General features: G+C 32.1%; 42 protein-coding genes and 1 tRNA gene (1 of these 43 only partly in view). 27 read left to right on the plus strand and 16 right to left on the minus strand.

Annotation, left to right across the window (positions count from 1 at the left end; translation table 11 throughout):
- From AABL81_RS07430 to AABL81_RS07455, 6 genes are all read left to right on the plus strand, one after another.
- Positions 1-1,801, plus strand: the 3' portion of a protein-coding gene (locus tag AABL81_RS07430; RefSeq protein WP_341340705.1) for an FtsK/SpoIIIE family DNA translocase. 698 nt of this gene lie to the left of the window's left edge; only the last 1,801 of its 2,499 coding nucleotides appear in the window; the start codon falls outside the window, past its left edge; the stop codon is at positions 1,799-1,801.
- Positions 1,802-1,812: 11 nt separating this feature from the next.
- The gene (locus tag AABL81_RS07435) at positions 1,813-2,460 is read left to right on the plus strand and encodes a LolA family protein (RefSeq protein WP_158209127.1); all 648 of its coding nucleotides are present in this window, start codon (positions 1,813-1,815) and stop codon (positions 2,458-2,460) included.
- A gap of 10 nt (positions 2,461-2,470) precedes the next feature.
- The gene (locus AABL81_RS07440; RefSeq protein WP_158209128.1) at positions 2,471-3,931 is read left to right on the plus strand and encodes an LptF/LptG family permease; all 1,461 of its coding nucleotides are present in this window, start codon (positions 2,471-2,473) and stop codon (positions 3,929-3,931) included.
- 57 nt (positions 3,932-3,988) lie between these two features.
- Positions 3,989-5,122 carry a 3,4-dihydroxy-2-butanone-4-phosphate synthase gene (gene ribB, locus AABL81_RS07445; RefSeq protein ID WP_158209129.1) on the plus strand — a complete coding sequence of 378 codons (1,134 nt, stop codon included), beginning with the start codon at positions 3,989-3,991 and terminating at the stop codon, positions 5,120-5,122.
- Positions 5,123-5,257: 135 nt separating this feature from the next.
- Positions 5,258-5,342 (plus strand) — tRNA-Ser (locus AABL81_RS07450).
- Positions 5,343-5,615: 273 nt separating this feature from the next.
- Positions 5,616-6,935, plus strand: coding sequence for a site-specific integrase (locus AABL81_RS07455; protein ID WP_286391599.1), 1,320 nt, complete (start codon positions 5,616-5,618; stop codon positions 6,933-6,935).
- A gap of 110 nt (positions 6,936-7,045) precedes the next feature.
- Here AABL81_RS07455 and AABL81_RS07460 read toward each other — a convergent pair whose 3' ends face one another.
- From AABL81_RS07460 to AABL81_RS07470, 3 genes are all read right to left on the minus strand, one after another.
- Positions 7,046-7,300: a DNA-binding protein gene (locus tag AABL81_RS07460; protein WP_286391596.1), complete on the minus strand. Its 255-nt coding sequence runs from the start codon at positions 7,298-7,300 to the stop codon at positions 7,046-7,048.
- A 139-nt stretch (positions 7,301-7,439) separates the two neighbouring features.
- Positions 7,440-8,123, minus strand: coding sequence for a hypothetical protein (locus AABL81_RS07465; protein WP_286391593.1), 684 nt, complete (start codon positions 8,121-8,123; stop codon positions 7,440-7,442).
- A complete protein-coding gene (locus AABL81_RS07470) occupies positions 8,116-8,679 on the minus strand; it encodes a biosynthetic peptidoglycan transglycosylase (protein ID WP_286391590.1) in 564 nt (187 codons plus the stop codon). The genes AABL81_RS07465 and AABL81_RS07470 overlap by 8 nt, the downstream gene beginning before the upstream one ends.
- Before the next feature lie 246 nt (positions 8,680-8,925).
- On the opposite strand from AABL81_RS07470, the gene AABL81_RS07475 reads away from it, so the two are divergent.
- Both AABL81_RS07475 and AABL81_RS07480 read left to right on the plus strand, forming a co-directional pair.
- Positions 8,926-9,324: an XRE family transcriptional regulator gene (locus AABL81_RS07475; RefSeq protein WP_286391585.1), complete on the plus strand. Its 399-nt coding sequence runs from the start codon at positions 8,926-8,928 to the stop codon at positions 9,322-9,324.
- Positions 9,325-9,408: 84 nt separating this feature from the next.
- Positions 9,409-9,726, plus strand: coding sequence for a DUF6922 domain-containing protein (locus AABL81_RS07480; protein WP_286391582.1), 318 nt, complete (start codon positions 9,409-9,411; stop codon positions 9,724-9,726).
- Between the two features lie 64 nt (positions 9,727-9,790).
- Here the strand turns inward: AABL81_RS07480 and AABL81_RS07485 are convergent, their stop codons facing one another.
- Complete coding sequence (locus AABL81_RS07485) at positions 9,791-10,333, minus strand: hypothetical protein (protein WP_286391579.1); 543 nt, start codon at positions 10,331-10,333, stop codon at positions 9,791-9,793.
- Between the two features lie 226 nt (positions 10,334-10,559).
- Between AABL81_RS07485 and AABL81_RS07490 the strand changes: the two genes are divergently transcribed.
- The 3 genes from AABL81_RS07490 to AABL81_RS07500 all read left to right on the plus strand — a co-directional run bounded on the left by AABL81_RS07490 (position 10,560) and on the right by AABL81_RS07500 (position 14,408).
- Complete coding sequence (locus AABL81_RS07490; protein WP_286391575.1) at positions 10,560-12,194, plus strand: hypothetical protein; 1,635 nt, start codon at positions 10,560-10,562, stop codon at positions 12,192-12,194.
- Positions 12,195-12,216: 22 nt separating this feature from the next.
- The gene (locus AABL81_RS07495) at positions 12,217-13,758 is read left to right on the plus strand and encodes a hypothetical protein (RefSeq protein ID WP_341340706.1); all 1,542 of its coding nucleotides are present in this window, start codon (positions 12,217-12,219) and stop codon (positions 13,756-13,758) included.
- Between the two features lie 179 nt (positions 13,759-13,937).
- A complete protein-coding gene (locus AABL81_RS07500) occupies positions 13,938-14,408 on the plus strand; it encodes a JAB domain-containing protein (RefSeq protein ID WP_286391571.1) in 471 nt (156 codons plus the stop codon).
- A gap of 78 nt (positions 14,409-14,486) precedes the next feature.
- Here the strand turns inward: AABL81_RS07500 and AABL81_RS07505 are convergent, their stop codons facing one another.
- On the minus strand, positions 14,487-14,774 hold the full coding sequence (locus AABL81_RS07505; RefSeq protein ID WP_060874951.1) for a DUF3408 domain-containing protein: 288 nt from the start codon (positions 14,772-14,774) through the stop codon (positions 14,487-14,489).
- Positions 14,774-15,208, minus strand: coding sequence for a DUF3408 domain-containing protein (locus AABL81_RS07510; protein WP_286391566.1), 435 nt, complete (start codon positions 15,206-15,208; stop codon positions 14,774-14,776). Before AABL81_RS07510 ends, AABL81_RS07505 begins: the two co-directional genes overlap by 1 nt.
- Positions 15,209-15,765: 557 nt before the next feature.
- Between AABL81_RS07510 and AABL81_RS07515 the strand changes: the two genes are divergently transcribed.
- The 5 genes from AABL81_RS07515 (at position 15,766) to AABL81_RS07535 (ending at position 23,520) form a co-directional block, all read left to right on the plus strand.
- Positions 15,766-16,248: a hypothetical protein gene (locus tag AABL81_RS07515; RefSeq protein ID WP_341340707.1), complete on the plus strand. Its 483-nt coding sequence runs from the start codon at positions 15,766-15,768 to the stop codon at positions 16,246-16,248.
- Positions 16,249-16,484: 236 nt separating this feature from the next.
- The gene (locus AABL81_RS07520; RefSeq protein ID WP_341340708.1) at positions 16,485-17,195 is read left to right on the plus strand and encodes an HNH endonuclease; all 711 of its coding nucleotides are present in this window, start codon (positions 16,485-16,487) and stop codon (positions 17,193-17,195) included.
- 138 nt (positions 17,196-17,333) lie between these two features.
- Positions 17,334-18,137 carry a DUF2971 domain-containing protein gene (locus AABL81_RS07525; RefSeq protein WP_341340709.1) on the plus strand — a complete coding sequence of 268 codons (804 nt, stop codon included), beginning with the start codon at positions 17,334-17,336 and terminating at the stop codon, positions 18,135-18,137.
- Between the two features lie 398 nt (positions 18,138-18,535).
- Entirely contained in the window at positions 18,536-19,450 is a 915-nt protein-coding gene (locus AABL81_RS07530) for a DUF2971 domain-containing protein (RefSeq protein WP_341340710.1), read from the plus strand.
- Between the two features lie 272 nt (positions 19,451-19,722).
- Positions 19,723-23,520 carry a hypothetical protein gene (locus AABL81_RS07535; protein WP_341340711.1) on the plus strand — a complete coding sequence of 1,266 codons (3,798 nt, stop codon included), beginning with the start codon at positions 19,723-19,725 and terminating at the stop codon, positions 23,518-23,520.
- Positions 23,521-24,467: 947 nt separating this feature from the next.
- On the opposite strand, the gene AABL81_RS07540 is transcribed toward AABL81_RS07535, so the two are convergent.
- Complete coding sequence (locus AABL81_RS07540) at positions 24,468-25,013, minus strand: hypothetical protein (protein ID WP_233269287.1); 546 nt, start codon at positions 25,011-25,013, stop codon at positions 24,468-24,470.
- Between the two features lie 26 nt (positions 25,014-25,039).
- Complete coding sequence (locus tag AABL81_RS07545) at positions 25,040-29,518, minus strand: hypothetical protein (protein ID WP_341340712.1); 4,479 nt, start codon at positions 29,516-29,518, stop codon at positions 25,040-25,042.
- Between the two features lie 711 nt (positions 29,519-30,229).
- On the opposite strand from AABL81_RS07545, the gene AABL81_RS07550 reads away from it, so the two are divergent.
- Positions 30,230-31,177, plus strand: coding sequence for a Dyp-type peroxidase (locus AABL81_RS07550; RefSeq protein ID WP_158209131.1), 948 nt, complete (start codon positions 30,230-30,232; stop codon positions 31,175-31,177).
- A 60-nt stretch (positions 31,178-31,237) separates the two neighbouring features.
- Here AABL81_RS07550 and AABL81_RS07555 read toward each other — a convergent pair whose 3' ends face one another.
- Positions 31,238-31,948 carry a hypothetical protein gene (locus AABL81_RS07555; RefSeq protein ID WP_341340713.1) on the minus strand — a complete coding sequence of 237 codons (711 nt, stop codon included), beginning with the start codon at positions 31,946-31,948 and terminating at the stop codon, positions 31,238-31,240.
- A gap of 28 nt (positions 31,949-31,976) precedes the next feature.
- Positions 31,977-32,834, minus strand: coding sequence for a prolipoprotein diacylglyceryl transferase (gene lgt / locus AABL81_RS07560; RefSeq protein ID WP_090410254.1), 858 nt, complete (start codon positions 32,832-32,834; stop codon positions 31,977-31,979).
- Between the two features lie 266 nt (positions 32,835-33,100).
- On the opposite strand from lgt, the gene AABL81_RS07565 reads away from it, so the two are divergent.
- Entirely contained in the window at positions 33,101-34,165 is a 1,065-nt protein-coding gene (locus AABL81_RS07565; RefSeq protein WP_158209134.1) for a 2,3-butanediol dehydrogenase, read from the plus strand.
- Between the two features lie 37 nt (positions 34,166-34,202).
- Here AABL81_RS07565 and AABL81_RS07570 read toward each other — a convergent pair whose 3' ends face one another.
- Positions 34,203-34,970: an XRE family transcriptional regulator gene (locus AABL81_RS07570; RefSeq protein ID WP_341340714.1), complete on the minus strand. Its 768-nt coding sequence runs from the start codon at positions 34,968-34,970 to the stop codon at positions 34,203-34,205.
- Between the two features lie 83 nt (positions 34,971-35,053).
- Between AABL81_RS07570 and dinB the strand changes: the two genes are divergently transcribed.
- Entirely contained in the window at positions 35,054-36,211 is a 1,158-nt protein-coding gene (dinB, locus tag AABL81_RS07575; RefSeq protein ID WP_341340715.1) for a DNA polymerase IV, read from the plus strand.
- Positions 36,212-36,337: 126 nt separating this feature from the next.
- A complete protein-coding gene (locus tag AABL81_RS07580; RefSeq protein WP_341340716.1) occupies positions 36,338-39,397 on the plus strand; it encodes a DNA polymerase III subunit alpha in 3,060 nt (1,019 codons plus the stop codon).
- A gap of 99 nt (positions 39,398-39,496) precedes the next feature.
- Here the strand turns inward: AABL81_RS07580 and AABL81_RS07585 are convergent, their stop codons facing one another.
- The gene (locus AABL81_RS07585) at positions 39,497-39,697 is read right to left on the minus strand and encodes a hypothetical protein (RefSeq protein WP_158209137.1); all 201 of its coding nucleotides are present in this window, start codon (positions 39,695-39,697) and stop codon (positions 39,497-39,499) included.
- Positions 39,698-40,025: 328 nt separating this feature from the next.
- Here AABL81_RS07585 and AABL81_RS07590 point away from each other — a divergent pair, with 328 nt between their 5' ends.
- The 7 genes from AABL81_RS07590 to AABL81_RS07620 all read left to right on the plus strand — a co-directional run bounded on the left by AABL81_RS07590 (position 40,026) and on the right by AABL81_RS07620 (position 50,722).
- On the plus strand, positions 40,026-40,643 hold the full coding sequence (locus AABL81_RS07590) for a hypothetical protein (RefSeq protein ID WP_341340717.1): 618 nt from the start codon (positions 40,026-40,028) through the stop codon (positions 40,641-40,643).
- 639 nt (positions 40,644-41,282) lie between these two features.
- Entirely contained in the window at positions 41,283-42,125 is an 843-nt protein-coding gene (locus AABL81_RS07595) for an NAD(P)-dependent oxidoreductase (RefSeq protein ID WP_341340718.1), read from the plus strand.
- A 26-nt stretch (positions 42,126-42,151) separates the two neighbouring features.
- A complete protein-coding gene (locus AABL81_RS07600; RefSeq protein WP_158209140.1) occupies positions 42,152-42,967 on the plus strand; it encodes a 2,3,4,5-tetrahydropyridine-2,6-dicarboxylate N-succinyltransferase in 816 nt (271 codons plus the stop codon).
- A 76-nt stretch (positions 42,968-43,043) separates the two neighbouring features.
- On the plus strand, positions 43,044-44,906 hold the full coding sequence (locus tag AABL81_RS07605; protein WP_341340719.1) for an LTA synthase family protein: 1,863 nt from the start codon (positions 43,044-43,046) through the stop codon (positions 44,904-44,906).
- Positions 44,907-45,051: 145 nt separating this feature from the next.
- Positions 45,052-45,816 (plus strand): glycosyltransferase family 2 protein, encoded by a 765-nt coding sequence (locus tag AABL81_RS07610; protein ID WP_341340720.1) that lies wholly within the window; start codon positions 45,052-45,054, stop codon positions 45,814-45,816.
- Positions 45,817-46,151: 335 nt separating this feature from the next.
- Positions 46,152-49,823, plus strand: coding sequence for a phosphoribosylformylglycinamidine synthase (gene purL / locus AABL81_RS07615; protein ID WP_341340721.1), 3,672 nt, complete (start codon positions 46,152-46,154; stop codon positions 49,821-49,823).
- Positions 49,824-50,248: 425 nt separating this feature from the next.
- Positions 50,249-50,722 carry a DUF4265 domain-containing protein gene (locus AABL81_RS07620; protein WP_090410265.1) on the plus strand — a complete coding sequence of 158 codons (474 nt, stop codon included), beginning with the start codon at positions 50,249-50,251 and terminating at the stop codon, positions 50,720-50,722.
- A gap of 70 nt (positions 50,723-50,792) precedes the next feature.
- On the opposite strand, the gene AABL81_RS07625 is transcribed toward AABL81_RS07620, so the two are convergent.
- The 4 genes from AABL81_RS07625 to argS form a co-directional block, all read right to left on the minus strand.
- Positions 50,793-52,454, minus strand: a complete 1,662-nt coding sequence (locus tag AABL81_RS07625; protein WP_158209144.1) for an MBOAT family O-acyltransferase — start codon at positions 52,452-52,454, stop codon at positions 50,793-50,795.
- Entirely contained in the window at positions 52,455-53,888 is a 1,434-nt protein-coding gene (locus AABL81_RS07630) for a LysM peptidoglycan-binding domain-containing protein (protein ID WP_341340722.1), read from the minus strand.
- Positions 53,881-55,335 (minus strand): hypothetical protein, encoded by a 1,455-nt coding sequence (locus AABL81_RS07635; RefSeq protein WP_410505320.1) that lies wholly within the window; start codon positions 55,333-55,335, stop codon positions 53,881-53,883. The genes AABL81_RS07630 and AABL81_RS07635 overlap by 8 nt, the downstream gene beginning before the upstream one ends.
- A 61-nt stretch (positions 55,336-55,396) precedes the next feature.
- Positions 55,397-57,175, minus strand: coding sequence for an arginine--tRNA ligase (gene argS / locus AABL81_RS07640; protein ID WP_158209146.1), 1,779 nt, complete (start codon positions 57,173-57,175; stop codon positions 55,397-55,399).
- Positions 57,176-57,671 lie beyond the last annotated feature (496 nt).

The raw sequence follows: 57,671 nt of genomic DNA on the forward strand, positions 1-57,671 counted from the left end.
AAAAGTAGCTGAGCCTATTATAAATCAAGACAAATCGAAGGAAAACTTTAGCATTCAAACTCCTGTTGAACCACAACAAAGTGTTATTGTTGAGCATAAAAATGTAAAACCAACTATTGAGCATAGTTCTGAACTTAACCTTGATGTTAAGTCATCGACAAAAGAAAAAGACACTTCTTTTGAAGGTATGATTTTAGACACGCCAACAGATGAATTTGTCATTGAAACTCCAATGGAGGAAAGTACGGTTGAAGAAAACTTAGCAGCAAAATTAGTAAGAGATTTTGGAGAGTTTGACCCTACTTTAGACTTATCAAATTATCAATTCCCTTCTATTGACTTATTAAAAGACTATGGAACAGGTGGTATTACAATCAACCAAGAGGAATTAGAAGAAAATAAAAATAGAATTGTAGATACACTTAAAAACTATAAGATTGACATTGCTCAAATTAAGGCAACTGTAGGTCCTACTGTAACCTTATATGAAATTGTACCAGAAGCAGGTGTAAGAATTTCAAAAATTAAAAACTTAGAAGATGATATTGCGCTGTCATTATCAGCTTTAGGTATTCGTATTATTGCTCCTATTCCAGGTAGAGGTACCATTGGTATTGAGGTACCAAACAACAAACCTTCTATAGTATCAATGAGAAGTGTTATCGCATCTCCAAAATTTCAAAATGCAGAAATGGAATTACCAGTTGCACTTGGTAAAACGATTTCTAACGAAACATTTGTAGTTGACTTAGCAAAAATGCCTCACTTACTGATGGCAGGAGCAACAGGACAAGGTAAATCTGTTGGTTTGAATGCCTTACTGACTTCTCTGTTATACAAAAAACACCCAGCGGAAGTTAAGTTTGTATTGGTTGACCCGAAAAAAGTAGAATTGACGTTATTTAATAAAATTGAACGTCACTATTTAGCTAAACTTCCAGATTCAGAAGATGCGATCATTACAGATAACACCAAAGTTATCAATACCTTAAATTCGTTGTGTATAGAGATGGATAATCGCTACACATTGTTGAAAGATGCAATGGTTAGAAACATTAAAGAATACAATGAGAAATTTAAACAACGTAAATTAAATCCTGAAAACGGACACCGCTTTTTACCTTATATCGTATTAGTAGTAGATGAGTTTGCCGATTTAATTATGACAGCCGGTAAAGAAGTTGAAACGCCAATTGCTCGTTTAGCACAATTAGCACGTGCTATTGGTATTCACTTGATTATTGCTACACAACGTCCGTCTGTAAACGTAATTACAGGTATTATTAAAGCCAATTTCCCTGCAAGGGTTGCTTTCCGTGTAACTTCTAAAATTGACTCACGTACAATTTTAGATCAACAAGGAGCTGACCAATTAATTGGACGAGGAGATTTACTATACACACAAGGGAACGAATTAGTACGTGTTCAGTGTGCTTTTGTAGATACACCAGAAGTAGAGAGATTAACCAATTACATCGGTTCACAAAAAGCATATCCAGACGCATACTTACTGCCAGAATTTGTAGGCGAAGACGGTGGCACAGGTATTGATGTAGATATTAGTGAGCGTGACGCATTGTTCAGAGATGCAGCTGAAATTATTGTAACAGCACAACAAGGTTCTGCTTCCCTATTACAACGTAAATTGAAATTAGGGTATAATAGAGCTGGTCGTATCATTGATCAATTAGAAGCCTCAGGAATTGTAGGCCCGTTTGAAGGAAGCAAAGCAAGAAGCGTACTCATCCCAGACTTAATCGCTTTAGAGCAGTTTTTTGAAAACGAGCAAAACAGAAACTAAAACAAACACAAATGAAAAAAATTATTGCCTTTATATGCGTTTCGCTAATTACATTTAGCGCATCTGCACAAACAAGCCAAAGAGCAAAAAATTATTTACAAGAAGTAACTAAAAAGTTTAACTCATACAAAAATGTTGTAATTGACTTCTCTTTCACTTCAAGAAATGACAAGAATGCAAGTAAAAATTACGACAGTAACGGACATATTGACATTCAGAAAGACTTGTACTACTTAGACTTTATGGGTATGAAGAAATTCTACGACGGTAAAAAAATATACACCGTAAGTCCTGAAGATGAAGAAGTAACTATTTCAAATTATGACCCTGAAAGTACGGAAGGAATTCTACCATCACATATGTTAACTTTTTTCAATACGGGATATAACTTTCAATGGGATATTCTTCAAAACTTGAAAGGAAGAAAAATCCAATACATCAAATTAATACCTACTAACAAAAATTCTGTAATCAAAGAAGTCTTGTTAGGAATAGACGATGAAACGAAAAATGTTTACAACAAAATTCAAGTAAATAAAGATGGTTCAAAATCAACGATAACGGTTAATTCTTTTAAAACAAATCAACCTATATCAAAAAATCATTTTACCTTTACAGAATCAATGTACCCTAATTACTACATTAACAAAATAGATTAGTCGATTTTAAGTGAAGATACTTGACCGTTATATTTTAAAGACCTTTATAACAACACTGCTTACAGTGTTTGCTATTTTATATTTTATATTCATACTTCAAGGTGTATGGCTATTCATTTCTGAGTTAGCAGGAAAAGATTTGGACATATTAATTATTGTTCAATTCCTTCTATTCTACTCACCCAAGATGGTACCTTTAGTGTTGCCACTATCTGTACTTTTAGCTTCTATTATGACCTTTGGTAGCTTTGCCGAAAACTACGAGTTTGCTGCAATGAAAGCGTCGGGTATTTCTCTAAAAAGAGCAATGCGCCCGCTATCTATCTTTATTTTCATTTTAGCAGCTATTTCTTTTTGGTTTGCTAATGATGTTATTCCAAAGGCAGAATATAAATTCTTAAACCTGAGAAAAGAAATCATTCAGACTAAACCCGCTATGGCTATTGCTGCAGGACAGTTTAATGACTTAGGACAAGTAAATATCAAAGTAGATAATAAGTCTGGAAAAAACGGACAATATCTAAAAAATGTAACAATGCACGTTAAATCTAATTCAGGATATGAAAATAAAACTGTTATTAGATCTATAGATGGAGAGCTACAAACAGATGAATCGTCTAATATTCTTAAGCTACACTTATTTGATGGGAATTATTATGATGATGTTACAGCAAAAACATACGAACAAGCTAAAAAACATCCTTTTGTAAAGACAAAGTTTGAAAAATACACGATGAACATCGATTTGAGTAGTTTTCAAAATGAAGGAAAAGACGACGAAAAAATTACAAATACATATGGAATGCTTAATTTGAAAGAATTGAACTATACGATTGATTCATTACAAAAAGCATTAGATATAGAAAAGAATTCAAATACAGACAACATTTCTCTGAGAATGACTAACCTATTCACAGAGGCGTCTCCGAAAGAAACTACTATTAAAATAGTAGAAATTGCCCCAGAAAACTTATTAGAAAGTTTTACAAAAGACAATCAAAGTCGTATTTTACAATCAGCTATAGACTACACTAATAATATTAGTTTTAATGCTGAAAGTAACGACCTTTCTGTATTAAATCAAGTAAAGAAAATTAATGACCACTGGCTTGCTTTTTATGAGAAATTCGTAATTGCTTTCTCTTGTTTCCTTATGTTTTATATAGGAGCACCATTAGGAGCAATTATACGTAAAGGAGGATTGGGATTACCTATCGTTTTTGCAGTTATAATTTTCATTACTTACCACTTTATTAATACATTTGGTAAAAAGCTCGCACAAGAAGATGGTATTACACCGTTCTTAGGAGGTTGGATAGGTTCTTTAGTATTAACTCCGTTAGCAGTGTACTTAACATACAAAGCTACAAAAGATAACGGACAAGTAAACTTTAGTGCTACAATAGATCCAATTGTAGATTTCTTTAAAGCATTAACAAAAAAGAAAACACAATCTGAAGCAAGTAGATAATACTTACTTTTAGAACGTAAATAAAAACAATTTGTAGTAACAACAAAAACAACTATAATGTCACACAATCACATTCAATTAAACACTATTGAGGAAGCAATCGAAGATATCCGCGCAGGAAAAGTAATCATAGTGGTAGATGATGAGGATCGTGAAAACGAAGGTGATTTTATCGCCGCTGCAGAGAAAGTTACACCAGAAATGATCAATTTCATGGCAACTCACGGTAGAGGACTTATCTGCGCTCCCCTTACACAATCAAGATGTAAAGAATTGGATTTAAATCCAATGGTTTCAAATAACACAGTTTTACACCAGACGGCTTTTACAGTATCGATTGACTTAAAAGGAAACGGATGTACAACAGGTATTTCAGTTCACGATAGAGCTAAAACTATTGAATCTTTGGTTAAAGAAGAGACGAAAGCAGAAGATTTAGGACGTCCTGGACACATTTTTCCATTAATTGCTAAGCAAGGTGGAGTATTAAGAAGAACTGGGCACACAGAGGCTGCAGTTGACTTAGCACGCTTAGCTGGTTTTAAACCTGCTGGTATTTTAGTAGAAATTTTAAACGAAGATGGTTCTATGGCTCGTTTACCTCAACTTGTTGAAGTAGCTAAGAAATGGGATCTAAAGATTATATCAATTGAAAACTTAGTTTCTTATAGAATGAAACACGATAGTTTGATTGATAAAAAAGAAGACTTCGAAATTGATACTCGTTTTGGTAAATTCAGATTAAGAGCATACCAACAAAATACAAATGATCAAGTACACATTGCTTTAACAAAAGGTACTTGGAATGAAGGAGAGCCTGTATTAACTCGTATTAATTCAATGATTGCTAACAACGATATTTTAGATGCTCTTAGTGGTAAACTAAACAAACGTCTTGAGTCAGCTTTCAACAGAGTTAATGAAGAAGGAAAAGGAGCTATTTTATTCATTAATCAAGAAGAACAAAGTTCAAGTTTATTGAAAAGATTAGCGGTAATTAAAGAGCAAAAAGCAAGTTTAGATATGGATACTCCAAAATTAACTGCTGATGAAAAAGACTTCGGTATTGGAGCTCAAATATTACACGACTTAAACATTACTAATATTAACTTAATGACTAACTCTGAACAAGCAAAAAGAGTAGGAATGACTGGTTATGGTTTAGAAATTACAGGATATACTAAATATTAATTTGAAGTAATATTCTTATTTTAAATAACTTAAAAAAAGTGAGGTAAAAAAAGTAATTTTTACTTCACTTTTTTTTTGGATAAACAATCTAAAGTTCTATATTTGCACTCGCAATACGGAACAATCCGTTCGACTGGAGAAATGGCAGAGTGGTCGAATGCGGCAGTCTTGAAAACTGTTGACTGTAACAGGTCCGGGGGTTCGAATCCCTCTTTCTCCGCTGATTTATAAAAGATAACTTTTTCAAAAGTCATCAAAAAAGCACAAAACCTATGATTCACAATGAGTTATAGGTTTTTTCTTTTTTAGGGGTATCGCATTCTGTTCAAAAGTGCACCTAAAAAGATTCGGGATTCGGTGCACAAAAAAACATCGAAGCGATGTGCACCTTTCAACTGAGAAAACCTAGACGCCAAAGGGTGCCAGAGAGTTTTAAACTGTGTTTTTGGAACGTTTTAATTCGACATTTATTAATATTTAAAACAGTTGAATTATGTTAGAAAAACAGTTATCAATTAATTTCTTTCTTAAACCAAGTAGAGAGAAAAGTGATTTAAGAGGTGTTTACCTAAGAATCACAGTAGATGGTATTCGCAAAGAGACTTCTCTAAGTCATAAATGGGATATCAACCGATGGAACCAAAAAGCAGGTCGTGCCAATGGTGCTAAAGAAGATGCTAAAACGCTAAACTACATCTTAGATACAATTGTATCTAAGATTACCAAGTACAAATTAGAACTCCTAAGTAATGAAGAACCTATTACTGCTTCTGTGCTTATGGATTATATCCAAGGTAAAGGAACAAGTAAAGCTAAAGTCTTAGAAGAATTTCAAATGCATAACGATGAAATTTTTAGACTTGTACCTAAAGAGTACGCTATTGGAACACATGAAAGATACGTAACAGCAAGATCACATGTCGCTGAGTATATCCGTTATGTATATGGTAAAGAAGATATGGATTTTAGAGAACTTAACTATGAATTTGTGTTTGGTTATGAGCACTATTTAAAGACTGTTAGAGCGTGTTCTAATAACACAGCAATAAAGTATATCTCAAACTTCAAAAAGATTGTTCTAAGAGCAGTTGCTAAGGGAATAATTTCTTCTAATCCATTTATACAATACAAACCTAAAAAGACTAAGCTCAATAAGAAGCCATTAAGCAAGGAAGAGTTATCTATTTTAGAGAACAAAGAGTTTACTAACGAGCGATTAGCAACTGTAAGGGATGTGTTTGTTTTTCAGTGTTATACTGGTCTTGCTTATATCGATGTTTTTCAACTAAAGAAAAGCGATATAACTAAAGATGCAGAGGGAAATTTGTGGATTAGAACTAACAGGCAAAAGACAGATGCTAATATTACAATTCCTCTGCTTCCCAAAGCTATTGAGATAATGGACAAACATAAGGATCATCCTGATTGTATAGGTAAAGATATTGTACTTCCTGTTCGCTCAAATCAAAAGATGAATGAGTATTTAAAAGAGATTGCTTCACTTTGTGAAATCAGTGAATTAAACACACACAAAGCAAGAAGAACTTTTGGAAGTACAGTAACTCTTGGTAATGGTGTACCTATTCATGTAGTCAAAGAAATGTTAGGTCATCACTCTGTTAAGCAGACAGAGGAATATGCTCTAACGGAAGAAGAGTCTATCAAAACTGAAATGCAGAAATTAAAAGGTAAGCTTGAAAGCAATGCAAGTAAACATACCGATAGTTACACATACCTACTAGAGAGTTTAAAAAAGCTGAATCCTGATAAATTAGCTCAGTTAACTAACTTTATTAATCAGTTAAATGGATAACAAAAACTCCCTTGAATTCTCTACAATTTCTAATATTTCAACTGTAGTATTTGTATTAGGGAATTTGAGGGAGTCAATTTTCAACCTTTTTAAAGAGTAGAAGTTAACTTCTACTCTTTAAAAAGGTTCATAATATCTTTTGTGTTGTAGTAATACGAACCAAGTATTTTGCGACACTGCAATTTACCACTCATACGCAATGTTTGTAATGAAGCTGGCGAAATACTTAGTAATTGTCTTGCTACTTTAGCTTTTACCCATTCAAGAGAGGTTTCCTTGTTTTGTTTAACTAATAATTCTTTTAACTCTCCAATGATTGTTTGAGCAAACAATCTTAAATCTTCTTTTGTAATTTGATTTTCCATGATAGTTGTTTTTTAGGTTAAACAACTAAGGTATTGGAAGATAATATTTATACTTGAGATATGATACATGGAGGTATTATTTGGCATAAATCATAACAACAAAGATAAATTGAATTATTAACAAGTAAAAAGATCATTCTTAAGTAATTTTTTCAATTACAGACTTTGTATTTATATATAATCTTTTTTGAAAGGAATCCCAATTATTATAGATTCTAACTGATGCTCCTTTTATTTTTATTTCATGTATATTATCTAATTGTCGAACTATTTGACTCATTGAGTTATTTAATGACTTTATCGTTGGAAGGTCGTCAAAACTAGGCAATTTATTTGTGTCAATAAAACCTTTCTTCAAACTGCCTTTTAATGTATTGATGTTATCTGGCCAATACTTTTTATTTTGAAAATTATCGTATTCGCCATCTTCATATTTCTTTTTCCAAATTTGGTATTCCTTTCTTAATATTTCAAATAATGAATCGTCAATTATAGCAAAGTCTAAATCACTATTTTCAGAAAAAGGGTTTCCATATTTTGCAGGATCAATAGAAAACCCTGTTTTAGCACTACCTATTAAAACAATACTTGTTTTACATATTTTAAATTTGTTAGATAAATATTCTATAATTTGATTATAAATAATGGGGCTATTTTCAAACATATGACTAAACCTTGTTACATGAGTGAAATAAAGAATTGCTTTTTGTTCATCTTCATTTAAATGCAAAAAATTTTGTTTTAAATATTCAGATGTTATTATGATATCATGTTTTTTTAAAACATGTTCAGAAAGTCTTAAATAATCTTGAAGGTTAATCATTTTTTAAAACATTAAGTATATATAGTTTTCTTTTATTAATTAGTTTCATTTTGTTTTCGGATACTGTTCTAGGTTCAGGATATTTGAGTCTAGCTATTATTTCTGCGCATATATCAAGGGTTAATACACTATTTAGGGTTTTATTAAATTTTTTCAGTATTAATTCAAGTCCTTGGTAATTTGTACCATAATAAGCTATAAATAAATAAAATAAAGCAATCTCTTTCTTTTTTAATTTATTACTTAGTTTTGTTGCTAAATATATTTCTTTTATTTTCCTTTTTAGAGTTGGGCTATAATCATTAGTAAGAACCCTAACTAATTGTTGCTCAATTGTACTTCCACCTTCTTTCTTATTGCTGATTATTCTTTTGTATATTACTCGGATAATAGCTTTTAAATCATAACCTTTGTGTTTATAGAATCTCCTATCTTCTCCTATAATAAGCACTTGAATTAATAAATCTAGATTCTCCAATGTTATTAATTTGTTCATTAAAGGTTTGAAGGCAATTATCTTTTTTTCAAGTAATTCATATTCTGTTTTATATAACATGTACTTTAGTTTCGTTTTTCACCAATAAATAAGTTTATTATGAGTAAATGTAGTAAAAGAAACATGGTTATTGTAACTAAAAATAAATAAACATTTGAAAAGTAGTAAAAACAAAAGTCTCCTTATAAAATTAATCTTTATTAATATAATACCGTTTTCTAATAAGAATATTTTATAACTTTACGATTCTATCTTTTTAAATCATTGGCTTTATCTTTGAGCCCTTATTAAACTCAGCTATTAATTATGGAACATAAAATACATCAAGGAAGAAATGTAAAGCGTTTTAGAGAAATGCTTGGAATCAAACAAGAAGTTCTTGCTTTTGATTTAGGAGAAGATTGGAACCAAAAGAAAATATCTGTTTTGGAACAGAAAGAGGTAATTGATAATTCGCTGTTACAACAGATTTCAAAGGTGCTTAAGATACCTGTTGAAGCGATTGAGAATTTTGATGAAGAGCAGGCTGTAAATATTATCTCAAATACTTTTACAGAAAATTCAGCAATCAATTTATACTGTAATATAAATCCAGTTGACGCAATTATCCAACTACACAATGAAAAAATTGCCTTGTATGAGCGTATGCTTAAAGAGAAAGATGAAATGATGAATCGTTTAGAAAAGTTGATTCAAAGTAAGTAGATAAAACTTAATTATACTATAAAAGCTTAACCTTATGGTTAGGCTTTTGTCTTTTATCACCTTTAAAATCAGTATATTTAAAGTATGAAAAAAGAACAAAAACTAACTGATATTTCATCTTTAAAAACTCAATTATTTTGGGATACTGATATTAATAAGCTTGATTATCAGAAAGCATATATTCCAATTATAGCACGAGTAATTGAACGTGGAGATCAAAGTGAAATAGATGAAATCGTTCGGTTGTATGGCAGAGATAAGGTACTTCTTACAATATGTAAGGAGATTAAGTTCTTACCTAATTACGCTATTGAAAGAGCTATTAGATTTTTTCAAGACCTTCGAAAAGAAGATATACTTTGTTATCAAAACAGAAAAGACAAATCTTATCATTGGATATAAACAATAAAAAAAGGTAGAATTACTATGGATGGGTATTCTACCTTTTTTGTTTTTAGATAATTATTTATCTATAACTGGCAGTGTCGCGTACTTGTATTAACAAGCAAGCTTCTAATAATCTGTGAAAAATGAGCATTGATATAGTACTATCATATTCTTTGTTAGACGCATTATTAGCCATTGTTGCTAAAACTAAATTGAAAAAAGAGTTCGTTATGCTATCTAATGTGAACTGCTCAAAAATACTTTTAAAGACTAAGTAAGGATTCTTAAACTCTTGTTCACTTACATATTTCATTTCTTGTAGCTCTTCTTCAGATATTGTAGAAACAGTAAGTTCTTTCTCTATAAACACATTTGGGTTCAAAAAGATTCGATAGCTTGCTTTAAACAAGGATTGTAAAACGGTTAAATCAAAAATAACTTCCGACACCTTTGCCTTATCATACATTTTATCACTAAGTAGATACCAACAGTAATTGCGAATCTGTTCTTGAAAATAATCTATATGAGCAAGATCAGTTAACCAGTCTAATAGTTCGTAAGGACACTCTATATTTTCTTTTGTCCATAAATGAGATTCTAAAGTAAAATCGTACGTTTTCATAATTCATGATTTTTAAGTTCTTCTAAAACTACCTTGCTGTAAATCAGTAAACTATTCCTATAAACAGGTAAATTATCCGTTTAAAAAAATAGGTAATGTGATTGAATAATGATAAGTATTGGGATTCCTAATAAAAACACAATCGAATATAATACCCTATAACCGAATAGATTACATTAAATCAAGGTAAGAACTTGCAGATGTTAACCTTAAACACTGTAAGCTTATGAAAACTAAATTAGAAATCAACGAATTACAAGGTATTCCTCTTGTAGTTCAAGAGAAACTACTCTATGAGATCAATAATGGGAATGTTGAATTAATCTTTGCAACAAGTCAGCATTTCTCAGCAATCAGGCAAATAACGGTTATTCTAAATAAGGATATACCAGATGCTAAAAGACAAGAACTACAAGAGCCTTCTTGGACTAAAGAAGTGTTTAAACAGTTTGGTGTAGTTGTAACGTTTTGTAAACACCTCGTCTTTCCTTTTGAAAGTGATTTTCACTTTACTTATTTATCTCTATATCTTAATCCACAGTTTATTATCTATTCTCGTAAAGAAAGTAGTTGGGGAAGCTTATTGCAGAACTTTTATACTTTCTCTATTAGAAGACAACTTTTACAACTTGATAATTGGATACTAGAGGTAAAACAAAAACACGAGGATTACAAAAGTCGTTTTGTTGATTCCCTTGTTAAACAGAAGCAATTTCAGGCTGTATTGATTATGTATGTGCATATCATACGCTTCTACCTTCAAAGCGTTCAAAGTATGCTATTTCCCAAAAGTGCTTTAATCTTTAATTCAGATGTAGAGTTATTAGAATCAATTGAAAATAACTACCCAGAACTAAGTCAAATCTTCATTAATAGTGAGATTGATAAAGTGTATCTGTGTAATCTATTAAAAGTTAATTGCAATGGCGAGATGACAATTGAAGAGAATGATCTTACTCAAGTTGAAAGTCTATGTACTGTTATAAGCGAACAATTTGAAAAAGGAGTCAATAACTTTTTTACTCCAAGAATTGAGTATCTACTTAGTGATTTGAAAGGAAAGCAAATTTTCTCTAAAGTAGAATATGAACAGTTTATGCTTAATGCTGTGATTAAAAGACTTCTTCAAAGCTATCGCATTGACTTAATCTATTTGATTGAAAGTAAATTTTCTAATGACTCTATAGAATTCCTCTTGTTTATAGTCGGTACTGATATCAAAATTCAAATGGAACAGCATATGTCAACCTTAATTCGAAATCACTTTAATCAACGAGTTGAAATCACTTGCCTATTACATAAAAACACTTGGACAGAACGTCATGGTACAAAGTTCTTGCCTTTTATCTATAAGCACATCACAGATGATAATGTAGTATACAGTAGAACTAAAAAGAAGCATTCTAAGTTTATTCTTCCTGTTTTTGAACTACCCGAAGATACTGATAGTTCTATTTGGCAAAAGGACTTTTGGAAACTATGTCAAGATAACTTAGAGAGTCAATGGTTACAAATGGATTTGTTCAGTTGTTCTACTTATCAAATCGGACATGTTGTACAGCTAGGAAGTATTTTCAAGCAATTGTGCCTTTCATTCTTATATAAGAAGCTAAACTATGTACCTCATTTTGCTAGTCCTCGTTACTTGTGGAAACTCGTGCAATGGGCTGATAGAGAGTATAGCAATCAGTTAATGAGTGAAGAACAATCTGAAGCTCTTTTCTATTTTCTAAATACAAAACTACCTTACTTTCCAAGACAATCAACCCCCATTAATACTCCTACGCAAGAGCAATATTTAAACACGCTACACATTTGTAATCACTTCTACAATCACCTTAAAGAATTATATACGAATTAATAACCCTTAAATATTTTAAATTATGGAAACCAAATTTCAATTACTAAAAGAGCAAAAGTTCCCTGAGAACTTAGAGAAAAAGCTAATAAGTAGTATAACAAAAAAACAAGTTACTACTATTTGGTGCGGGAGAGTTTACGATTTATATGAGGTCATTGATAACTTTAAAGTATTATGGCTTCGGGTAAAAGACAAAGCAGAAGTTACTAAGGTATTTAGTAAAGAGTATATTAAAGCACTCTTAGAAGATAGTAATTATCATATTGTATTATTGGATGATAACGATTTTGAATTACAAGATAAAGCAGGAAGAGCATTTACTCAACTATGTTTAAATAATACGCTTTTGCTTTTTAAAGATGATAATACAGAATTGCCAAGAAGCTATTGTTATTCCTCTGATGTAGAGAGATTCAAGCAAAAATACATCGAGACCTATAATCTGTTGTCATCTTATAGTAATAGTATGAATAAAGATGAAGAGTTTGGTGTTTCTTATTTCTATTTGAAATTTTTTGAATATGATTTAGGTGTTATTGAAACAATGCTCTTTGGAACTATTAATGTACAATATACTTTTACGGAAAGATTGTTATTGCTTGAAAAGGTATTTCCTCAAATTAAGACCTTGTTTGTAAAAAAAGAAAAGAATCTATATTACATAATAAATGCAATAGATAAAGACCCAGACTCTGCAAGACTTGATGATTGGTTATTAGCGCTCGAAAAAATTCAAGCAAAGTTACACACAATGGTTATTCAACTTCTTGATAAGTTTGAATTTGATGTGAGACCGTATAGAGTAAAACCAAAAAGAAAAGTAAAAAAGAAAAAGACATTCAAATTTATAGAACAATTGCTTCCTCTGATAAAGGCTAAAGGAGTGGAGGAAATCTATAAATTTCATGAAACTGTAACCTTTGAAAATGAAAGGACAATTAAACATTTCTACCTCTTAGTTCTTACTACCAAAGAAGAAGCTGATGAAGTACAGAAGGTAATTGATCGTTTTAGTTGTAAAGATGATGATCTTAGATTTACAATTATTGCACACACAAGACTCTTTATCCAAGAGTACAGTTTTGAAAACATACATTTTTTTGAAGATGTAGTCAAAGAGGAAAACATAATCTACTCAAACGGGTATTATCCTTCTATTCATTGGATGGACAACTATGATTGTGATTATGGAGAGAGTATCTTTAGACTCAAATATCCACTTTCAAAGATTAATAAGTTTATTAAGAAAAAGATTGCTCACGCTAAAAAGCAAAGTTTTATCTCAACTAATAAACTACATAGGTGCTTATATATAAAACTACAGATGTATATACTTGTGCACACAACCTATTTACCTCATACTTCAAATCTAAATACTTTACTCAGTTTAGCTTTGTATGCAGAGAATGATAATGCACCTAAATTAAACGTGTTAATTAATCAACTAAATTCCTTTTTGCTTACCTATACGCAGAAGAATATCCAGCAGAAAGACAATAATCTGATTTTAGATAACTCTACTATTGATTCATTAAAGCAGTTCTTTGATTTTATAGATGCATAAAGTAAATGGGGGATATTTTTTATTAATAACTGCACAAAGTTAGGCAATGCCTAGCGGTTCGCTAGCAAGAAATTCCCCCATAAATGCTTGACTAAAGTCTTCGCTTTATTGCGTTGCTTCTTGCGCTCGCTAAGCCATTACCAATAGTGGCTCCATAATTAATTTAAAAATTTAATATTATGGAAACTACAGTTTTAAACAAAGAATGGCTTATCGCATCAGAAGTAGAATTAATTTACAAATCAAAAGTAAAAGCTTCACAGAGACCTCAAATTACATCTTCTTACAGTGCCTATCAAATAGCATTAAATGCTTGGGATAGTAATAAGATTGAATTATTAGAACAGTTTAAAGTTTTTATGCTTTCAAATAACAACAAAGTACTTGGAGTATTAGAAGCTTCCTCAGGAGGAATAACAGGTACAATAGTAGATTTAAGAATCATCTTCTCTGCCTTACTAAAGGCTAATGCTACAGCATTTTTGATTGTACACAATCATCCGTCAGGAAAATTAGCTCCAAGTGATGCTGATAGACAAATTACAAGAAAGATTAAAGAAGCAAGTAAAATACTTGATATTAATCTTTTAGATCATTTAATTATAACAGCAGAGAGTTACTACTCTTTTGCAGATGAAGGCATCTTGTAAGGTGTCTTTGTTTTTTTAAGATGTAAAACTGTAAAAGCACCTTTACAGTTTTACATCTTTATTGTTTTATTGAAATACTTAAAAGATAGGTTTGTTCTTTTCATTAAAGCTTGTGGTTATCTCTTGTTCGAATTCGTTAAAGTGATGCTCTAATAGATTATTTATATAAGTATAGACAGATACCTTATTTTCGCCTATTACTTGGACTATACGGTTTAACTTCTTATGGAAGTCAGGTCGAATATAGACCGTTTTACCATCTTTTGCTTTAGTAGATACTTCTTTTAAAAAAGTATCTACATAATTCTCTATACTCTTAGTCGTTTGTACTTGAGCTGATTCTCTTAATTGATTAAGTTTTTCCATTATAAAATAGGTTTGAATTTGTCATTAAAATATTGGGTAATTTCAGAGTTATACTGCTGTAGATGTTGCTTTAAGATATTGTCTAAATAAGAGTAAAGCGTTGTTTTTTCTTCTTTAGCCAGTTGGGTTATACGAAGTAATACTTCGTGATACTCAGGTCGGATATAAACAACCTTCCCTGCTCTTGATGAAGGAAATTCATTAATTAGAAAAAGCTCTTGGTATTTAGTAGTTGCTATTTCTTTCTTTGGCTTCTTCTCTTTGACTTTTGTTACTTCTTCTTGGATTAGTGGTTCTTCTTTTTCTTCTACGATTGGCTTAGCTTGTTCTACAGACTTAACTTCTATATCACCACTCATGATATTCATTAAGTAGTCTTCATCGAGTAACTCCTTTTGACTGTCTTTTTTTGATGGTTGTTTTGCTGTTTCCATATTATACATTTTTAAAGGTTTACATTTTACATTATGGATAGTTGCAAGTTTTAGCTTGTTGGAAACATTATACTAATACGTTTTTACACCAAGATCATTTTAAAACAGCTTTAAGGCACTATTTCAAAGACAATTGCAAAACTTACTTTACTATCTTACAGCAAAGAAAGTATATATACAGTTTGAAAACTTTAAATGGAATTTTAAGGTTGTACTTGGCACTTTAGTGTCAAATAGTGAGTAATTTCTTAATATGAAATCACTATAGATTTTACTTTGTAAAATTGATAGATTTAGTAATCGAAAGATTACAGCAAGTTATGTTTTGAGGCACTCGAAATTACACTCGTGCCATCAAAACGACTTGCTCTTGCAGAGGGCTGGAAAACTACTCCGAAGTCGTCAGTTTTTTTGAATAAATAGTAGATAGATTCAAAATACTAATTGGTTTATGGATTTCCGTAATAAATTTAAAGAAATTTTTAATAGGTTTGAAGTGATATTACAAAACACTATAGATATTTTTGTATATATATTAAGTTAATATTTCCAAGACTATGAAGATCAAGTTTGAATCTACTTTAAATACTATTAATATTATTGCAACATTACTATTAGGAATTGTCGCTTTAGTAATTTCTATAAATTCATATAAATTAACTGAGCGCCAAACATATATTATCGAACATCAAAATCGACTAGATGAAGGACAACTTAAACTTGAACTAAAAAATGCTTCATTAGAATTAATAAATGTATCAAGCATGTTAAGACAATCTGAAAGTGATTATCCTAATATTAAAAATTGTTTAAAATCATTCAATGAAATGAAAATGATTTTAGAAAGTCAATTAAAAAATAAGTATTTAACTGAGAATAAACAAATGTCTGAAAAGTGGGTTGATTTATTGATGAAACTAAATTTTACAATAAAGTTTTTCCAGTCAGGCACTTCTCCAAATGTTAGAATAGATGGAGCTTATAAGACAGTTGAAGAAATCGAAACTAAAAGCTCTGAATTATTTCATCTTTATAAATAAATTAGAATATAAAATAATACTACGCACAACACTGATTTTATTATAACAACTGTTTTCTTTCAAGATTTGGACTTAATTTTATAATCCGAAAAGTATCTATCTTGACTTTTTTTTAAATGTATTCAATAAATTGGCTTCTGTTTACTGTGTCGCTAAATTGAAACTTTTCGTTTCAATTTCCACCACTGACATCAAGCCTCAAATAATGTAAGATTTTTAAAACAAATACTATAAAAATGCCAATATGTTATAATTGTGGAAATGATTTCCAAGAAGAAAATATTACACGTGAACATATTCCAGCGCAAAATTTATTTGCTGGTTATGGAGATGAATATAAAGTTAACAGGATAGTTGTTCCTGCTTGTTTTGAATGTAATAATCAATACTCGCAAATTGACCAAGAGATAAGAGATGTTATTGGAGTAATGAACAATAATGATGATAAACAAACTGAATTAACAAGGAAAGCTGTTAAGTCAATAATGCGTCGAAAAAGTTGGACAGATCGTTTATCTTTTGACGATGGTAAAGTTCTAGCTGTTGATTTTAGTTATGATGATTTAAAAAAATTACATATAAAAAATTTTAAAGGAGTATTTTATAATAAATATGGCAGACCATTTCCAAAAGACTTTGAAGTTGAGATAATAGCTGAAGGTGACAACGAGAACGAAAAACTTATGGGAATAGGAAAATTATTTTATGATTACGTCATAAGGAATAATGAATTTTTAGTTTCAGGGCATGAAGATATATTTATGTATAATTTAAGAACAATGAATTCTACAGACTCAGAATATGTTGAAGATAATGGAGATATAGAAAATTGTCTTTGTGTAGTTGGGGTTCTTATATATCATAAAAACATATGTTCAATAGTAATTGCAGCTAAAGAACATTTCTTGGAAGGTGTAAAAAAAGATAGAGATAAAAACCTCACATAACAAAGATTTACTAAATAGTTAGTTTTAGTAAAATATAAAGCTTGTTCCTTTTAAGCTGCAAAGGCCAATTTTATTGCCTTTTTTCCTAAATCTAACCAAACAATATTTTATTTATAGTGTAGAAATAAATTAAATTTCATGAAACCAGATACATATCCAGATATAATATATAAATACCGTAGTTGGTCAAATAATTTTCATAAAAGAATTCTAGTTGATGGAGAAGTTTATCTTTCTGCCCCAAAACATTTTAATGATCCTTTTGATTTTAGAATAACAAAGAATTATTTTTTATTAGATAGCCTCGAAAAAATTCAAAAATACGTTGATAATGGTATTGAAAAACATAAGGAATGGCTTTTAGCTAATGGAAGAGACTTAGAGTTTGAAAGAAATCAACATCTAAAACGCATGGAAAACCTTGAACAATATCAGAAGAAACATGAAGAAATTGAGGCTGAAGCTACAGATAAACATTATGGTGTTTTATCACTGTCTGCTAGATGGGATTCAATATTGATGTGGTCTCATTATGGAGATTTTCATAAAGGATTTAATATTGGCTATAATGAAACCAAAATGAGAGAATCAGGATTGTTTGGTAAGGGGGGCCATGTCTCATATTCTTCGGAGTTTCCCCATCTAGATCCATTTAGTGAGCATTCGATGCAAACGTCGTTCATGCAAACTCATTATAAGTCAAAAGAATGGGAATACGAAGAAGAGTACCGCTTAACAAAGCTTTTTTTTCCTAATCCTGCAACTGAGGAACAAAGAACAATTAAAATTCCATTCGATTATGTTGAGGAAATTAATATAGGAATTGCTATATCTAGACAGGATAGGGATGAAATATTAAAACTAGCGGAAGAAAGAAACATTACAGTTTACCAGTTAAAGAAGACTCCGTTTAAGTTTGAATTATCTAGAGATAAATTATAATTACTCCGAAGCCGTTGTTTTTTTTGTGTAAGTAGTATGTAGACTCAAAATATTGAGGGGTTTACGGATTTCCGTAATAAGATTAAGGAAAGTTTTAATATGTTTGGGTTAGAATTATTAGATACTAATGGAATATTATCAAATACGATAAATTGTAGATGTGAAAAATAAGGATATACTGATTTTATATGGCTACCCCAAATTATATAAGTCAGTTGTGAATTAAATTATTCTGTTATAAACCAGACTATTCTTCTAAAGTATCTTATTACATAAAAATAATTAGCTTAACATACTGATTTCACGAAATGCTATTATAGACGTTTTTTACGAAACGGATAGTTATATTGTTCGTAAAAAATGATGTTAACTATAATCATACACAGAAACCTATTAAAATGATTTTCTACAAATACACATCATTTGACACTACAAAACTTATTATTCAAAATAAAACAGTTAGATGGTCAAGCCCTTTAAAATTTAACGATATAGAAGAATGTCAATTTGTGCCATACTCAAAAGAAAGTTTTGGAAAAGCAAATCGTGAATATTTTGACATCCTTATAAAAATTGCTAATGGTGAAAATTTAGATATTGATTATCATAGACTAAGTGATATAACTAAAATGCTTATTTCAACGATACGTTTATCAATTGATAAAAGCACATTTGACGTAACAAACATAATTGATAATGTAATCAATTTTGCAAGTAACCCTGAGGCAGATTATAGAGAATACATTAATAAAGGTTTAATCAGAGTACTCAGAATTCTTTGTGTTACTGCTAGATTTGATAATAAATTGATGTGGGCACATTATGGTGATCAACATTATGGTTGTGTTATTGAATTATCAAAACTATATATTGACAAGCCACGTGGTTTAAAAGAAGGAAGAGTCGATTATCATGAAAATTTATACCCTAAAACCAATTCATTAGATCTACTCTTATATGGTGAAACACCTGAACTTAGAGATTTAATGATTCAAGATGTTATTTTTTCCAAAAGATCAATTTGGAATTATGAAGAAGAATTTAGATTAATGTATTCAGAAAATTTCGGTAACATTCAATTTGTACATAATTTTCAGAATAATGAAAAATCTTTAACTGTCTCTAACCAAACTGACGAGCTGTTTACAGATATTCCTATTGAAAAGGATTATATTAAATCTATAACTTTTGGTGTAAGAGTAACGGAAGAAAATATACAACAAATGATTGAACACCTTAAATCTAATAATATAAACTGTAACTTATATAAAATGATACTTAACGATTCTTCATTGGAAAGAATATCTTTATAAAATAATGACAGCAGCTGACATGGGCTTGGTGCAATGGCAGGTTAAGTTATAAAACAAAGTTTTGACTTTCTATTCCGACAAAAGCCAATTATATTGACTTATTTGGAATTATTTAACTTTTGCTTACTGTGTCGCTAAGATGAACTTTCTGATTAAATTCCCATCATTAGAGCCAAGCTCCGAAACGTTATACCTTATCTTAAAAGAAGATACAACCGACAATAAACAAAGAAAGACAATACACTAAAGACTATAGAAATCGTAAATATAATATGAAACTTGTAACTAGAAATAATCTTGAAAATTGGGCAAACACTACTTTTTCAAAAGCTACTCTCCCTTATCTTATTTCAAGATTGGTAAGAGCAACTACCCCTGCAAGTACAAAAGCAAATCTTCCTTCGGGTAGTGCGACCTATATTGGAGGTTGGGATGGTATTGTTAATTGTGAAACTGAAACAGCTAATGTACCTCAAGGAATATCTTTGTGGGAGTTTGGTACCTCTTCTGATTGTAGAGGAAAAGCCGATGATGATTATAATAAAAGAAAAGAAAATCCAATAGGATTTATACCAAGTGATTCTGTTTTCATATTCGTTACGCCACGACTTTGGACAAAAAAAGACGAATGGATTGTAGCGAAAAAAGCTGAAAATCATTGGAAAGATGTTAAAGTATATGATTCAATAGATTTAGAACAATGGCTTGATAATACACCTTCTGTTTCACGTTGGCTTGCTTCGCAAGATGGAGTTGGAACATATCCATTTGATGGAATAATGACGGCTGACGAATTCTGGGAAGAATGGTCAATTGGTCCAAAAGGATTGATACTTTCACCTGAATGTGTAGTAGCTGGAAGAGAATATGAGAAAGACTTGCTATTATCAGCATTACAAGGAGAACCAACAATCAAAGGAATAAAAGCATCAACAAAGATCGAAGCAATTGCATTTATAATTGCTTCAGCAAAATTATTCCCAATAGAAGAGTTTGACCGATTTTTTTCCAAAGCATTAGTAGTTGATACTGAAGGAAATTTTCGTGGTATAGTACGGAACAATATAACCTCTACTTTAAATCTTATTCCAAGATTTGATGAAGCGCAACCCCTTTATTTAGCAGTATCAAAAGGAAATCACGTATTAGTTCCTCTCGGGGCAGATGATGACTTTAATCAAGAAACAATAACTCTACCAACAATTGCTAGGGATGGTCAAGTCAAAGCACTAATAAAGAGTGGCATTTCAAAAGAAGATGCAGAAAAGTTTTCTAGAGAATCAGCACGAAACATTACTATACTTAAAAAACTACTTGGATTTCCCCACTATAAAGCTAAATGGATAGAAAAAGAAAACATCCGTGAAATCATTCCTGTTCTTATACTTGGAAGATGGAATGAAACATACGTTGGAGATATTGAACTAATTGAAAAACTATCTGAACAAAAATATTCAGACTATTTAATTATCTTAAACAAATGGAAAAACTTTGAAGAATCGCCCATTATTCAAATAGGTGAAACTTGGAGGTTAACTTCGCCATTAGATTTGTGGACAGCTCTTTCATCACAACTATCATCAAAAGACTTTCAAAACATACAAGAGTGTTATACATTAGCATTCAAAAGTGGAAATCCGATTATCGAACCTGAAGACAAAAACAGTTTCTCAGCTTATTTCAACAAAAAAAATAAATTCTCTAGTTGGTCAAGAGAAGGGTTGACACAATCTTTAATATTAGTTGGACAATTAAATGGAGTCAAAATTGCCAATCTAAACAACCCTCAAAATTGGGTTGATAATATCATTTTTGATTTACTAAACAACGCAAGTGGAGAAATGTGGATTTCCGTTGACCATGAATTACCACTTATTTCGGAAGCATCGCCTGAAAGTTTTCTTAAAGCAGTAAAAAATTCATTGGCAAAAGAACAGCCCGAAATAATGAATATGTTTAATGAGGAAGATGGTTTTATGCATAAAACAAGTCATCACACTGGCTTGTTGTGGGCACTTGAAAATTTGGCTTGGTTGCCCGAATATTTAAGGGATGCGAGTTTGATACTGTTAAAGCTTTCAAACCTTGACCCAGGTGGCAGTTTATCAAACAGACCATTGAATAGTATTTCAGAAATTTATAAACCTTGGCATTTTCAAACTCTTGCATCGTATGATGAAAGAATTGAGGTTCTAAAATATATTACCGAAAAGGAAAAAGAATCAGGTTGGTCTCTTTTAATTAGAATGCTTCCTGATCATCATGGTATCGCACATCCAACACATAAAATGCGTTGGAGAATGTTTGATAGGAATACCAATCTCACTTATACTTATCAAGAAATATGGAATACGCATTCAGCAGTAGTAGAAATGCTCATAAACCTTTTTGATAATGATGAGGACAAATTTTCTCAACTAATAAAAGAAATAACTAATCTTTCACCTAAAGATAGAATAAGGATTTTAGATTGGGCGGATGAAGTTTGTTCAGATATCAAAAATGAAAAACTTTTAACTTGGGAAACAATCAGGAGTATTTTAAATCATCACAGGTCATATCCAGATGCTGATTGGGCTTTACCTGAGTTTGAGTTAGCACGTTTAGAAAGTTTGTATAACAAATTTCAACCAACAGATACTATTCATAAATACATATGGCTTTTCAATGAACATGTGCCTAAGTTCCCAGAAGGTTTTATATATGAACCCAAGGAATCAGAAAAACGATACGAGCAACAACAAAAGCGCATAGATGAAGCAAGAAAAAAAGCAGTAACAATTTTTCTTAAAGAATTAGGTTTAAATGCAACTTTAGAATTACGAAAACAAGTTAAAGAGTTTTGGCTTTTGGGTGGTACTTTAGCTGACGTAGTAACAAATCAAGAAGATATTCTTACTGTTTGTGAATGTTTATATGATGAAAAAAAACTCATTGGTTTTGTTTATAACTTTATCTATCGCAAATCAATCATTGAAAATTTTGATTCGATAAAATCATTATTCAAAGAATTACAAGAAAAGAATTATAGTAACAAAGCTCTTTCCAACGTTCTAATTCCATTAAATCAAAATCAAGAATTATGGAGTTTTGTAGTATTGCTAGATGAAGAAATACAAAATGAATATTGGCAAAATATCAATCCAAATTTTTATCACATTACTGATGATGAAAAAATAATTGGTATTGAAATGCTTTTAAAACACAAAAGGTTCTTTTCTGCAATAGATATTGCTTCACATTTTACAAATATAATTCCAAGTGATCTGCTTTCAGAAATGTTGAAAAAAGGAGGAACAGAGGAAGCAAGTGAAACACCTCGCATTAGTGGTTATGAAATTGAACAAATTTTTGAAGAACTTGACAAAAGAACAGATATAGAGAAATCAACTCTCATTCATCTCGAATGGTTATATCTTCCAATTTTAGATTCATATGGAATAAAAAGAAGTCCTAAAACTTTAGAAGTTGAATTAGCAAATAATCCAGATTTTTTTATTGAAGTTTTAAAATGGATTTACATTCCTACAGACAAAGTATTATTGGAAAAAGAAAGAGAAGGAATTTCAGATGAAGTAATTCAAAATAGAGCAAAACAAGCGTATTATTTGCTTCATTCGTGGAAAAAAATTCCGGGAATAAAAGATGACAATTCTATTGATGAAACGGAATTGAAAAATTGGGTTACAAAAACAAGAATTTTAGCAGAAACTGTAAGTAGATTAGAAGTTGCTGATGCAGAAATTGGTAAAGTATTAGCGCAATATCCAGAAAATATTCCTTTGTGGCCACAAGAAAAAATATTTCAAATAATAGAAGAAATAAATACTGACAGTATTAAGCAAAATTATTCTTCTGCTCTATTTAACAAAAGAAGTTTTTCATCAAGAGCAGCATTTGAGGGTGGAAACATTGAAAGAGAAAAAGCTACATACTTTGAAAAGTTAGAAAATAACTATAAAAATAGATTCCCAAACGTTGCTGAGATTTTCAAAAAATTGAAGCAAGGGTATTTATTCGATGCACAACGAATGGATGAAGAGGCTGAAAGAAACAAATTGGAATATTGACTGTCTACATCAAAACTAATACGAAATAACAACATTAAACCAGAAAAAGAAAAGAGAAGGCATAACAGACGTTTGAAAAAAAAAGGTTCAGTATTTTAATGAAGCTTTGTGCTTCTTATCAAATTCTGTGTAGCTAGATAGTTTAGTACTTCTAAATCCCCTTCTTCTCAAAGCGCCAAATCGTTACTTGTTTTTTTTCTATCAGAGAATGAAGCTGTTTTTAGTTGTTGAGTAAATTTAAATAATTAAAGATAAATTATTAAATTCTATTTTTAGTTAGAATTATATCAACAGAAAAAAACTTAAAAAAAGTTCTTGGAATCGTCATGATATGGTGACACTTAAAATAGAAATTCCAATATTAAAAACAAGTGTTAAAGTTGATTTTTACCTTGAGTAAAATCAGGAAGAAAAATAACTATTGAAGAATATAAAAAAGAACAATCAGATTGTAATTTGAAGCACCTTGGAGTGATGAACATAGATGTGAAATTGAAGCTGTTAATGGAGAAATAGTCAAAGAGCAAAAACAATAACTACAACTAACATCACATTAGTAAAGTGACAGGTTAAGAGAAAAACTCTCTTTCCTCTCAAAGTCAATTATTAATTAGTATATTTGATACTGAATCAAACGATTCCAATCATAGTTTAAAACTTTCGTAATAAGGTGCTTACCACAATCCAAAAAAGTGAACATCCCTATTTATAAAGCATACGAAGTAAAAGAGGCTAACCCTCTTTCTCCGCAAAGAAAACCGATAACGAAAGTTATCGGTTTTTTTATTATAAGGAACTTTACAATGGTTTCTTTTGCATTCCCCCCATTAGCGTTAAGTAACCCCATATTTCCTACTTTTATTTATCTCTCAATATCTATTATAGTATAAAAAACAAAACCTATAAGTATAAACTTATAGGCCTTGCTAATTAACAAATACAAACACTTAATCTTCGACTTTCCAAAAAGACCATTCCTCTCCATTAAACACACATAACATCTTTGAGATAGTATCATATGCAATAGTACCAGAGGCTGGACTTTTTATATTTAGATGAGGACTCTTACTCTTTGGTAACACCATTGCTTTATCAGTTGCTTCCAAAATTAAGACCCCTTTAGCTGTTGAAGAATCTTTTCCAATTATTGTAGGTGAATAATTCTCTGCTAAAGATTCGTGAATACTTAAATCAACAGTACCTGGGTTTATAGATAAATCCACCCAACCTGCTGTATTGCCAGCTCTGTAGTATTTCACCTTCTTTTCATTAGAATCATATATCATAGTTCCTCCTACTGGAGAAATAACATCAGAATCTTTATTTACCCAAGATAAAATCATCCCCCTATTATCATCTTCCTTAAAGTCTAAAATAACATCTTTTCCTTCCACTTCATTTTTACCTATTGCAGTTTGTGCAAAAAGTGAAGTAAAACTGAAACAACAAAAGAAAATCATAATAATAGATTGCTTATTAATTTTTTGATACATAGCTATTCTATTTAAATTTATAAATATTATTCATCAACACAGCCTTGTTCGACACATCCCCAAGACTTGCCATTATATAACTTGATGCAATTAACAGTAGTATCATATACTAACATTCCTTCTTTTGCTTCCAATTTAGATATCTGATTTGTTGTCAAACGAGTAATTACCAATCCTTTATTATTAGACTCTAAGACTACAAAAGCATTACCACGTTTATCCATCCAATCCATATTAGGTCTGTTTAAAGTAGTCAATGCCATAAACCCATCTGAAGCAAAAATATCCCCATTGTCTCCTATAACAGGTTTGTAATAACAAACCGTACAATACGGCAATTCTATATCTCCGCTTGCAAAAAGTAATGAAGAGTTTAGACACTCGTCTTCTGATTCACTATTCAATTCAAAACTAAAGCTTGCATTAATAGGTTTTTTAGTGACAATATCCTTATCATAATCAGTTAAATTACCAGAAGCCACAACTTTATATTTTATCCAACTCTTACCAATAGGCAATGTAAAATCTTCATATTCTAAACTTCCTTCTTCCCCTTGATTACTTCCCAATCTTAAACCATTTGATGTTTTTAAACTTCCAGACACTAACTTAAAAGAGTTACTATCATAATCTATCCCTAAGAACATATCTTTTAGTTCAATATCATTTGGATTCTCTATTTCAATAGTGAACTCTATTTCCTTTGATAAAGCAAAACAACTTTTATCTGTAGTAAAAGAAGTAACTACCTGTTTTGGTCTTGGAGAATCAGACACCTTAGTTTCTGTAAAATCATTACCTGTTAGACGATCTTGACTTAATAACTCTACTTTTTTACCTAATCTTTCATAATCCAAAGCAGCCCTATTTTTATAAATACCAGGATTAGCATTTTCATCAAAAACAGCACTTGCTCTAAGCATATAAGTACTTCCTCCCCCAGGTACTATCAGTCCCGAAACAACCAATGTTCTTGTTCCATATCCATACACTTTATCATCACCGACTTCAATATCTCCAGCTGAGAACGAATCATTAAGCCATACCATCCCTTCAGGTAGAGTATCTGTAAACAGAACTTCTTTTGGTGCACAATTAGTATTTACAACACTAAACTTATAATCCACAACTTCACATAACTTTGCTTCAGTTGGTCCTTGTTTAACAAAGATCAATCCATCCTCATTAGGTGGTGGAGGTGGTGCAACACAATAAAACTCCATTGGACCAATCCCTATAAAAGAGCTTGAATTAGAAGAAGCGGTACTTACAGTTTTATAAATGATACGTATCTCTTCAACTGGTTTTTCAAAATCAACAAATACCCTACCTCGAAGATTAGTATACCCAGAACTTCCATTCCCAGGCACTCCAGGAGATTTAGCTACGGCACCACCAATATTATTTATTGTATAACGACTCAAAGCAGGTTTTTTATAAGTGTAGGTCAACTTTGGATATATTGTTCTTCCATTACAATAACCTATAACTTGAACATCATCAAGTACTTTACCTGAGCGATCAACATCAAATAACTCAAAGGAAGTAGCAGCAGCAGTTTTTTCTCCTCTATCTGTTTTAAATACGACTTTAGTAGTAACAACTCCACTTCCACTCTTTTTCTCTCTAAGTGATTTTTTAGAAGATGCTCTTGGATATTTTGGTTTTAAATTATTACTTGGATCCTCAATAGTTATATTTACATTAAAATTGTCTCCTAAACTAAAGTTTTTGGGTCCCTTATCCCCTCGTTTCCAATTCTTTTTTGTGAAATCGATTGACTTTATACCTTGGAAATCACACCCTTCACAAGTACCTATTCCTTTTGCACCAAAAGTAAAATAACTATACTTCTCTTTAAATTTATAATTTACTACATGTTTATCATCCACAAAAGTCATTGGTACTATTTGATCCCATTTATTAGCACTTAACTTACTTGCGCTATCTGCAACTAATAAAAAAACTTGATAGCCAGCTCCATTATAAGGAAATAATTCTCCTGAAGCACTAACCAATATACTTTGGTCAAAATTCTCATTATCTACTAACCAAATTCTTCCATTTAATCGAGAGTCCATTGCACCACAAACATCTTGATTACCTGCAAAAGAATACTCTGTCATTGGTAAATTATTATGCCCCCAAGTAAGTGCAGATTTATCGCGAATTATATTTCCTAAATTTGGTTTCATACCTAATTTAGTTCCTACTCCCATATGTACTATACTTCCATATTCAGTAGACTTAGATTGCCTATTGTATAAACTTGCATTGTCATCTCTCAATACAGAAGTTACATTATTATGATACGATTTATGAATTTGGTCATTCCCAAACCAAATGGGGTCATTATTGGAAAACACATAATTAAAATTAGTATTAATAGATTCCTTATCTAAATCTATTGTAATTCCATACTTCAATCCTAAATATGAATTAATTTTATTTTTTTCTATTTGGGTTAATGCCCTTTCGTAGGCAATAATTTCAGGCATTGCCCCATCTAAATAATACGTTTTTGAAGAACTCGCTAACCCAAGCATTCCTTTTTCATTCATTGCTACATATTTAGAAGTATGTCGTACAATATCACTATGTGCATCAAACTCAAAGGCTATATTTGTTCCTATAGCCCAGTGATAACTTGCAATAGTTGTTGATTTAGGTGTAAACAATCTCTTCGTACTATTGGTCAACGCCGTTGAACCTATTCGCCCAAAGCCACTTTCTTTATTTTGATATACACCAAATGATGGTCTTCTTGCTTTCGAATTTACAACATCAGAACCAAAGCCTATAAAATAAGACCTATCATTTGCAAAACTGTGATTTACGACTGTGTAAATAGCGACATTAGCAGGAGCTGCTACAGAAAAAGGAGCACGCTCTGTAACTAAATAATCTTGCCATTTTCTAAATAATGCTGTTGGGTGAAAGTTCGTTCTCTCATCTGCTTCAACATATAATGCTGATGATTTATTAGAAATCTTACGTTTATAACTTGTGCCAAAACCTGCATAATCGCTCCAGTTTAAAATTTCTCCAGAACCATTAACTGTTATTGTATTAGCGATTGAAGCATTTAACCACATTTTTAAACCATCTACAACACCTCCTGGTGCTTTTACGTGGTAAGCAAAACCAATATAATCTCCATCATTAATTTGTATATTTTCAACCTTTCCTCCTTTTATTCTATAAATTCGAGTAGTAGATGGTGTAAACTTCGCATCTTTACTTATTAGTAACCATTCGCCTAAATTAGGAGCAATATTTACTGTAAAAGATTCCTTTCCACTTACCTTCGCTCTATATTGATACTTATAGATTGAAGAAACCTTCTCTTCTCTAATAACTCCTGTTACAGGATCTATTACTGTACCGAACTCATAATTTATAAACCTTGTTCCTTGACCAAACTCATATGGTTTAACTCCAATTTCTCCATTACCACCAAACATCACAGCAGTCTTATCTTCTAATTCAAATACATTCTCATTATTTGTGTCTTCAAGATTTCCAACATAAACGGTCATATAATGATTATTAGAATTTATTGATTGTTTTTGATTCAAACCACTTAAATTATCCCTTGCAATACCAAAAATATCTTTATTAAAAGAAGTATAACCACTTGAATCAATATTATAAACTATAAAATTATTTGATAACATATACAAACGTTGTACTCCCGATAATTCTAATGAAATACCGTATTTTATCGCTAAATAACTATTTAATTGTATTAATTCAGTAGAAGAAAGAGTTTCACCACTTGTACGTGATAAGACAATTACCTCCTGTATCTCTCCAAAAAAAGAATTATTAGTTGAATTACCATCGTCAGAATTACCAAGTACACTAACACCCTTTTTATCAGTAGATAATTTTAATTGCTTATCTGCTGTGTTTTTTAAACTACTTAATCCATTAAAATAAAACTCATTCTTCGCTCCATTCTTCTTATTAGGAATTATTGAAATTCCAATCCCGTAATCAAGCGCATCATTTTGATGATTAACACTTGTAGTAGCTATTTCTTCCCATAAACTACCCTCCCATCCGAAATTATTATCCCTTGACGCATTTAAAGAAAAAACAGTTGCCTTACCCTTACTTAAATCTCTATCTATCTTTGAAACCCAAATTACAAAATATGACTTTTTATCATCAACCTTAAAAATAGATTGTGTGACTAATTTTCGTTTTTTATCTTCATCACTACCTTTTTCCTCGTTAATTGAATAAAACTCTACAGCAGGATGATAGTTCATTCCTGATTTTGTAAATCGCGGTAAAGTTCCTAAAATCCCCCAAAAATCTCTTTTATTACCAGATAAATCTTGCCATAGATGTACAGCAGTGCCCTCTTCTTGCTCATTAGAATTTAGAGCATCAGCTTTTAACCAAATCTCAACATCAATATTAGAAATACCTCCTGGACTCTGAGCGGTAATCCATAATGAACATAAAAAAAATACAAGTGTATAAATGTTTCTCATAACTAACTGGATTATTTTTTTCTTATTATACCTCCGTTCATATTCTCAACAAACAGCAACTTCACTAATTACGAATAATAAATATTTACGTCTTTTTAACTAACAGACCTCACTTAAATATAATATCTAATCTCAATATTTTAATAATCCAATTTATTTTTACGATATTATCAAAAAATAGTTTAGCCACGTTAATCACAATTATCATTTACACATATTTTTAAACAAAACACTTAATTATTACCATCATTATTTCATAAAAAAACACTCACAAACAAACAGAATTACACACGAATATTTAAAAAAACAACAACATATCTCTTATTAACAAAAATAATAACCCATTAAAAAACAATTATTTAGATATTACTTAATAAAACAAGTGTTTTAAAAAATCTCATTATTAAAACATTAACACATAAAAAAAGATAATATTCGCAAAACGAACCAAACATTTACATTGATTTAAAAATGTAAAAACTTTTAAGTGTAACATTGATTATCTATTTATAATCATATTTTAATCCCAATAACTCATACCTCACAACAGTTTACCAACATTATTCCCTCTAAAAATAGCATAGCCAAAAAAATATAAATACTTTTATACTTTAGTTACAACAAACAAGAGTATTACTTGCCTAAAGCTTCTAAGCTTGCTATCTAAATCTTGTTTATAATAAGTATAACCGATAAAACAATTTTATTTCAATGGAAAACAAAACGAATAAACCGCAAAGTGTTACTGATTATCCAAATAAGAACACCATTTTTTCAGTTTGGAAGTTTAAACAAGGTGCTAATATTAAACCTGCTTTTGAAAAACTTTGTGGATTGGTCAATAACTTAAACAATTCATTTAAAATCCGCATTCCAGATGCTAAAACAAGTTGCATTATGGGAGTTGGTTACAACGCTTGGTTAGACTTAGGTTTACCTACTCCTCTTCCAAAAGAATTTAAACCTTTTGAAGAGATCAAAGGCGAGAAACACACTGCTGTTTCTACAGAAGGAGACTTACACTTTCACCTAAGTGCTATTAATCCGGCTATTTGCTTTGATATGGCAGCTGCCTTAGCAGATATATTAATTCCGATTGCTGATTGTTTAGAAGAAGTACAAGGATTTAGATATTGGGATGGTAGATCTATTATCGGATTTGTGGATGGTACTGAAAACCCAACTGACGACGATAGAGATTACTTTGGTGTTGTACGCGATAACGACCCTGCTTATAATGGTGGTAGTTATTTATTTGTTCAAAAGTATATTCACAATATGAATAACTGGAACAAACTTTCTACAGAAGACCAAGAAAAGGTAATTGGTAGATATAAAGCAACTGACATTGAAATGGAAGAAGACGTTAAACCTTCTAACTCTCACTCGTCATTAACGGCTATTGAAGATGAAGATGGAAATGAACTAAAAATTGTAAGAGCAAATATGCCGTTTGCTAACCCTTCTAAAGGTGAAGCAGGTACTTATTTCATTTCTTATGCAAGTACGTTTAGTACAACTAAGAAAATGTTAGAGAATATGTTTATCGGTGATCCAGTAGGAAACTACGATAGAATATTAGATTTTAGTACAGCTAAAACAGGTACGTTATACTTTGTGCCTTCTCTTGATATGTTAGACGATTATTCTGCTGAATAATACAGCATAAAAAAGCCTCTACTTAAAATTAGTAGAGGCTTTTCTTTTATATCTTCAATTTTATTGAGCAACTATTTCTAACTGACCAAAGGCTGTTAATTCCAACGCATCGGTTAAACCAAGAGCTGCCTCATTAGCTATAGGACAACGAAATTGCGGTTCTCCTCCTTCAGAAAGGATAGACTGACTCAACTTTCGAACAACAGCAGTCGCCATTCCTAACTCCAGATGTGTGTCCAATGTGATTACACGGACATCCGTAAACGGACTTGTACTCCACTTACTTCCACTTGCCACACAGACTAACTCATCATTCTCAAAAGCACCAAATACAAACTCATCTTCAAAACTTACGCCAGATGTATTTAATGTGTCTTTAGAAAGCTTTGCTTTAAAATTAGCTATGCAAGTATTCTCATCCTTCGTCAATCGCTTTATTTCACCTAAAATAGTTTGTTTCGCTAATCTTGTCTTTTCATTTTCAGAAAAGTAAAATACCTCAACAGGGCTATTCATTACTAATCCACTTACAACTACTAACTGACGGAATATAGTCTCAGAAAACTCGCCAATAGCAAGCAAATCTAACTTTTCAGCAACTTCAGGAGACACCACAGCTAATGTGTGTTGATTAGGCATTTTTACCATCATAATTCGGTAAGAATCATCTAAACGCGCATTAATTACCAACGTGAATAATTCGTCTATATAAACTATTTTTCCGCCCATCATCACAGAACTCCAATAAGCGTGAATTGTATTTGACAACATCTTTCTAACTCTTTTAAATTTATAAAGCTTACGCCTCTTTCTCTTTTAAATTTACAGGAGAATAAGCGGTTATCTTAACTAATTGTTTTTGAAACACCAATAGCCATACTCCAAATACAATAAATGGAACACTTAACCATTGTCCCATATTAAACAACATTCCTTGTTCAAAAGCAACTTGATCTTCCTTAAAGAACTCCAACACAAAACGCGCTGTAAACATCAAAATAAGAAACAAACTAAAAATAACGCCGTTTGTCTTTAAGTTAACTTTCTTATAAACAAGGTACAAGATTACACAAGTCAATAAATAAGCGAATGCTTCATATAGTTGCGTTGGGTGTCTTGGAATCATATCGTCATTAGCAAATATAACTCCCCAGTTGCCATTCGTTGGTTTTCCGTAAATTTCGGAATTCATAAAGTTTCCAAATCGAATGAAAGCACCTGCCACAGGAACCCCGATAGCAATGCGATCTAACAACCAAAACATTCCAATTTTATACTTTCGACAATACAAGTAAATTGCCAAAAGAACACCTATCGCTCCACCGTGACTTGCCAAGCCCATAAAACCAACATACTGATAAGCACCTCCTATTTTTTGAAAAGGAATAATTGCTTCTAAGGGATGCTGTGAATAGTACGCAAAATCGTAAAATAAACAGTGACCTAATCGGGCACCGACTACGGTACCAACAAGTATATATATAAGTAAAGTATCTAAATATTGAATAGGAATACGCTCCTTTTGAAATAAGCGTTTTACAATATTATACCCAAGGATTAACCCTACTGCAAATAAGACTCCGTAATACCTTACTGGTACACCTGCAATAGAAAATAGTTCAGGATTTGCATCCCATAGCATGATTGCTTGATTCATTGTCTCCGTTTTTATACTAAAATGGTACGCAAAGTACTACATTTAAAAAAAATGAACTACCTAAATACCCATAAAATATAGTATTCTAACAAGAGAATATCACATTGCTATTTAATATGTAAAAACGAGTGTTAAATTCCTTAATTTAAGTTAATCACTATACCATTTACTTCTAAACAGGACATTTGTCATATATTATGCTGTATCATTTCCTTATATTTGGATTACATAATAAAAGAAAAATAAACTTATTAAAAGAAGAATATATGAGCACTATGAAAGCAGCACGCTGGTATGCAGCCAAAGATATTAGAGTAGAACAAACAGAAGTTCCAACACCTAAAAAAGGACAAGTAAAGATTGCTGTTCAATATGCTGGAATATGTGGTTCTGACTTACACGAATATGTACACGGACCTCAACTTATCCCTGTAGATCAACCTTACCCATTAAACGGACACCAAGGTGTTACAACACTTGGACACGAATTCTCTGGAATCGTAGAAGAGCTTGGTGAAGGTGTACACAATGTAAAAAAAGGAGATCGCGTAGTGATCGAGCCTATTTATAAAAACTTTGATAGCCCATTTGTAACTTCTGGAGAATACAACTTAGGAGAGCACTTAGGATTTATCGGATTAGCAGGAAATGGTGGTTTTGCTAAATATGTAGTTGTAGAAGACTATATGATTCACAAAATTCCAGATACAATGTCTTTCGAACAAGGAGCATTAGTAGAACCTGCAGCAGTAGCTGTGTATTCAGTATTACAAAGTGGATTAAAAGTAGGACAATCAGTACTTGTATCAGGTGCAGGACCAATTGGATTATTATGTGCGCAAGCAGCTTTAGCAGCAGGTGCATCTAATGTAATCGTAACTGACGTTGCTGAAAAACGTTTAGAGAAAGCAAGAGAAATCGGAGCTACTCACGTATTCAATGCAATGGACAAAGACCTTCCAGCTAAAATTAAAGAATTAACTGATGGTTTAGGAGTAAACGTATTCTTAGACTGTGCTGGAGTACAAGCTTCTTACAACACTGGTATTGCTTCTACAAGAAATGGTGGTACTGCTGTATTAGTTGCTTTATTTGGTAAACCAGTACAACACGATGCTTTAGACCAAGTATTAAGAGAAATTACTGTAAAAGGTGTAATCGCATACAGAAACATCTTCCCTCAAGTTATCTCTTTAATTGACTCAGGTCGTATGGACGTTGAAAAACTTGTAACAAACAAAATTACTTTAGACGAGATTGTAACTAATGGATTTGAAGCCTTAGTAAATAATCCTTCAGAAGTTAAAATCTTAATTGATATCAATAAATAATACAAAAGGGCTAATCCAATTAAGATTAGCCCTTTTTTTATTTTACTTTTTTCATCACCTCACCCAGCATATGTCTTATCTCTTGAAACATAGCTTTGGTATCTGGTTCTACTAAATCTTCTGGTTTAAACTCCTCCGTTGCTATACTACAAGCATATTCCCAGATTTCAATTACATCATACGCCTTAATTTGATAAGGCTCATAAAACGTATTATCTGAATGTAACTCCAGTGTTTCTTCATCTATGCGATATACTCTTTTATATACTACCCCTTCATTAGCGGTAATAATAATATAAGTATGCCCATTTCTTATATCCTGTAAACGCTCTATATAACTACCAATGATAAACGAGCCCTCTTGATGTGGAGGCATTGAATCCCCTTCAATTGGAAACGCACGATACTTTCCTTCTCGTAAAAACGGTAGAGATATCTGCTCTAAGTTTTGAATAAACTCAGGGTCAGCATACCCCGTTAAATACCCTGCTCTTGCTTTATGCGGAATAATCTCAATAAAGTTATTCCCCGTTGGATCAACCATAATTGGCAACAAAATACGGTTGTCTTCCAACTTCAATAAATCTTGCATAGGTACTTTGCGCAAGTCAACTGAAATCATCAAGTCTACACTCACGTGAAAAAAACGAGAAATACGCAATAATACTTCCAAAGGTGGCTCTGAAGCACCCTCTTCATACTTTGAGTAACGCGCACGAGTAATCATCAACTCATCAGCTACTTTCTGCTGAGACATTGCTTTCTGCGCTCTTAAATAACGGATATTATCAGATAGTAAAGACATTTGCTATTATTTATAGCATCAAATATAATAAACTTTGCTAACATATATAGTAATTTCGTCTTATAATTTTTTAACTAATTGAGATGGAAAGGGCAATTGTACATTTAGATTTAGACAGTTTCTTTGTCTCTTGTGAGCGTTTACTAAACTCCTCCCTAAACAATATTCCTATTATCATAGGCGGTGGCGACAGAGGTGTGGTATCCAGTTGTTCTTACGAAGCACGTTATTTTGGTGTGCGTTCCGCTATGCCTATTCGAATGGCAATGCGATTATGTCCACAAGCAAAAGTCATCAAAGGAGATATGTCGTTGTACTCTAAACTTTCACATACAGTTACAGAAATTATAACCGAAAAAGCCCCTGTGGTAGAAAAAGCAAGTATAGACGAGTTTTACCTTGACCTAACGGGAATGGACAAGTTTTTCGGTACCTATCAATGGACAAATGAATTAGCAGACACGATTAAAAAAGAAACTGGCTTACCACTTAGTTACGCTTTATCTGTTAATAAAACAGTTTCTAAAATTGGTACAGGAGAGGCGAAACCATTGGGAGCTATTCAAATTCAACCTATAGAGGTACAACCTTTTCTCAATCCGCTTTCAATTCGCAAAATACCTATGCTGGGAGAAGTTACTTATAACACGCTTTCACGTATTGGTATACGCAATATCAAAACACTTTCAGAAATGCCAATACAGATACTACAACAGATGTTAGGCAAAAATGGTGTGGACTTGTGGAAAAAGGCAAATGGGATTGACTACACTATGGTTGAACCTTATAGAGAGCGTAAGTCTATCTCTACCGAACACACCTTTGAACAAGATTCTATTGATATTCCCCTACTCAAGTCATTGCTGTTAGGGATGGTTGAGAAATTAGCTTTTCAACTGCGCTCTGAAGAATGGCTAACGTCTATTGTTACGGTTAAAATACGTTATGCTAATTTTGATACGGAAACAAAACAAATGAGAATTGCTTATACCTCAGCAGACCACACGCTTAATAAGTACATTATTGACTTGTTTGAAAAAGTATACCAACGAAGAATGCGACTCCGTTTAATTGGTATTCAATTCAGTGGATTAGTACGCGGTACCTATCAAATGAACCTGTTTGAAGATACACAAGAATTGATGGCGCTATATCAAGCAATGGACAGAATGAAAAAAAGGTATGGTATAAATGCTGTAACCCGTTGTAATGGCGCTTTTTTAAAGAAAGAAAGCGAATAGTTTACCTGTGATTAAACAAGCAACTATCTATCGCTTATTAATAGTTTACTGCTTTAAATAACCCATTTCACCTATTCAATAATGAACAATTCAACTACCTAATATAAAATACATTTCCCTTAAACAATGTTTCTAAATTGTCACTCCTATTACAGCCTTCGCTATGGTACTATTCCGTTAGAGCAATTAGTTTCTTTAGGTAAACATCATCAAGTTTCTTGTTTAACCTTAACAGATATCAATACGTTTAATGGAGTATACGACTTTATTCAGCTATGTAATAAAGCGAACATAAAACCATTGGTAGGTATTGAGTTTAGACAAGACAATGAGTTATGCTATATTGGCATAGCTAAGAATCAAAGCGGAATGGCTGAAATGAGTGAACTATTAACCACCCATAACGAACTTGCCACTCCCCTTTCTGTTATTGCTCCTGACTTTGAAAACACTATTGTTATATATCCACTATCAGCAGCGTTTACACAACTCAAGGAAAATGAATACATCGGAATAAAAGCCTCTCAACTCAATTTACTTTATCAACCAAAGTGGAGAGAATTGTTGTCTAAAATGGTAGTCTTACATCCTGTTACCCATCAAAACAATCAAGAGTATGGACTCCATCAAATACTACGTGCAATTGATAGAAATACGCTTGTTTCTAAACTTGAACAATGCGATTGTGCACACCCTGATGAGATGATGATTAACGAACAGGTAGTACTTGATTTATTTAAAGACTACCCTGAAATAATTGCCAATACACAACAACTGATAGAACAATGCCAGTTCTCTTTCGAGTTTAGAAAGCCGAGAAATAAACGTTTCTATACTGATAATCAACAAACAGATATGGACTTACTGACTCGTTTGGCATATCAAGGAATGGAACGTATTTATGGACAAAATCACCCACAAGCAATGGCGCGGGTAGAAAAAGAACTAAAGGTGATTAATGATTTGGCTTTTTCCGGATACTTTCTAATCACTTGGGATATTATACAATACAGCAACGCTATGGGATTTATGCACATTGGTCGTGGTAGTGGAGCCAATAGCATCGTAGGGTACTGCCTTGGAATTACCAATGTATGTCCGTTAGAATTGGACTTGTACTTTGAGCGTTTTTTAAATGAGAATAGAAAGACACCTCCCGACTTTGACATTGATTGGTCGTGGAAAGATAGAGATACAATCCTCAAATATATATTCACAAAATATGGCAAAGGACACGTGGCTTTTTGTGGCGCTATGTCAACTTTTAAATACCGTTCTATAATACGAGAAATAGGTAAAGTTTACGGATTACCCAAAGAAGAATTGGATAGTCTAACCCGTAATTCGATGGAGCAACACGACCCTAATAGTATTGTTCAACTCATTCATCAATATGGACAAATGTTAGAAGGTTTTCCTAATCAGCGCACTATGCATCCGTGTGGTGTCTTGATTTCAGAAGAACCTATGACAAACTATACCGCCTTAGATTATCCTCCTAAAGGTTTTCCTGTGGCACAATTTGATATGCACATTGCTGAAGATATTGGCTTTGACAAATTTGATATTCTTAGTCAACGAGGCATTGGCCATATTGAAGAAGCTGTTCAACTCATTAAAAAGAATAAAAACATTACAGTAGATATCCGGAATATCGCTCTATCGAAAGATGAAGTACAAACAAATGAATATTTACAGATAGGTAATACAGTTGGATGCTTTTATATTGAAAGTCCCGCTATGAGAGGTTTATTAAGACGTTTAAAATGTGACAACTACAAAATATTAGTAGCCGCATCATCTATTATACGTCCCGGTGTAGCCCAAAGTGGTATGATGCAGGAATACATCTTTCGCCATAACAATCCCGGACAATTTGAGTACTTCCACCAGGTATTTAAAGAACAATTAGGAGAGACTTACGGCATTATGGTTTACCAAGAAGACGTTATTAAAATAGCACTACACTATGGAGGCTTACACCCTGCTGATGGAGATATACTGCGTAGAGCAATGAGTGGGAAAAGCCGTTCTAAAGATGCTTTATCGGCTATCAAACAGCGTTTTTTTGAACATTGTGATGCAAAAGGACACGCACGTGGCTTAAGTGAGGAAATTTACAGGCAGATTGAATCCTTTGCAGGGTATTCTTTTTGCAAAGCACACTCAGCTTCTTATGCTATTGAAAGTTACCAAAGCTTGTATTTAAAAGTATATTATCCTTTAGAGTTCATTACTGCAGTAATCAATAACCAAGGGGGTTTTTACAGAACAGAAGTTTATGTACACGAAGCAAAAATGGCTGGTGCTATTGTACATCCCCCTTGTATCAACCAAAGCAATTGGGAAACTACTTTATACAACAATGATCTTTACTTAGGCCTTATGTTTATTCAAGGCGTGAATGCGGATTTAATCAAAGAAATAATAGAAGAGCGTGCTGTAAATGGGAATTATATATCGCTTTCAGATTTTATTCAACGAGTGCCAATAGGGTTAGAAACCTTACAAAATCTAATTTTTATAGGTGCATTTCAATGCATGGGAAAACAAAAAAATGAATTGTTAATTCAAGCGAGATTACTATTAGTGCGTTACAAACCAGATACCTCACCTACTTTGTTACAAGAGCCAATACAAGAATACACCTTTCCTACTTTAGAAAGGTCTGCTTTTGAAGATGCCTTTGACGAAATAGAACTGCTTGGTTTTCCTGTTTCCTGTACTCCTTTTGACTTGCTAAAAACAAAATTTAGAGGAGATGTGATGGTATGTGATTTGCTAAAAAACCACAAACAAACAGTGCGAATGTTAGCTTATCTCATTGCGCGTAAGCACGTTCCTACGGCAAGGGGAACAATGTATTTTGGAACTTGGATAGATGTTAATGGTCATTATTTTGACACTGTACACTTTCCAGATAGTTTAGAAGCTTATCCTTTTCAAGGAGGAGGTTGTTATTTGTTATTAGGAACCGTTGAAGTGGAATATCACTTTCCAAATGTACAAATTCAGAAAATGGCGAAGTTGCCTTTTATCGCTGACCCACGTTATCATTATAATGATGATCAAAACAAGACAACACAAAATAAAATCAAAGAAGATGTTAGTTTAACAAATCGCCCACCTTATCCAAAAGCGACTGAAATAAACTTACCTCGTTACAGAATGAAGTTTAATAAATAGTATTATACAATTTAATACAGTAGTCTCCTAAAAAATTATATACTTCATTTCATAATCCTTATTATAAAAAAAGCACCTCATCTGAGGTGCTTTCTAATATTACGAATTAATTAAACTTAAAGAGTCTTGTAATTCAGGTTTTTCCTGAACATATCCGCTAACCCATTGCTCTAATTGATCTAAATCATAAGGCAATAAATGGTTTATAGCTTTTTGAAGTTCTTTGTAAAACAGCTTAGGATCAAAGCTGACATTTTCAAGAACAGTTCTTGCGAAATCAAACATTAATCGTGTTTTCATATCTGTAACTTATTTCATATTACTTTAGTAAACATAATGATTTTACATTATAAAAATAGTTTATCCTTTAAATTTTAATACAACTTTAGCACTTCAATTTACTCTATTAATTATTCTATAATCAGATACAATAAAGTTTACTATTTAATCGTTTATATTCTTTCGTACCAATCTAAACATTTAGAAATAAGCATATTTTTTTTCCTTTCTTATACTCTTAACAACTTTCATAAACGACTATAAATATTGTTAAAATAACTTCATACAATAATTTTAAATCCGAATTAATTAGCCGTAATTTGAACTAAACATTAATACGTTTAGTGATATGAACTTTATGAAAAAAGTAGATTGGGCTCGTTTAGGAATTATTGCCTGCACGATTATCTTTTTAATTACAGCTGTTACATTTGAAATCTTTGAACTTCATACGTTACCAGCTCAGTTTTTTGGAACATTATTAGGAGTTGTAATAACAGCTATTATAACAGTATTGTTATTGCAAGGACAAACAAAAAGTGAAGAAAGACGCGAAAGACATCTAATGGTTTTTGAGAAAAAACAAGAAATCTTCTTTCAATTCTTAACGCAACTAAACACTATTTTACAGAAAGATAACCTGGCTGTTCACCTTAGCCCAGAAAAAACATTAGCAAAGGAAGTACACAATTTACAGGACTTACTATTTGAATTTGGCTTCTTACAAATGCACACATCAGCAGAAACTTTTGATAAAGTTCTTGGCTTAGTAGGGAATTTAATTGAAGAAAGTAACAAAATAAAAGCATTAGACTCTAAGTCTAAAGAAGCTTTGACACAATACTATTCTGTACTAACTAATGACTTTTTTGCTATAGTTTCTTTACTAAAAAGTGAACTTTACAGAGAATTACCTCCTCATATAGATAAACATAAAATAGATAGGATTATTAAATTGTCATTTTAAATCAATATATCTTCCTAAGAAAAAATAATAATTGAACCAATGAAAAGTTGGATAGAAAATATTATGTTTTCAAATTGCCTACACAATAAAACACTTCCTCTTTTGATGATTAAAAGGCTATTTTTATAAAAACTGTGCTTTTAATCTCCATTTTTTAGTCATTTTATTTTAAAAAAAAGTAAAAAACAATTCATTTTTATCCTTTTAAAAACATAGCACCACAACAACATAAATAATTAATAATCAATAGTTTAACATAAGTAAATATATTAAAACTGGAGATTTCTTGTTTATTTTCAACTTTACTTACCAACAGCATACACAAGGCTTTATAAACAATTCTCTGACAATAGTCCGACTATCCTCCGAGAATACTGGCTTGAGAACTATTTTGTCGGACAATAGTCAGAGGACCCTCGAAGGAGTCTCACACTATCTTCTAAAATTTATACATAAAAATTAAGAAAAAAAAACTCTATTACATCGTTTTAAACTACTCATATTATATTTCAGTTATAGACAAGATGAATTAGCCCTCCTGTTTTTAAATCTATAAAAAACAGTATAAGGAAGCACAATTTTTTATGCTTATATTTGCTCTTAATAAGAATTACGTCTAATCAAAAAGTATATACATTTATGAAAACGACTGGGTGGATAGGATTAGGAAATATGGGAACTCCTATGGTTGCTAACCTTTTAAAGGCAGGATATAAAGTTAATATCTATTTAAGAGATCCAAGCAAGCGATCTCCTCTCCTTTCTAATGGAGCAAATGGAGTTGATGAGTTAAACAACTTTATTGAACAAACAGACGTTATTTTCTTAACATTGCCAAATGATAGTATTACCGAAGATACTTTTGAAAAGATACTTTCAACTAATATCAGCGGTAAAACCTTTATCAATAGCAGTACCATTTCACCAAGCCTTGCTCAAAAACTACATCATGCTGTCTCAGTAAAAGAAGGAGTTTATATTGATGCTCCTGTTTCTGGAAGTGTAAAACCTGCAATAGACGGTACCCTTTCTTTCCTTGTTGGTGGAGAGCAACAAGCATATACAGAGAATATTCCTTTTTTCGAAATAATGGGAAAACATCACTATTATTTAGGACAAGCAGGAAGCGGAAGTAAAGCTAAATTGGCAATTAACTATTATATGTCTGTGGTTGTACAAGGCTTAGCCGAAACAGTATTATTTGCAGAAGAAAATGGTATTTCACGTGAAATGATGACGGCTATAGTAAATGATGGTGCTTGTGGTTCTGGAATGAGTAAAATCAAAACAGCTCCTATTTTAAAAGATGAATACCCTGCTGCTTTTCCTTTGAAATTTATGCTTAAAGACTTGCGCTTAGCTCAAGCAGAAGGTTGGAATACAGACTTAATTAATGCGGCTGAAAAAATGTTTAACAAGGCAAGTGAACAAGGTCTTGCAGAACAAGATTTAATGGCAGTTATTAAAGCAATAAAAGAATAATTAAACTAAATATAATCCTTTAGGAAATGAATAATTTACAAGAAATCATAGAAAGAGCGTGGGAAGACCGTTCTTTATTACAAAATACAGATACACAAAATGCTATTCGCGAAGTAGTAGAATTAATCGATTCAGGTAAACTACGTGTAGCAGAACCAAAAGGTGATGATTGGCAAATCAACGAATGGGTAAAAAAAGCTGTTGTTCTTTATTTCCCTATTCAAAAAATGGAAACATTAGAAGCAGGTATTTTTGAATACCACGACAAAATGCCTTTAAAGAAAAACTATGCTGAAAAAGGTATTCGTGTTGTTCCTAACGCTGTTGCACGTCACGGAGCTTATATTTCTTCGGGTGTTATCTTAATGCCTTCATACGTTAATATCGGAGCTTATGTTGATGCAGGAACAATGGTTGATACTTGGGCAACTGTAGGTTCTTGTGCTCAAATTGGTAAAAATGTACACTTATCAGGTGGAGTTGGAATTGGTGGTGTATTAGAACCATTACAAGCAGCACCAGTTATTATTGAAGACAATGCTTTCATTGGTTCTCGTTGTATCGTAGTTGAAGGAGTACGTGTTGGAAAAGAAGCTGTTTTAGGAGCAAATGTTGTATTAACGGCATCTACTAAAATTATTGATGTAACAGGAGAAACTCCAGTTGAAATCAAAGGATATGTTCCTGAAAGATCTGTTGTTATCCCAGGTTCTTATACTAAAAAATTCCCTGCTGGAGAGTTTCAAGTTCCTTGTGCTTTAATCATTGGACAAAGAAAACCATCAACGGATTTAAAAACATCATTAAACGATGCGTTAAGAGAATATAACGTAGCTGTTTAATTTTAACTAAAACAATATTTTTGAAAACAGAGTATAATTACTCTGTTTTCTTTTATTATACACTAATTGTAATTGTATGAATAAGGTTTTATCTCAAAATCTACTTGTTTTTACTAAAAGATTTTTCTTAATCTTCCTATTTTACCAACTTTGTAGAATAGGTTTCTATTTCTATAACGCACATCTTTTGGATCCTTGGAATTTTAAAATTTTTATGGGAGGAATTAGATTTGACTTAGCAGCTCTTGGCTTCATCAATATGCCTTTTGCTTTGTTACATTTAATTCCTGGTAAATTTCAAAATAACAAAGCCTATCAGAAAATCTTATTTTATGGTTTTTTCTTAGTAAACATATTTATACTATGTTTAAATTTTGTTGACTATGAATATTTTAAATTTATTGGTAGAAGAAGTTCTTATTCGTTTATAACAGCCTCTGGGATGGAACAGGAACTACCTGGACTATTAAAAAATTTCATTGTTGAATTTTGGTGGATTCCTTTATTCATACTATTTACAATCCTTTCTTTTTATTTTATTTATAAAAAAATAAAATACCAAGTTCATTATAGTAGCTTTAATGTTATAGGTTTAATCACAGCATTAGTTGTAACAGGTATTATGCTTGTAATGGGGAGAGGTGGTTTACAACCTAAACCTATTCGCTTAGTTGATGCTTCGCAATATGGAGGATTGAAAAACACAGCATTGGTACTAAATACCCCTTTTTCTGTTTTAAAAACAATGGGGAAAAGTGAAAACTTAGAGGAAGTAAACTTTTATTCTGAAGAAGAATTAAATAATATTTTTAATCCTATTCAAGAATTTAAATATGACAGCATCAACAAAAAGAACGTTGTTTTACTAATTGTAGAAAGTTTTGGTAGAGAAACTATGCATAGAGGATTAACTCCTTTTATGGATTCATTAGCTCTTAATAGTCATTTTTTTGAAAATGGTTTTGCTAATGGTAAAGTTTCTATTGACGCTGTACCATCATCTATTTCAAGCATCCCAAGTTTAATGAATAGAACATTCATTACCTCGAGTTATGCTTTAAATGATGTTCACGCTTTACCAAAAATATTAAATGAACAGGGATACTATACAGCATTCTTTCACGGTGCTTTTAATGGTTCTCAAAACTTTGACCAATATGCTAATGTAGCAGGTTTTAAAGATTATTTCGGGAAGAATGAATATGAAGGTCCTGAAGCATTTGATGGCTCTTGGGGAATATTTGATGAAGAGTTTTTACAGTTTTTTGCTAAAAAAATTGACGGTATTGAACAACCGTTCTTCACAACTCTCTTTACTATCTCTTCTCACAATCCTTATACTATTCCAGAGAAATACAAAGGTAAATTTCCTAAAGGTGAAGCTAATATACACGAATCTATTGCTTATGCGGATTATTCATTGAAACAATTCTTTGAAACTGCAAAAACAAAAGATTGGTATAACAATACTATTTTCATAATCACTGCAGACCATACATCTTCAGAACCACAAGAAGATATTTGGAAAAGTAATGTAGGAATGTTTAGAATTCCTATCCTATTCTTTGCTCCTGGCGATGAAACAATTCCTGTTGAAAAAGTGGAAAAAAGTTTTCAGCAAATTGATATTCTTCCAAGTTTAATGGACTACTTACAAATCAATACTAAAATAGTTAGTTATGGTAAGTCTTTTAAATCAGACAAGGATTTTGTGGTAAACTACTTAAACAATATTTATAACTACGAAAAAGGTGATTATTATTTAGCTTTTGACGGGAAGAAGTCATTAGGATTATATAATTGGAAACTTGATCCTACTTTAAAGAACAATCTAATTAATCAAGAATCTGAGAAGTTAGCAGAAATGGAAACTTTTATAAAAGCTTATATTCAATCGTTTAACTATAGGGTAAAGAATAATATGTTGATAATAAAATAACCTTAAACACAGGGGGTTTTACTCACATTTATTTAACACTTCTATTTTATACAAAAAATAAAAAAATAACGTTGTATTATTTTAAATACTACTTTTGTTTAGTAGTTTAAAATACAACGTCTTTTAATACAAATCATTTTTATAAATGTCTAATAAAATAACGCTACTTATACCAACAAAAAATGAAGCTGAACGCATTAGTAAATGTGTACTCTCTGCTAATAAGTTAGCTGACGAAATTATTGTTGTAGATTCTTTTAGTACTGACGATACTGTATTAATTGCGGAGTCTTTAGGAGCAAAAGTAATTCAAAGACATTTTGATAATTATTCAAATCAAAAAAATTGGGCTTTATCACACATTTCAAATGATTGGGTATTATTATTAGATGCAGATGAGTGTTTAACTCCTGAATTATTTCAAGAAATTCATCACTTAATAAACTCAAAAGAGTTAGAAAACTTTGATGCTTATTGGTTTCATAGACAAAACCACTTTTTTAATAAACCTATTAATTATAGTGGTTACCAAAATGATAAAGTTATAAGACTATTTAATAAAAGTAAATGTAATTACGTCAAAATGGTTCATGAGCAACTTATTGTAAACGGTAAAGTAGGTCTTTTAAAAAATAAGCTTTATCATAATACTTATAGAGGGTTTGACTTTCATATTCAAAAACTAAGTAACTATGCTGCATTACAAGCTCTTGACTACAATAAAAAAACAACTAACTTAAACTTTTATCACTTTATCTTCAAACCTATGTATCGCTTTTTCAAGCATTACATACTTCAGCAAGGTTTCCGAGATGGAGTTCCAGGAATTATAATGTCTTGTTTAGGAAGTTATTCTGTGTTTTTACGCTATGTAAAACTATGGATGTTAAGAAATAATATTGACAAATAAAATAAGAGCCTTTCACAATGTGAAGGGCTCTTATTGTTTCATATATAATCTTTTAAAATAGTAAAGGCTATTTTGCTCGCCTTATATAGCGTTACCAAAGATTATTTAATCCTATGAGCAAGATTATCATTAAAGTAATTAACATAATAAAACTATATCACAAACAATAAAGAAACACGTGTTTTACTATAAAATACCTAACTATAAAACAATAAGTTACCATCTATTATAATACAACAAAAAAGCACCTAATTAGGTAAAAACAATTATTTTTAAATTGACATTTTTTAACCTATTTTTGTGCATCACAACAACAACTAAATATTATTAACGTAATGATTCATTTCTTCGAAAACCCTTCGAAAATGTTCTATGCTGCACAAGTAGAGAACGATTTATCTAATGAAGATATCCAAAAGTTAAACTGGTTATTTGGCAATGCCAAGCACTTAAACGAGAAGACAATCAATGCTAAATTTGTAGGTCCACGCGCAACTATGGTTACTCCATGGAGTACTAATGCTGTGGAAATTACTCAAAATATGGGGATTCAAGGAATCATCCGTATTGAAGAGTTCTATAAAGCTGACGAATGTGAGTCGTTTGACCCGATGCTGGCACAAGAATACAACGAGTTAAACCAAGATATCTTCGCAATTAACATCGCTCCGGAAGCAATCATCTATATTGATGATATCGCTGCTTACAACCAACAAGAGGGATTAGCACTAAACGAAGAAGAGGTTACGTATTTAAACAACCTTGCTGAAAAATTGGGACGAAAACTAACGGATTCTGAAGTTTTTGGGTTCTCTCAAGTTAACTCTGAACACTGTCGTCACAAAATTTTCAATGGTACTTTCGTAATAGATGGAGTTGAACAACCAACTTCTCTATTCAAATTAATTAAGAAAACTTCTGAAACGAATCCTAATGATATCGTTTCAGCTTATAAAGATAACGTTGCTTTTGTCAAAGGACCTAAAGTAACGCAGTTTGCTCCTAAATCAGCAGACAAACCTGACTTTTATGCAGAAACAGAATTCGACTCTGTTATCTCTTTAAAAGCAGAAACTCACAACTTCCCAACTACTGTTGAACCTTTCAATGGTGCTGCTACTGGTTCTGGTGGAGAAATCCGTGACCGTTTAGCAGGTGGACAAGGTTCTTTACCGCTTGCGGGAACTGCAATCTACATGACTTCTTATTCAAGATTAGAAGAAAACCGTCCTTGGGAAAAAGCGATGAATGAAAGAGCTTGGTTATACCAAACACCTATTGATATCTTAATCAAAGCTTCTAATGGTGCTTCTGACTTTGGTAACAAATTTGGACAACCTTTAATTACGGGGTCTATCCTTACATTTGAACACGAAGAAGAGGCTCGTAAACTTGGTTTTGACAAGGTAATTATGCAAGCTGGTGGTATTGGATATGGTAAATTAGACCAAGCTATCAAACACAAACCTGAAGAAGGTGACCAAATCGTAATCCTTGGTGGTGAGAACTATAGAATTGGTATGGGAGGTGCAGCTGTGTCTTCTGCTAATACAGGGGCTTTTGGTTCTGGTATCGAGCTTAATGCTATTCAACGTTCTAACCCTGAAATGCAAAAAAGAGCGGCTAACGCTATCCGCGGTATGGTTGAAGCTGAACACAATCCAATTGTGTCTATTCACGACCACGGTGCAGGTGGACACTTAAACTGTTTGTCTGAACTTGTTGAGGAAACGGGTGGTAATATCGACTTAGATAAATTACCTGTTGGTGACCCTACTCTATCTGCTAAAGAAACTATTGGTAACGAGTCTCAAGAAAGAATGGGATTAGTTATTGGTAAAAAAGATATTGATACTTTAGCGCGTATCGCTGAAAGAGAACGTGCTCCAATGTACACTGTTGGTGAGGTTACAAATGACGACCGTTTTACAATTGAATCTAAAACAACTGGTGCTAAACCAATGGATTTTGAACTTAATGATATGTTTGGTAGTTCACCAAAAACAATTATGGAGGACAAAACTATTGAACGCGTTTATGCTGATTTAGATTATTCTATTGCTAATGTTGCTCAATACTTAGACCAATTACTACAATTAGAAGCTGTTGGTTCTAAAGATTGGTTAACTAATAAAGTTGACCGTTGTGTTGGTGGCCGTGTGGCTAAACAACAATGTGTGGGTACATTACAATTACCATTGAACAACCTTGGTGCTATGGCACTTGACTTCAAAGGAAAAGAAGGTATTGCTACTACGGTTGGACACGCTCCTGTTGTGGCTTTAATAAACCCTGCTGCAGGAAGTAGAAATGCTATTGCTGAATCATTGTCTAACATTGTATGGGCACCATTAAAAGATGGTATCAACAAGATTTCTTTGTCTGCTAACTGGATGTGGGCTTGTAACAATCCTGGTGAAGATGCTCGTTTATACGAAGCTGTAAAAGCTTGTTCTGACTTTGCAATTGAGTTAGGCATTAACATCCCTACTGGAAAGGATTCTTTGTCTATGAAACAAAAATATCCTAATGACGAAGTTATTGCTCCGGGTACTGTTATTATTTCAGCAGCGGCAAACTGTACTGATATTACTAAAATTGTAGAACCTGTTTTAAACAAAAACGCTGGTTCTATCTACTATATCAACTTGTCTAAAGATAGCTTCAAATTAGGAGGTTCTTCTTTTGCTCAAGTACTAAACAAAATTGGTCAAGACGCTCCTACTATTCAGGATGCTGCTTACTTTAAAAATGCTTTCAATACAATTCAAGAGTTAATCGTTGATGAGCAAATTGCTGCTGGTCACGATATCGGAAGTGGTGGTTTAATTACTTCTTTATTAGAAATGACTTTTGCTGATGTTAATTTAGGTGCTAAATACGACCTAACTGCATTGAATGAAAAAGACACTGTGAAAGCATTGTTCAACGAAAACATAGCATTAATCGTTCAGGCAAAAGATGATAAAGCTTTTGAAACTGCAATGAATGCAAAAGGTGTTGAGGCTGTAAAGATTGGTCAGGTTACAACTGATGAAAAAGTTAGCTTTACAAATGGTGCTGACCACTTCGAATTCAGTGTTCCAACATTGAGAGATACTTGGTTTAAAACATCTTATTTGTTAGACCAAAAACAAACTAAAAACAACAAGGCTACGGATCGTTTCAACAACTATAAAGTACAACCTTTACAGTTTAACTTCCCAGCACAGTTCGACGGTAAAAAACCTGTAATTGACGCTTCTAAACCACGTCCTAAAGCGGCTATTATCCGTGAAAAAGGAAGTAACTCTGAAAGAGAAGTTGCTAACGCAATGTACTTAGCTGGTTTTGATGTGAAAGACGTTCATATGACAGACCTTATCTCTGGTAGAGAAACATTAGAAGATATCCAATTTATTGGTGCTGTTGGTGGTTTCTCTAACTCAGACGTATTAGGTTCTGCAAAAGGATGGGCTGGTGCTTTTATGTACAACGAAAAAGCAAATACAGCATTAAAGAACTTCTTTGCAAGAAAAGATACAATGTCTGTTGGTATTTGTAATGGTTGTCAGTTGTTTATGGAATTGGAGTTAATCAATCCTGAACACCCAGTTCACGGTAAGATGAAACACAACGATTCTCAAAAACACGAGAGTAACTTTACTTCTGTTACTATTCAAGAAAACAATTCTATTATGCTTTCTACTTTAGCTGGAAGCACATTAGGAGTGTGGATTTCTCACGGTGAAGGTAAATTCAACTTACCAGAAACAGAGGATAAATACAATATCGTAGGTAAATATGCTTATGAAGCTTATCCTGCTAACCCTAATGGTTCTGACTATAACACAGCAATGATGTGTGATACTACAGGACGTCACTTAGTAATGATGCCACATATTGAGCGTTCATTATTCCAATGGCATTGGGCTAATTATCCTGAAGGAAGAAAAGATGAAGTTTCTCCTTGGATGGAAGCATTTGTTAATGCAAGAAAATGGATTGAAGAAAACAATTCTAACTAATAGATACTTAAAACGCCTTCTGAAACAGAAGGCGTTTTTTTTATACTTATTTCATCCTTCTGACAAACTTATCCTTTTCAATAAAATAGTTGGAAATACTCTTACACACAGATAATATACTTATGACTGGTTCTGATAGCTTACGGATTTTCAATCAAGACATCAAACTAACAATAAGAGTTTGTTTTCCCCTTATTACTTCAAACTACTCCTTAACGATAGACTTTAAAAACGTTTTAAAGTACCGCAAATGACCAGATTTTATGCCTTAAACTAAAAGGATAGCCATTATAATTACTCATAAACTACAATTAAACCATAAAATCGAAAGCCTCCTTATCTATTAATTCATAATTACATTATCTTTGACAAATCAAATACCGTATGGAAGCTCGGTATAAACTAATAGAATTAATTATTACGCAATGGAAGATCAATATCAACAAATTTTAGTTAGATATTATAGTAATGTCTTAGAAGAAAATACAGTAGAAACTTTTTGGGGTAAAGTAGTAGATGAAAAAGAAGGTTTGTATCAAGTAGACAATATTCCTTTTTATGGACCAGATTTTTCTTGCGATGATGTAGTATTTGCAGAATACGACGAAACTGAAAAAACATTAACTTACCGCTATGTTGCAAAAGCATCGGGTAATTCAACGGTACAAGTTATTGTTCAAAATGAAAAATACAACCTTGAAGATTTATATAATGAAATCTTATATGCAGGGACTGAAATTGAAGTACTAAGTGACCAATACTTTGTTATTAACGTACCTAATAAAACAGATTACAAAAACGTTGTTGCTATCTTAGCTGAATTAGAAGACGAAACAGTTATTACTTATGCAGAACCTCTTTTAGCACCTAAACACAGTGCTGATTTAAGATCTAAATAAGATTATATACATCATAAAAAAATCCCGTTTACAAGAAAGTAAACGGGATTTTTTTATATAACTCTTTATCTTAAAACTGGAAGTAAATAAAAGGTTGTGGACCAGCTGTTGCTGTAGCGTACACTACCCAAAATACTAATCCCAATACAACTGCTTTTACAAACATTGGGGCTACGCAAAACATTTGGTTTGGTATAGCCATCCACGATTTTGGAATATAATGCCAGATAAACCCAATGAAGATTAATAAGAAAGCATTCTTATATCCCATAATGATTGTTGACCACGCATTCCAATCAAATTCCAATTGACCTATATTATAAATTACATTTAACGCTGCGTCAAATGATGTTGCTCTAAAGAATATCCAACAAAACGTAACAAAGTGAAATGTAATGAAGATTGAAACTATTTTCCACACAAATGACGGTTCTTTACCTTTTGCACGTGGAAACAACTCCATAAACATTTTGTGAACTGCTAATGCTATTCCGTGTAATGCTCCCCATACAATAAAACGCAAACTTGCTCCGTGCCATAATCCACCAAGTAGCATTGTTGTAAACAAGTTAAAGTTGGTAAACAAACTCTTGTTTTTATCTTTTGACAATACTATCGTTAAAGCAAAAACCACAACTGACGCACCTGCTATAATCAATGGTATCGCACTTTGTTCTAAATAATAAACTCCCCACCCTATTATTCCTGCAAAGAATAATCCTGGAAAGAAATACCCTCCAAAACTTCCATTTCTATTACCTCCGACAGATATATATAAGAAATCCTTTAACCAAGTAGATAGCGATATATGCCAACGTCTCCAGAATTCTGTAATAGACATTGATTGATATGGAACATTAAAGTTCATCGGCAAGCGATATCCCATCAATAAAGCAATACCAATTGCCATATCTGAGTATCCTGAGAAATCACAGTAAATCTGAATAGCATATCCATAAGAAGCCATTAAGTTTTCAAAAGCTGTGTAACTATTAGGAGCATCAAATACTCGGTCAACAAAATTAATTGAAATGTAATCAGATATCACTGCCTTTTTTAACACCCCTCCTATAATCAATAACATCCCCTCATTTACGTGATCTCTTGTTACGTGTATATTAGAGTATATCTGAGGAATAAAGTCCTTAGCACGTACAATTGGACCTGCTACTAATTGAGGGAAGAACGAAATAAAGAACAAATAGTCTAAAAAGTTCTTCGTTGGCTCTATTTCCTTGCGGTATATCTCTATAATATAACTTATCGATTGGAACGTAAAAAACGAAATACCTACAGGTAGGATAATATCATCTAAATGCCACTGTGAATTGGCAATAAAATTAAATCCATCTAAAAAGAAGTTAGTGTATTTAAAATACCCCAGTAATCCTAAGTTCACAATAATACTAATCGTTAAGAGCAATCGCTTTTTAACCGAATTATCTGTATCATTAATAATTTTAGCAAAGTAATAATCCATTAAAGATGACCCCACTAAAATAAGGAAGTACATTCCACTTGACTTATAATAGAAAAAAAGTGAAAAGATTACAACGTATAATAAACGCACGTGAAAGGTTTTCCTCATCAAAATATAGAAGAGGTAAAACACGATAAACAAACCTAAAAACAAACCTGAGTTAAACAACAAAGGTTCCTTTGGGTTAAAAGTAAACCAATTGATTACTTCATCAATGGTAAAACTCGGTATCTCAATATTAAATAGACTCATTTACTTTAAAGCACTATTTTGTTTGACAAATTGATTGTACGCATCCATCAGGGCTTCATAAAATAAATCCCCTGTATAGTTATATCCTTTTACAGAATAATGAACTAAGTCCTTAGATAATAACCCTTCATCTCTTAAAGAAGCAAGAGCTAATGATCCTCCTAAATTATAATAAGTATCCCAAACTGCATACTTACCTTTAATACCGCTAATAATAATCTCATTTGCTAAAGCAGATGCTACTGTATTAGGGTTGTTTTTTGAAAAGTATGACGGTGGCGGTGTCGTTAATAACACACTTGCATTTGGAGCTACCTGTTTCACTTTTGCAAGAAAAGCATTCACTTGGTCTTGAAAATCTTTTGAATCCATTCTATCGAATGACTCATTCGTTCCCATTGACACAATAATCAAATCAGCCTCTAATCCTTTTAACTGCTCGAAGAATAAATTGTATTTTAAATAGTCTGAAAAACGAGCACCATTAACACCAATTGTGTGATACAAAACACCCGACTTATCATTTTCTAAAACTACTCCATTCAAGTCATACGCTTCTGCTTGTTTATTTGAATAGAAGTAAATACGATCTAACTCTTGTCCTAACTCAAATGTATGAAAAACGTCTTCTTTCTTTCCAGATAGTTCGTTAAACACACTTTTAGAAACAGATACAGCTTCTCTTTCTTTTGTAGGAATACTCAATTTTTTCCCTGCGTGAATAACATTGTTTTTCATACTATTTGCCTTTTTAATTTCAGGAATAGTAGTATTGTATTTTCTCGCTATACTCGATAAAGACTCACCGCTCTTAATTTGGTGTGATATCTTTTTAGGAGCAGATGATTCTAAAAACACCTTCTCTCGAGTTGTTCCTACCTTCAAGGACTCGTCATTCTTGGGTGTAAATACTTTCATACGGGAAAACCCATAACTTGCATCGCGAACACTAAGCTCAATTACAAGGTCTTTGTTTTCTGTTGAAAGGGCAATACCACTCAATCCGACATTAGCTCCTTTTACAGGAAAGATATTTCTATAACTCGACCATTCTGCATTAGAAGAATATCGTACTAAAGAATTTCCGTTTGTCTTGGCTAATTTATAAGGAAAGGCAAACCCCAATCCCCCGTTTCCAAATTTATCCTGAAGTAGCGATCTCATACGTCCACTGAAAAAATCAGCTTGAATATGTGAGTCCCCAATATGAACTATGTTCACTTTTTTGTTCTTACTCCCTTTTAACTTTCCAAGTTTAGTAAAAAACGAGTTTAGTTGTTCTGGATAGTAAACCTTGTTTTTGATCATTCCATTATTGCTATCAGAATCGACTACCTCACTATTGTCTGTAGAAGTAGGAGCTTGATCCTGTGCAAATAAATTGAACCCACAAAAAAGACTTACTAAAAATATAGCAATTCTATTTTTACTCATTTCCTAAGTGCTGTTGCTCTTTATTAGTGTTTTTCTCTACATCACTCCCTTGAGCAGTTTCTGTTTTCACCGGTGATGTAGTTGTTTTATTTCCGTTTTTCTTCTTGTAATCTTCATAGCCTTCCTCAAGTTGCTTGAAAATCATTTGAGCAATAACTTGAGCTCCTCTATGGTTGAAGTGCGTATAATCTTTATTTGCTTTTGTTGGCGCTTCCTCTACCCATTTAATCATAGAACCAGAGCCACCCATCGCTTGATATAAGTTAAAGAAACCAGCGTGAGCTTCCATTGCATAAGCTCTTTGAGCCTTCATTAATGGAACAACGGCAGAATCCGTTCTCATCTCTGTTTCATACTTAGTTGACTTATCAGCGGTTGAAATAACCAAAATATTAGCTTTAGGGAAACTTTGTTTTAAATGCGCCACTACCTTGTTCATCTGTTTTGTGTACCAAGAATAGTTCAGTGAACCGTAGTTTAAAACATTTGCTCCATAGTGTAAAATAATTAAGCTATAATCTAAATTATTCTGATACTTCTGCATCAAGCTAACTTTAAACAAAGACAAAGGCAAACCAGAGTTACCTCTACTTGAGAAGTTATCTACTTGCACACCTGAATTTGCACTGAAGTCCATTCCGTAAATAGGAATAGAATCTGCGTGCTTAAACATCAGTTTCACTTGTTTAACAGAGCCATCTGCAATTTTAAGCTTATTTAATTCTGAATTGATACTCAACTTTTTAGTAATCGTATCCTTACCAATAATAACGAGTACTTCACCTCTCTTATTATTAGAAGCTCCATAATATAAAGTAGGACTATTTAACGAGGTCATATTCTTAATATTCCCCGCTTGATAACTTACCCACGTTGGGCGTATGCTATCTTTCACAAAATATACTTGACCAGACACACCGAATGGTTTCTGTGGTCTTTTCACATTCAAGTAAGATTGCATTTTCCAGTTGTTTGAATATCGGTGTATTACAGACTGACGAGATTGTGCAGATTCTGACATAATCGACACATATCCTACTCCACTACCCCCGTATTTACTTTGATAGTTTTTTCTAAGATCTTGCACAATTAAATCTCCATCTGTCATCGAATCTCCATAATAAGCAATACGCACTCTCTTTCCTTGTGCTTGCTCTACAGCATATAGTCTTGCAAAGAAAGACTCTAAATATGCCATTCCCTTGAATGAATTTGCATCCTCATTACTCAAGATATCATCTTCAGTAACATAGACAACGCTTTCGTCAAATTTAACTACAGAATCCTTCTTCACTTTTGAATCAACAATTCCTGTACCTCCTTCAACATTCTGAATAGCCTCAAGCATTAAACTATCCACAACAATATTACTTGTTTTTATAGGTTCTTCACTGAATAACTTCTTTGGCAAATTTCCCTTAAAAAACAAAAAAAAGCCACTTGCCATTACTATAATGGCAAGTGACTGAAATATATATGATTTTTCTACTTTCACAGAAACATAAAAATTACATACGCTCAGGTACAGCGATTCCTAACAATGTAAATGCATCGTTAATCACTAAACCTACTTTTTGAGATAACTGAACTCTAAATACTTTTAAAGTCATATTTTCTTCTCCTAAGATAGAAACCGTCTGATAGAAAGAGTTGTACTCTCTTACTAATTCGTAAACATAGTTTGCAATTAAAGCTGGGCTATATGTACGCGCTGCATCCTGAATTACCACAGGGAATTCTTCTAACAACTTCAATAATTCTTTTTCTTTTGGATCTAAAACAATATCCGTAATCTCTTGTGTACAATCGAAATCTGCTTTACGTAAAATAGATTGGATACGTGCATATGTATATTGGATAAACGGCCCTGTATTCCCTGCAAAATCAACAGATTCTTCTGGGTTAAACAAAATACGTTTCTTAGGATCTACTTTTAAAATATAATATTTAAGAGCTCCTAATCCAATTGTATTAAACAATACACTTTTCTCTTCTTCAGAATAACCATCTAATTTACCTAACTCTTCAGAGATAGTTTTAGCTGTATTCGTCATCTCATCCATCAAATCATCAGCATCTACAACAGTACCTTCTCTACTCTTCATTTTTCCTGAAGGTAAATCAACCATTCCGTATGATAAGTGATATAAGCTTTCAGCCCAATCAAAACCTAAACGTTTTAAGATTAAGAATAATACTTTAAAGTGATAATCTTGTTCATTACCTACAGTATAAACCATACCACCTACATCTCCAAAGTCTTTTACACGTTGGATAGCGGTACCAATATCTTGCGTCATATAAACAGAAGTACCGTCACCTCTTAATACAAGCTTTTCATCTAATCCTTCGTCAGAAAGATCAATCCAAACAGAGTTGTCTTCTTTCTTGTAGAAAACACCTTGCTCTAATCCTTTCTCTACAACGTCTTTACCTAATAAATAAGTATTACTTTCAAAGTAGTTTTTGTCGAAATCAACACCTAAATTTTTGTAAGAAACAGCAAATCCATCATAAACCCATTGATTCATCATATTCCATAAATCAATAACTTCAGGTTTATTTGCCTCCCAATCCACAAGCATTTGTTTTGCTTCTTTGATAATTGGCGCTTCTTTTTTAGCATCATCTTCAGACATACCTTGCTCCATCAATTCCTTGATTTGAGCTTTGTATTCAACGTCAAATTTAACGTAGTAATTTCCTACTAATTTATCTCCTTTAAGTCCAGTTGACTCAGGAGTCTCTCCATTACCATATTTTTGCCAAGCCAACATAGACTTACAAATATGGATTCCTCTATCATTAATAATTTGAGTTTTGAATACTTTCTTACCTGAAGCTTTTAAAATTTCAGCTACAGAGTATCCTAATAAGTTATTTCTAACGTGTCCTAAGTGCAAAGGTTTGTTTGTATTTGGAGAAGAATACTCTACCAATACTGATTTATCACCTTCTTTTGGTTCAACATATCCAAAGTGTTCTACATTTCGAATACCGTTAAAAAATGAAATATAGTAACTATCTGAAACGACTAAGTTCAAAAATCCTTTAACTACATTAAACCGTTCAATTACGTTCGTATTCTCTACTAAATATTCACCAATTTTAGTACCTATTTCTACTGGATTCCCTTTAATCTGTCTTAAAAAAGGGAAAATAACTACTGTAATATCGCCTTCGAACTCTTTTCTTGTCGCTTGGTACTCAACTTTTTCAACGGTCGCCCCGTATAATTGTTGAACTGCCTTTTCAATCTGCGGAGTTAAAATCTGATTTAATGTCATTTTTTTCAATTTATTAAGAAGCAAAGATAATTTATATTTCCACAATTTAGGAACAGAAAGCAAGGAATTTAATCTCGCAAAAAAGAAATATCTTTAAAATGGTATTAAATCAATGACCTACTTTAGTACTATCTATAGAAAATAACCAGACCTGGCTAATAATTGTTATTTAATACTCCTATTAACTAAAAGAACAGCCTTTAAAGTATTGTCATTACAAGCTTCTTTTATACATATTCCACACAAACACTACACAAGTACCACACATCTTCGAGAAAAAGGCCTTTTTTCCGAGCCTCTGTGGTACTTATGTGGTAGATGTCTCGAACATAGTGCGTTTAAAACTACACTTTGATATGTACTTTCTCGCAAGTACAAGCCAATGCTTTAAATTTTAAATATTCGTTTATTTTATTTCTTATAGAACCGTGTTGTTCATATTTAGTTTCTAACGTTTATATTTAAGTTCTTCTTCTTTTTTTGATTAGCTAAACTT

This window comes from Myroides sp. C1519 (assembly GCF_038039755.1).
Lineage (GTDB): Bacteria > Bacteroidota > Bacteroidia > Flavobacteriales > Flavobacteriaceae > Flavobacterium > Flavobacterium phaeum_A.

Coding starts and splice junctions, on each gene's coding strand:
- AABL81_RS07435 (WP_158209127.1), top strand. CDS start 1,813: ATGAAAAAAATTATTGCCTTTATATGCGTTTCGCTAATTACATTTAGC.
- ribB (WP_158209129.1), top strand. CDS start 3,989: ATGTCACACAATCACATTCAATTAAACACTATTGAGGAAGCAATCGAA.
- AABL81_RS07455 (WP_286391599.1), top strand. CDS start 5,616: ATGTTAGAAAAACAGTTATCAATTAATTTCTTTCTTAAACCAAGTAGA.
- AABL81_RS07460 (WP_286391596.1), bottom strand. CDS start 7,300: ATGGAAAATCAAATTACAAAAGAAGATTTAAGATTGTTTGCTCAAACA.
- AABL81_RS07465 (WP_286391593.1), bottom strand. CDS start 8,123: ATGATTAACCTTCAAGATTATTTAAGACTTTCTGAACATGTTTTAAAA.
- AABL81_RS07470 (WP_286391590.1), bottom strand. CDS start 8,679: ATGTTATATAAAACAGAATATGAATTACTTGAAAAAAAGATAATTGCC.
- AABL81_RS07475 (WP_286391585.1), top strand. CDS start 8,926: ATGGAACATAAAATACATCAAGGAAGAAATGTAAAGCGTTTTAGAGAA.
- AABL81_RS07480 (WP_286391582.1), top strand. CDS start 9,409: ATGAAAAAAGAACAAAAACTAACTGATATTTCATCTTTAAAAACTCAA.
- AABL81_RS07485 (WP_286391579.1), bottom strand. CDS start 10,333: ATGAAAACGTACGATTTTACTTTAGAATCTCATTTATGGACAAAAGAA.
- AABL81_RS07490 (WP_286391575.1), top strand. CDS start 10,560: ATGAAAACTAAATTAGAAATCAACGAATTACAAGGTATTCCTCTTGTA.
- AABL81_RS07495 (WP_341340706.1), top strand. CDS start 12,217: ATGGAAACCAAATTTCAATTACTAAAAGAGCAAAAGTTCCCTGAGAAC.
- AABL81_RS07500 (WP_286391571.1), top strand. CDS start 13,938: ATGGAAACTACAGTTTTAAACAAAGAATGGCTTATCGCATCAGAAGTA.
- AABL81_RS07505 (WP_060874951.1), bottom strand. CDS start 14,774: ATGGAAAAACTTAATCAATTAAGAGAATCAGCTCAAGTACAAACGACT.
- AABL81_RS07510 (WP_286391566.1), bottom strand. CDS start 15,208: ATGGAAACAGCAAAACAACCATCAAAAAAAGACAGTCAAAAGGAGTTA.
- AABL81_RS07515 (WP_341340707.1), top strand. CDS start 15,766: ATGAAGATCAAGTTTGAATCTACTTTAAATACTATTAATATTATTGCA.
- AABL81_RS07520 (WP_341340708.1), top strand. CDS start 16,485: ATGCCAATATGTTATAATTGTGGAAATGATTTCCAAGAAGAAAATATT.
- AABL81_RS07525 (WP_341340709.1), top strand. CDS start 17,334: ATGAAACCAGATACATATCCAGATATAATATATAAATACCGTAGTTGG.
- AABL81_RS07530 (WP_341340710.1), top strand. CDS start 18,536: ATGATTTTCTACAAATACACATCATTTGACACTACAAAACTTATTATT.
- AABL81_RS07535 (WP_341340711.1), top strand. CDS start 19,723: ATGAAACTTGTAACTAGAAATAATCTTGAAAATTGGGCAAACACTACT.
- AABL81_RS07540 (WP_233269287.1), bottom strand. CDS start 25,013: ATGTATCAAAAAATTAATAAGCAATCTATTATTATGATTTTCTTTTGT.
- AABL81_RS07545 (WP_341340712.1), bottom strand. CDS start 29,518: ATGAGAAACATTTATACACTTGTATTTTTTTTATGTTCATTATGGATT.
- AABL81_RS07550 (WP_158209131.1), top strand. CDS start 30,230: ATGGAAAACAAAACGAATAAACCGCAAAGTGTTACTGATTATCCAAAT.
- AABL81_RS07555 (WP_341340713.1), bottom strand. CDS start 31,948: ATGTTGTCAAATACAATTCACGCTTATTGGAGTTCTGTGATGATGGGC.
- lgt (WP_090410254.1), bottom strand. CDS start 32,834: ATGAATCAAGCAATCATGCTATGGGATGCAAATCCTGAACTATTTTCT.
- AABL81_RS07565 (WP_158209134.1), top strand. CDS start 33,101: ATGAGCACTATGAAAGCAGCACGCTGGTATGCAGCCAAAGATATTAGA.
- AABL81_RS07570 (WP_341340714.1), bottom strand. CDS start 34,970: ATGTCTTTACTATCTGATAATATCCGTTATTTAAGAGCGCAGAAAGCA.
- dinB (WP_341340715.1), top strand. CDS start 35,054: ATGGAAAGGGCAATTGTACATTTAGATTTAGACAGTTTCTTTGTCTCT.
- AABL81_RS07580 (WP_341340716.1), top strand. CDS start 36,338: ATGTTTCTAAATTGTCACTCCTATTACAGCCTTCGCTATGGTACTATT.
- AABL81_RS07585 (WP_158209137.1), bottom strand. CDS start 39,697: ATGAAAACACGATTAATGTTTGATTTCGCAAGAACTGTTCTTGAAAAT.
- AABL81_RS07590 (WP_341340717.1), top strand. CDS start 40,026: ATGAACTTTATGAAAAAAGTAGATTGGGCTCGTTTAGGAATTATTGCC.
- AABL81_RS07595 (WP_341340718.1), top strand. CDS start 41,283: ATGAAAACGACTGGGTGGATAGGATTAGGAAATATGGGAACTCCTATG.
- AABL81_RS07600 (WP_158209140.1), top strand. CDS start 42,152: ATGAATAATTTACAAGAAATCATAGAAAGAGCGTGGGAAGACCGTTCT.
- AABL81_RS07605 (WP_341340719.1), top strand. CDS start 43,044: ATGAATAAGGTTTTATCTCAAAATCTACTTGTTTTTACTAAAAGATTT.
- AABL81_RS07610 (WP_341340720.1), top strand. CDS start 45,052: ATGTCTAATAAAATAACGCTACTTATACCAACAAAAAATGAAGCTGAA.
- purL (WP_341340721.1), top strand. CDS start 46,152: ATGATTCATTTCTTCGAAAACCCTTCGAAAATGTTCTATGCTGCACAA.
- AABL81_RS07620 (WP_090410265.1), top strand. CDS start 50,249: ATGGAAGATCAATATCAACAAATTTTAGTTAGATATTATAGTAATGTC.
- AABL81_RS07625 (WP_158209144.1), bottom strand. CDS start 52,454: ATGAGTCTATTTAATATTGAGATACCGAGTTTTACCATTGATGAAGTA.
- AABL81_RS07630 (WP_341340722.1), bottom strand. CDS start 53,888: ATGAGTAAAAATAGAATTGCTATATTTTTAGTAAGTCTTTTTTGTGGG.
- AABL81_RS07635 (WP_410505320.1), bottom strand. CDS start 55,335: ATGGCAAGTGGCTTTTTTTTGTTTTTTAAGGGAAATTTGCCAAAGAAG.
- argS (WP_158209146.1), bottom strand. CDS start 57,175: ATGACATTAAATCAGATTTTAACTCCGCAGATTGAAAAGGCAGTTCAA.